Source organism: Rahnella sp. PD12R (genome assembly GCF_019200965.1).
Classification (GTDB): Bacteria; Pseudomonadota; Gammaproteobacteria; order Enterobacterales; family Enterobacteriaceae; genus Rahnella; species Rahnella laticis.
Map to the genome: position 1 here is coordinate 173,015 of NZ_JAHTMS010000008.1, position 57,671 is coordinate 230,685.

General features: G+C 56.2%; 45 protein-coding genes (1 of these 45 cut by a window edge). 24 read left to right on the forward strand and 21 right to left on the reverse strand.

Annotated elements, in window-relative coordinates; all coding sequences use genetic code 11:
• From KWG64_RS17195 to KWG64_RS17235, 9 genes are all read left to right on the forward strand, one after another.
• Positions 1-198 carry the end of a HutD family protein gene (locus KWG64_RS17195; protein ID WP_218522586.1) on the forward strand. It extends 384 nt beyond the left edge of the window, so 198 of the gene's 582 nt are visible here — the last part of the coding sequence; its start codon lies off the left edge, out of view; the stop codon is at positions 196-198.
• Positions 199-431: 233 nt separating this feature from the next.
• Positions 432-1,412, forward strand: a complete 981-nt coding sequence (locus KWG64_RS17200; RefSeq protein WP_218522587.1) for an ABC transporter substrate-binding protein — start codon at positions 432-434, stop codon at positions 1,410-1,412.
• 17 nt (positions 1,413-1,429) lie between these two features.
• The gene (locus KWG64_RS17205; RefSeq protein WP_218522588.1) at positions 1,430-2,311 is read left to right on the forward strand and encodes an ABC transporter permease; all 882 of its coding nucleotides are present in this window, start codon (positions 1,430-1,432) and stop codon (positions 2,309-2,311) included.
• On the forward strand, positions 2,311-3,096 hold the full coding sequence (locus KWG64_RS17210; RefSeq protein WP_101078820.1) for an ABC transporter ATP-binding protein: 786 nt from the start codon (positions 2,311-2,313) through the stop codon (positions 3,094-3,096). Before KWG64_RS17205 ends, KWG64_RS17210 begins: the two co-directional genes overlap by 1 nt.
• Before the next feature lie 117 nt (positions 3,097-3,213).
• Positions 3,214-4,764: a histidine ammonia-lyase gene (gene hutH / locus KWG64_RS17215; protein ID WP_218522589.1), complete on the forward strand. Its 1,551-nt coding sequence runs from the start codon at positions 3,214-3,216 to the stop codon at positions 4,762-4,764.
• 61 nt (positions 4,765-4,825) lie between these two features.
• Positions 4,826-6,508 carry a urocanate hydratase gene (hutU, locus tag KWG64_RS17220; RefSeq protein WP_218522590.1) on the forward strand — a complete coding sequence of 561 codons (1,683 nt, stop codon included), beginning with the start codon at positions 4,826-4,828 and terminating at the stop codon, positions 6,506-6,508.
• A gap of 181 nt (positions 6,509-6,689) precedes the next feature.
• Positions 6,690-7,844 carry a histidinol-phosphate transaminase gene (hisC, locus tag KWG64_RS17225; protein ID WP_218522591.1) on the forward strand — a complete coding sequence of 385 codons (1,155 nt, stop codon included), beginning with the start codon at positions 6,690-6,692 and terminating at the stop codon, positions 7,842-7,844.
• The gene (locus KWG64_RS17230; protein WP_218522592.1) at positions 7,841-8,989 is read left to right on the forward strand and encodes an alpha-hydroxy acid oxidase; all 1,149 of its coding nucleotides are present in this window, start codon (positions 7,841-7,843) and stop codon (positions 8,987-8,989) included. The genes hisC and KWG64_RS17230 overlap by 4 nt, the downstream gene beginning before the upstream one ends.
• 81 nt (positions 8,990-9,070) lie before the next feature.
• Entirely contained in the window at positions 9,071-10,156 is a 1,086-nt protein-coding gene (locus tag KWG64_RS17235) for an iron-containing alcohol dehydrogenase family protein (RefSeq protein WP_195815170.1), read from the forward strand.
• Between the two features lie 388 nt (positions 10,157-10,544).
• Here the strand turns inward: KWG64_RS17235 and KWG64_RS17240 are convergent, their stop codons facing one another.
• The 8 genes from KWG64_RS17240 to KWG64_RS17275 all read right to left on the reverse strand — a co-directional run bounded on the left by KWG64_RS17240 (position 10,545) and on the right by KWG64_RS17275 (position 18,215).
• Complete coding sequence (locus tag KWG64_RS17240; RefSeq protein ID WP_218522593.1) at positions 10,545-10,934, reverse strand: hypothetical protein; 390 nt, start codon at positions 10,932-10,934, stop codon at positions 10,545-10,547.
• Positions 10,934-11,689, reverse strand: coding sequence for an SDR family NAD(P)-dependent oxidoreductase (locus KWG64_RS17245; RefSeq protein WP_218522594.1), 756 nt, complete (start codon positions 11,687-11,689; stop codon positions 10,934-10,936). The genes KWG64_RS17240 and KWG64_RS17245 overlap by 1 nt, the downstream gene beginning before the upstream one ends.
• A complete protein-coding gene (locus tag KWG64_RS17250; RefSeq protein ID WP_218522629.1) occupies positions 11,682-13,010 on the reverse strand; it encodes a hypothetical protein in 1,329 nt (442 codons plus the stop codon). The genes KWG64_RS17245 and KWG64_RS17250 overlap by 8 nt, the downstream gene beginning before the upstream one ends.
• 2 nt (positions 13,011-13,012) lie before the next feature.
• A complete protein-coding gene (gene hisD / locus KWG64_RS17255; RefSeq protein ID WP_218522595.1) occupies positions 13,013-14,353 on the reverse strand; it encodes a histidinol dehydrogenase in 1,341 nt (446 codons plus the stop codon).
• A gap of 16 nt (positions 14,354-14,369) precedes the next feature.
• Positions 14,370-15,140, reverse strand: a complete 771-nt coding sequence (locus KWG64_RS17260) for an ABC transporter ATP-binding protein (RefSeq protein ID WP_218522596.1) — start codon at positions 15,138-15,140, stop codon at positions 14,370-14,372.
• Positions 15,140-15,949, reverse strand: coding sequence for an ABC transporter permease (locus KWG64_RS17265; protein ID WP_101079695.1), 810 nt, complete (start codon positions 15,947-15,949; stop codon positions 15,140-15,142). The genes KWG64_RS17260 and KWG64_RS17265 overlap by 1 nt, the downstream gene beginning before the upstream one ends.
• Positions 15,946-16,956 (reverse strand): ABC transporter substrate-binding protein, encoded by a 1,011-nt coding sequence (locus tag KWG64_RS17270; protein WP_218522597.1) that lies wholly within the window; start codon positions 16,954-16,956, stop codon positions 15,946-15,948. The genes KWG64_RS17265 and KWG64_RS17270 overlap by 4 nt, the downstream gene beginning before the upstream one ends.
• Positions 16,957-17,234: 278 nt before the next feature.
• Positions 17,235-18,215 carry a LysR family transcriptional regulator gene (locus KWG64_RS17275; protein ID WP_218522598.1) on the reverse strand — a complete coding sequence of 327 codons (981 nt, stop codon included), beginning with the start codon at positions 18,213-18,215 and terminating at the stop codon, positions 17,235-17,237.
• 186 nt (positions 18,216-18,401) lie between these two features.
• Here KWG64_RS17275 and argH point away from each other — a divergent pair, with 186 nt between their 5' ends.
• The 9 genes from argH to KWG64_RS17320 all read left to right on the forward strand — a co-directional run bounded on the left by argH (position 18,402) and on the right by KWG64_RS17320 (position 28,346).
• On the forward strand, positions 18,402-19,829 hold the full coding sequence (argH, locus tag KWG64_RS17280; RefSeq protein ID WP_218522599.1) for an argininosuccinate lyase: 1,428 nt from the start codon (positions 18,402-18,404) through the stop codon (positions 19,827-19,829).
• A 37-nt stretch (positions 19,830-19,866) separates the two neighbouring features.
• A complete protein-coding gene (locus KWG64_RS17285; RefSeq protein ID WP_218522600.1) occupies positions 19,867-20,739 on the forward strand; it encodes an amino acid ABC transporter permease in 873 nt (290 codons plus the stop codon).
• 11 nt (positions 20,740-20,750) lie between these two features.
• Positions 20,751-21,515, forward strand: coding sequence for an amino acid ABC transporter ATP-binding protein (locus KWG64_RS17290; RefSeq protein ID WP_101079700.1), 765 nt, complete (start codon positions 20,751-20,753; stop codon positions 21,513-21,515).
• 38 nt (positions 21,516-21,553) lie between these two features.
• Positions 21,554-22,375, forward strand: a complete 822-nt coding sequence (locus KWG64_RS17295) for an ABC transporter substrate-binding protein (protein WP_218522601.1) — start codon at positions 21,554-21,556, stop codon at positions 22,373-22,375.
• 21 nt (positions 22,376-22,396) lie between these two features.
• Entirely contained in the window at positions 22,397-23,254 is an 858-nt protein-coding gene (locus KWG64_RS17300) for a polysaccharide deacetylase (RefSeq protein ID WP_218522602.1), read from the forward strand.
• A complete protein-coding gene (locus KWG64_RS17305; protein ID WP_165057499.1) occupies positions 23,247-24,149 on the forward strand; it encodes a polysaccharide deacetylase in 903 nt (300 codons plus the stop codon). The genes KWG64_RS17300 and KWG64_RS17305 overlap by 8 nt, the downstream gene beginning before the upstream one ends.
• A complete protein-coding gene (locus tag KWG64_RS17310) occupies positions 24,142-25,497 on the forward strand; it encodes an MmgE/PrpD family protein (RefSeq protein ID WP_218522603.1) in 1,356 nt (451 codons plus the stop codon). Before KWG64_RS17305 ends, KWG64_RS17310 begins: the two co-directional genes overlap by 8 nt.
• Before the next feature lie 743 nt (positions 25,498-26,240).
• Positions 26,241-27,284 carry an oxidoreductase gene (locus tag KWG64_RS17315; RefSeq protein WP_218522604.1) on the forward strand — a complete coding sequence of 348 codons (1,044 nt, stop codon included), beginning with the start codon at positions 26,241-26,243 and terminating at the stop codon, positions 27,282-27,284.
• A gap of 51 nt (positions 27,285-27,335) precedes the next feature.
• Positions 27,336-28,346 carry a bile acid:sodium symporter family protein gene (locus tag KWG64_RS17320; RefSeq protein ID WP_165057505.1) on the forward strand — a complete coding sequence of 337 codons (1,011 nt, stop codon included), beginning with the start codon at positions 27,336-27,338 and terminating at the stop codon, positions 28,344-28,346.
• A 76-nt stretch (positions 28,347-28,422) separates the two neighbouring features.
• Here the strand turns inward: KWG64_RS17320 and add are convergent, their stop codons facing one another.
• The 3 genes from add to malX form a co-directional block, all read right to left on the reverse strand.
• Positions 28,423-29,421 (reverse strand): adenosine deaminase, encoded by a 999-nt coding sequence (gene add / locus KWG64_RS17325; protein ID WP_152326205.1) that lies wholly within the window; start codon positions 29,419-29,421, stop codon positions 28,423-28,425.
• Between the two features lie 137 nt (positions 29,422-29,558).
• Positions 29,559-30,746 (reverse strand): MalY/PatB family protein, encoded by a 1,188-nt coding sequence (locus tag KWG64_RS17330; protein ID WP_218522605.1) that lies wholly within the window; start codon positions 30,744-30,746, stop codon positions 29,559-29,561.
• Positions 30,747-30,806: 60 nt separating this feature from the next.
• A complete protein-coding gene (gene malX, locus KWG64_RS17335; protein ID WP_218522606.1) occupies positions 30,807-32,417 on the reverse strand; it encodes a maltose/glucose-specific PTS transporter subunit IIBC in 1,611 nt (536 codons plus the stop codon).
• Positions 32,418-32,673: 256 nt separating this feature from the next.
• On the opposite strand from malX, the gene malI reads away from it, so the two are divergent.
• The gene (gene malI, locus KWG64_RS17340; protein WP_152326208.1) at positions 32,674-33,705 is read left to right on the forward strand and encodes a Mal regulon transcriptional regulator MalI; all 1,032 of its coding nucleotides are present in this window, start codon (positions 32,674-32,676) and stop codon (positions 33,703-33,705) included.
• Positions 33,706-34,393: 688 nt separating this feature from the next.
• Here malI and KWG64_RS17345 read toward each other — a convergent pair.
• The 5 genes from KWG64_RS17345 to bcsR are packed head-to-tail and all read right to left on the reverse strand — an operon-like array spanning position 34,394 to position 43,581.
• The gene (locus KWG64_RS17345) at positions 34,394-37,684 is read right to left on the reverse strand and encodes a cellulose biosynthesis protein BcsC (RefSeq protein ID WP_255562214.1); all 3,291 of its coding nucleotides are present in this window, start codon (positions 37,682-37,684) and stop codon (positions 34,394-34,396) included.
• Between the two features lie 4 nt (positions 37,685-37,688).
• A complete protein-coding gene (bcsB, locus tag KWG64_RS17350; RefSeq protein WP_218522607.1) occupies positions 37,689-40,046 on the reverse strand; it encodes a cellulose biosynthesis cyclic di-GMP-binding regulatory protein BcsB in 2,358 nt (785 codons plus the stop codon).
• On the reverse strand, positions 40,043-42,658 hold the full coding sequence (bcsA, locus tag KWG64_RS17355) for a UDP-forming cellulose synthase catalytic subunit (RefSeq protein ID WP_218522608.1): 2,616 nt from the start codon (positions 42,656-42,658) through the stop codon (positions 40,043-40,045). Before bcsA ends, bcsB begins: the two co-directional genes overlap by 4 nt.
• Before the next feature lies 1 nt (position 42,659).
• Positions 42,660-43,379, reverse strand: coding sequence for a cellulose biosynthesis protein BcsQ (gene bcsQ, locus KWG64_RS17360; RefSeq protein WP_218522609.1), 720 nt, complete (start codon positions 43,377-43,379; stop codon positions 42,660-42,662).
• A 1-nt stretch (position 43,380) separates the two neighbouring features.
• Positions 43,381-43,581, reverse strand: a complete 201-nt coding sequence (gene bcsR / locus KWG64_RS17365; RefSeq protein WP_195815206.1) for a cellulose biosynthesis protein BcsR — start codon at positions 43,579-43,581, stop codon at positions 43,381-43,383.
• A gap of 203 nt (positions 43,582-43,784) precedes the next feature.
• Here bcsR and bcsE point away from each other — a divergent pair, with 203 nt between their 5' ends.
• Genes bcsE through bcsG form a run of 3 tightly spaced genes read left to right on the forward strand, consistent with a single transcriptional unit; the run spans position 43,785 to position 47,268 of the window.
• Complete coding sequence (gene bcsE, locus KWG64_RS17370) at positions 43,785-45,383, forward strand: cellulose biosynthesis protein BcsE (RefSeq protein WP_218522610.1); 1,599 nt, start codon at positions 43,785-43,787, stop codon at positions 45,381-45,383.
• A gap of 5 nt (positions 45,384-45,388) precedes the next feature.
• Positions 45,389-45,622 (forward strand): cellulose biosynthesis protein BcsF, encoded by a 234-nt coding sequence (gene bcsF, locus KWG64_RS17375; protein ID WP_218522611.1) that lies wholly within the window; start codon positions 45,389-45,391, stop codon positions 45,620-45,622.
• Positions 45,619-47,268, forward strand: a complete 1,650-nt coding sequence (gene bcsG / locus KWG64_RS17380; protein ID WP_218522612.1) for a cellulose biosynthesis protein BcsG — start codon at positions 45,619-45,621, stop codon at positions 47,266-47,268. Before bcsF ends, bcsG begins: the two co-directional genes overlap by 4 nt.
• Before the next feature lie 687 nt (positions 47,269-47,955).
• On the opposite strand, the gene KWG64_RS17385 is transcribed toward bcsG, so the two are convergent.
• The gene (locus KWG64_RS17385) at positions 47,956-48,654 is read right to left on the reverse strand and encodes a FadR/GntR family transcriptional regulator (protein ID WP_195823413.1); all 699 of its coding nucleotides are present in this window, start codon (positions 48,652-48,654) and stop codon (positions 47,956-47,958) included.
• Between the two features lie 196 nt (positions 48,655-48,850).
• Between KWG64_RS17385 and uxuA the strand changes: the two genes are divergently transcribed.
• The gene (gene uxuA / locus KWG64_RS17390) at positions 48,851-50,035 is read left to right on the forward strand and encodes a mannonate dehydratase (protein ID WP_218522613.1); all 1,185 of its coding nucleotides are present in this window, start codon (positions 48,851-48,853) and stop codon (positions 50,033-50,035) included.
• A gap of 707 nt (positions 50,036-50,742) precedes the next feature.
• Here uxuA and araC read toward each other — a convergent pair.
• From araC to KWG64_RS17410, 4 genes are all read right to left on the reverse strand, one after another.
• Positions 50,743-51,678: an arabinose operon transcriptional regulator AraC gene (araC, locus tag KWG64_RS17395; protein ID WP_195816515.1), complete on the reverse strand. Its 936-nt coding sequence runs from the start codon at positions 51,676-51,678 to the stop codon at positions 50,743-50,745.
• 175 nt (positions 51,679-51,853) lie between these two features.
• Positions 51,854-52,858 (reverse strand): L-arabinose ABC transporter permease AraH, encoded by a 1,005-nt coding sequence (gene araH, locus KWG64_RS17400; protein WP_101078840.1) that lies wholly within the window; start codon positions 52,856-52,858, stop codon positions 51,854-51,856.
• An 18-nt stretch (positions 52,859-52,876) separates the two neighbouring features.
• A complete protein-coding gene (gene araG / locus KWG64_RS17405; RefSeq protein ID WP_229893726.1) occupies positions 52,877-54,460 on the reverse strand; it encodes an L-arabinose ABC transporter ATP-binding protein AraG in 1,584 nt (527 codons plus the stop codon).
• A 116-nt stretch (positions 54,461-54,576) separates the two neighbouring features.
• On the reverse strand, positions 54,577-55,563 hold the full coding sequence (locus tag KWG64_RS17410) for an arabinose ABC transporter substrate-binding protein (RefSeq protein WP_218522614.1): 987 nt from the start codon (positions 55,561-55,563) through the stop codon (positions 54,577-54,579).
• 416 nt (positions 55,564-55,979) lie between these two features.
• Between KWG64_RS17410 and KWG64_RS17415 the strand changes: the two genes are divergently transcribed.
• Positions 55,980-57,659, forward strand: coding sequence for a ribulokinase (locus KWG64_RS17415; protein ID WP_218522615.1), 1,680 nt, complete (start codon positions 55,980-55,982; stop codon positions 57,657-57,659).
• Positions 57,660-57,671: the final 12 nt, after the last annotated feature.

Here is a 57,671-nt window from a genome sequence, read left to right on the forward strand (position 1 = left end):
CTCTGTGTTTCTCTTAACGATGGCGGCGTGCTGTACGCCATCCGCGGAACATGGCAATGGCCGGATGGTCGCCAGTTTGGTGGCGGGGAAGGGTTCTACCACGCCGCTCTTGCTGATGCGCACCATAACGGGGAAAGCGTGGAAATCACGGCGCTTTCGGACAACGGCCTTCTGCTCCGGGCAAAAATCATGCGTTAACCGTGCGCTAAAAAAGAGCGTGCGGCGCACCGAATTGATTCATCCGTTGCCGGGCCACCGGGCAGCGGGAGACAGAAAACGACGTAAAACGGCCTCTGCCGGAACTGGCACAAAGCTTGCTTTAATACAGTCGACTGACTTGTATAGACAAGAATATACAGTAGCGCAATTGGCCTGAGGTTTTTTCACCGCTTCAGGCGTTCCCCCGACAGGTACTTTGGCAGGAGTGGCAGATGAGCAACATGATTTCCAGGGCTGTACTGAAACGTTCGTTGTCTTTGTTAGGGCTGGCTGTAGCGATGGGCAGCGTGACTGTCAGCGCGGCACAGGCGGCAGATACACCGGTAGCTATTGGTATCTCCGGGTGGACAGGTTTTGCACCGCTGACGCTGGCGGACAAAGCCGGGATCTTCAAAAAGAACGGCCTTGAAGTCACGCTGAAAATGGTGCCGCAGCAGTCCCGTCATCTGGCGATTGCTTCCGGTTCATTGCAGTGCGCGGCGACCACGGTGGAAACCTATTTAACCTGGAACGCCAGCGGTGTGCCGATTAAACAGATTGTGCAGCTTGATAAATCCTACGGTGCGGACGGTATCGCTGTGCGCAGCGGGATTAACAAAATTTCCGACCTGAAAGGGAAAACCGTTAGCGTCGATGCGCCGGGCACCTCTTCTTACTTCCTGCTGGCGTGGATCCTCGATAAAAACGGCATGACGATGAAAGACGTCAAACTCGCGACGCTGGGGCCGGACGCAGCCGCGCATGCGTTTATCGCCGGGCAAAACGATGCGGCGGTGTCGTACGAGCCTTACCTTTCCACCATCCGCCAGAGTCCGGACAAAGGCAAAATCCTTGCCACGACGCTCGATTATCCGATGGTGATGGATACGCTGGGTTGTACGCCTGCATGGCTGGATAAAAACCCGAAAGCCGCACAGGCGCTGGTGAACAGCTACTTTGAAGCGCTGGATATGATCAAGAAAGACCCTGAGAAATCCAACGAAATCATGGGGGCTGCGGTGAAAGAAACTGGCAAACAGTTTGCGGAAGAATCCAGTTATCTGCGCTGGCAGGATCGCGATGCCAACAAGAAATTCTTCAGCGGTGAAATCGTCACCTTCACCAACGAAGCGGCGCGCCTGCTGACTGAGATGAAAATCCTGCGTAAAACGCCGGACATCAACACGTTATATGACGCGAAGTACGTGAAATAGCCATGAAGGACAATGACATGAACAGTTCTGTCACTCAGGCAGCCGTACATCCCGTTAATGCGCAGTCAGATTTATGTGAGCCGGCCCCGTTGCCGGCAAGCAAAAAAATCTGGCATAACCCGATGATGGTGCCTTTGCGTCCGGTCGCAGCCAGGCGACGCGGTTTCCTCGGGTTCTGTTTTTTTGTCCTGTTTTTCGCCCTGTGGTCGCTGGTGACGTTTACCGGATTCGTCTCACCGACATTCCTGGCCAGCCCGGCCAGCATGTTGCAGGAAGGCGTTTTACTGTTTACCGATTTCGATTTCACTACCGATATCGGTATGACGGTGATGCGCGTGCTGGGCGGTTTTGTTCTGGCCTGCGCCATTGCCGTGCCGCTGGGCATTCTGATGGGGTCGTACAAACTGATTGAAGCGTTTTTTGAGCCGTTTGTGTCGTTTTGCCGTTATCTGCCTGCATCAGCGTTTGTTCCGCTGCTGATCCTGTGGGCGGGTATCGGTGAAATGCAGAAAATCCTGGTGATTTTCATCGGCTCCTTCTTCCAGATAACCCTGATGGTGGCCGTGACGGTGGGCGCTGCGCGACGTGATCTGGTCGAAGCCGCGTACACGCTGGGTGCGACGAATCAGAGCGTGGTTCGCCGGGTGATTATTCCGGGTGCCGCGCCTGAAATTGCCGAGCTGCTGCGGCTGGTGCTGGGCTGGGCGTGGACATACGTCATCGTGGCGGAGCTTATCGGTTCATCAAGCGGCATCGGCCATATGATTGTTAACAGTCAGGCGCTGCTCAATACCGGGCAAATGATCTTCGGCATTATCGTGATTGGCTGCATCGGTTTGCTTTCTGACCTGTTATTTAAAGCGGCAAACCGCCGCCTGTTTGTCTGGAGTTCACTGTGATGAGCCATCCGAAACTGAGTGTCCGGCAGGTGGAACGTATTTTCACCGGCCCGAAAGGCGAGAAAACGCAGGCGCTGTTGCCGGTGGATTATCAGGTTAACGAAAATGACTTCATCACCATTCTCGGGCCTTCGGGCTGCGGCAAATCCACGCTTTTGCGCATTGTGGCAGGGCTGGATCAGCCGACGCGCGGGGAAGTCTGGCTTGACGGAGAGCTGGTTGACGGGCCGGGCGCTGACCGGGGCATGGTGTTTCAAAGCTACACCCTGTTTCCGTGGCTGACCGTGGAACAAAACATCCGTTTTGGTTTGCAGGAACGCGGTGTCAGCAAAGCGGCGCAAAAAGAACGCAGCGACTATTTTATTAATAAGGTCGGGCTGCGCGGATTTGAGCAGCATTTTCCCCGTCAGTTGTCCGGCGGCATGCAGCAGCGCACCGCGATTGCCCGTGCGTTGGCGAATGACCCGAAAATTTTGCTGATGGACGAACCTTTTGGCGCGCTCGACAACCAGACCCGCGTAATGATGCAGGAACTGCTGCTGTCGATTTGGGAATCCTCGCGTAAAACCGTGCTGTTCGTGACGCACGATATCGACGAAGCGATTTTCATGGCGAATAAAGTGGCCATTTTCAGTGCGCGGCCGGGGCGGATTAAGACAGAAATAGCCGTCGATTTCCCGCATCCGCGTGATTACACCCTGAAAACGTCACCGGAATTTATGGCGCTGAAAGCGCGGGTGACGGAAGAAATCCGTACCGAAACACTGCAGACGATGGATCACTGATCTCTCCCTGCGGGTAAGCATTGAACGTTGTTGTGTCAGGTATTGCATAAACACCCGGCGGGCTGAGGCCTTAGCCGGGTTTACTTCCCGTTTCACTTGTCTATACAGGAATAGATTATGGCTTCTTCATCCACCGATTTAACCCTTTGCCGCCTGCAACCGGGCCACGTTGACCTGCCGATGCTGCGCAAAATTTATCAGGGTAACGTCCGCCTTGAACTGGCTGAAGAGGCACGCGCTGGCGTACTGGCTTCGCAGGAAACGGTCACCCGCATCGTCGAGTCGGGCAAAGTGGTTTACGGGATCAACACCGGTTTCGGCAAACTGGCGCAGACGCGCATTCCTGCTGAACGGCTGGCTGAGCTGCAACGTAATCTGGTGCTGTCGCACAGCGTCGGTATCGGCAAGGATCTGGCGGATAACGTGGTGCGTCTGGTCATGGCGACCAAAGTCCTGAGCCTGTCGCGCGGCCATTCCGGTATTCGTATTGAAGTGATTGATGCGCTGATTACCTTGTTTAACGCGGGCGTGTATCCGTGTATTCCGGAGAAAGGCTCGGTCGGCGCTTCCGGCGATCTGGCACCGCTGGCGCACCTTTCCCTGATGCTGATTGGTGAAGGTCAGGTCACGGCGAAAGGTGAAAAAATGTCGGCCATCGCCGGGCTGGCAACCGCCGGTCTGGTGCCGTTTGAACTTGGCCCGAAAGAAGGGCTGGCGCTGCTTAACGGCACGCAGGTTTCAACGTCTCTGGCGCTTTCCGGTTTGTTCGAAGCGGAACGCGTATTTTCTGCCGGGCTGGTGGCGGGCGCATTGTCGCTGGAAGCCATCAAAGGTTCGGTAAAACCGCTCGATTCGCGCATTCACGTAGCACGCGGTCAGCAGGGCCAGATTGGAGTTGCAGCGGCGCTTTCAACTCTTCTGGCAGGCAGTGACATTGTCACGTCTCATGCCGATTGCGGGCGTGTACAGGATCCGTATTCCATCCGCTGCGTGCCTCAGGTGATGGGTGCTTGTCTGGATAACCTGCATCACGCGGCACGTATTCTTCGCATCGAAGCCAACGCCGCCTCCGACAATCCGCTGGTTTTCTCTGAAAATGGTGATGTGATTTCCGGCGGTAACTTCCACGCGGAACCGGTGGCATTTGCTGCGGACATCATCGCGCTGGCGGTGGCGGAAATCGGTGCGATTTCAGAACGCCGCATGGCGCTGCTGCTTGATACCGGTCTTTCCGGTTTACCCCCGTTCCTGGTGAACGACGGCGGTGTGAACTCCGGTTTCATGATTGCGCAGGTGACGGCGGCCGCGCTGGCGTCAGAAAACAAATCACTGGCACACCCGGGCAGTGTGGACAGCCTGCCAACGTCGGCGAATCAGGAAGACCACGTTTCAATGGCGACTTACGCCGCACGCCGTCTGGGCGACATGTGCTTTAACACCAGCGTCGTGGTGGGCATCGAAGCCATGGCGGCCGCACAGGGGATTGATTTCCATCGTCCGCTGCAAAGCTCTGTGACGCTGGAAAACGAAATGAAGTCCATCCGCGAAAACGTCGCGTTTCTTGAAAAGGATCGCCTGATGGCGCCGGATGTCGAAATGATGCGCCTGTGGGCTTCCCGTGAACACTGGCCAGCGGCAATTGAAGCGCTGCTGCCAAGCTTTGTCTGACTGCAAGATTCGCCTGATTATTTTTGTGTTAACACACCCTGTCTGAGAGAAGGAACCGACGATGAACGCTCCACAAAAAACGGCTGTTGCCCGCGTTGTTCGTGCGCCGCACGGGACTGAACTGAGCTGCCAGAACTGGCTGATTGAAGCGGCGTACCGCATGATCCAAAACAACCTTGATCCGGATGTCGCTGAGCGCCCGGAAGACCTGGTGGTTTACGGCGGGATTGGTAAAGCGGCGCGTAACTGGCCCGCGTTTGAAGGCATTCTGGAAAGCCTGCGCCAGCTGCGTGAAGACGAAACGCTGCTCGTTCAGTCCGGCAAACCGGTCGGCGTATTCCGTACCCATACCGATGCGCCGCGCGTGCTGATTGCCAACTCCAATATCGTGCCGCACTGGGCAAACTGGGAGCATTTCCATGAGCTGGATAAAGCCGGGCTGATGATGTACGGCCAGATGACCGCCGGTTCGTGGATTTACATCGGCGCGCAGGGCATTGTTCAGGGCACTTACGAAACGTTCGCCGAGGCGGGGCGTCAGCACTACAACAGCGACCTGCGCGGCAAGTGGATTTTAACCGCCGGTCTGGGCGGTATGGGCGGCGCACAACCGCTGGCGGGCGTTCTGGCCGGGGCGTGCGTGCTGGCGATTGAATGCCAGGAATCGCGTATCGATTTCCGTCTGCGTACCCGTTATGTCGATTACAAGGCGCACAGCATTGATGAAGCGCTGGCGATGATTGAAAAAGCCTGTGCGGAGAAAAAAGCCATTTCCGTCGGCCTGCTGGGCAACGCCGCGGAGTTGATGCCGCAGCTGGTGGCACGTGCGAAAGAAGGCGGTTTGCGCCCGGATATCGTCACCGATCAGACCTCGGCGCATGACCCGCTGAACGGTTATCTGCCGGAAGGCTGGAGCCTGGAAAAATGGCAGGAAGCGCGTAAATCGGATCCGCAATCTGTGGTGAAGGCCGCAAAAGCCTCGATGGCAAAACACGTTCAGGCGATGCTGGATTTCCATGCCATGGGCATTCCGACCGTGGATTACGGCAACAACATCCGTCAGGTGGCGAAAGACGAAGGCGTAACCAATGCTTTTGATTTCCCCGGTTTTGTCCCTGCGTATATCCGTCCGCTGTTCTGCGAGGGCAAAGGCCCGTTCCGCTGGGTGGCGCTTTCCGGTGACCCGGAAGATATCTATAAAACGGACGCCAAACTCAGGGAGCTTTTCCCGGATAACGCCAACCTGATTAACTGGCTGGACATGGCGCGCGAGCGCATCGCCTTCCAGGGTTTACCGGCGCGTATCTGCTGGCTCGGTCTGGGCGAGCGTCATATTGCCGGGCTGGCGTTCAATGAAATGGTGCGCAACGGTGAGCTGAAAGCGCCGATTGTCATTGGCCGTGACCATCTGGATACCGGTTCTGTGGCCTCGCCAAACCGTGAAACCGAAGCCATGAAAGACGGCTCTGATGCGGTTTCCGACTGGCCGCTGCTCAATGCGTTACTCAACACCGCGGGCGGCGCGACCTGGGTCAGCCTGCACCACGGCGGCGGCGTCGGCATGGGCTTCTCGCAACATGCAGGCATGGTCATTGTGGCGGACGGCACTAAAGAAGCCGATGCACGCCTTTCGCGCGTTCTGTGGAATGACCCGGCAACCGGCGTGATGCGTCATGCTGATGCCGGTTATGAGCAGGCCAAAGCCTGCGCGGAACGCAATGACCTGAACCTGCCGATGTTATGAAACCCGTTCGGGTAAGTCATTAATACAACGGCAATTAAACTGAACAAAATCAGCGGGCAGTGGCGCAGGTCGCTGCCCGTTTTGTTTCTAAAATAATCTGAAAATGCGTTAAAAAGTGGCGTAAAACCGCGCGAACTTCCGGCATACTCGGGAACAGAATCTTCACAGCACGAGGTAAAAGATGGCTTCAGATCCGACAGCTTTTGATGCAGCAAAAGAGTGCCTGAAAAATCTGGCAAGGCCCGCATCACGGGCGCTGGGCGTGTATAACGCCGGGCTATCAGCCGACGCTGTACAGCAAAAATATGGCGCAGCCCGTATCGCCAAACTGGCGAGCAATGAAAACCCGCTGGGTGCCAGTCCGAAAGTCATCGCAGCACTTGAAGCCGATGCCCGTTTCAGCGCGATTTATTCTGATGCCTCGAGTATGGCATTACGTGCGGCGCTGGCGGAAGAAACCGGCGTCAGCGCGGAAAACATTGTGGCTGGCAACGGTTCTGAAGACATTTTACACATGCTGGCGCTGGCCTTTCTGAACCCCGGCGACCGCGTCGTCACACTGATCCCGTCTTTTGGTTTGCATGAAATTTTCCCGCGCATGATGGGGGCAGACGTCACGCTGGTGGGCGTCAGCGCACAGCAGCAGTTTGATATTGAGGCCTGGGAACGAGCGCTTTCCACACCTGCAAAAATGGTGATTTTCAGCAATCCGTCGAACCCCGTGGGCTGCATGCTGGGGCGCGAAGGATTCGCCCGAATTATCGATGCCGCCCCACAGGATTGCATTCTGGTGATCGACGAAGCTTATTTCGAATATTGCGAAAACGAGCCGGATTACCCTGACAGCCTGCGCGTTCTGGCTGCGCAGCCGCGTCCGTGGATTGTGTTGCGTACCTTCTCCAAAGCTTACGGGCTGGCCGGTTTGCGCATTGGCTATGGTTTAGCCAGCCATCCTGAACTGGTAAATCTGCTCGACCGTGTCCGGACGCCGTTTAACATTAACCGATCGGCGCAAACTGCCGCCGTTGCGGCTTTGCAGGACAAACAGCACGTGCGTGACAGCATTGCGCTGGTCACCGCGCAGCGTGAAAAAATGGCCGCAGAGCTGACGGCTCTGGGCTTTACCGTTGCGCCGTCGCACGCCAATTTCCTGTTCTTTGACTGCGGCCAGCCGGGCGCGGAACTGGCACAACGATTGCTTACTTATGGCGTCATTATTAAGCCGTGGCGCGAAACAGGTTATGAAAACTGGATCCGCGTTTCAGTCGGTAACGAGCAGGATAACCGGCAGTTTATGGAAAGCCTGAAACACATTCTGGCGGAGGAAGCCGCGTGAAGCGTGCTGCGTTAAACATTGAAGAATTGCGCCGTCAGGCCCGGTGCGCGTTGCCGCGTTTCGCTTTCAGCTATGTGGAAGGCGGGGCGGATGATGAACAAACGCTGAAAGATAACCGTGAGGTTTTTGCCCGCTGGCGCTTTATTCCGCCGGTGCTGACGGATTCCAGCCAGCGCGATTTATCTGTCACGCTCTGCGGGCAAACGCTCTCTGCGCCGCTACTGATTGCACCGACCGGTTACAACGGCATGCTGCGTTTTGGCGCAGACGCCATGCTGGCCCGTACCGCCAGACGCGCCGGGATCGGGTATATCCAGAGCACTGTGTCCACGGCGTCGATTGAAGAAATCGCGGCTGAAAACCTGCCGCAGCACTGGTTTCAGCTGTACGTATTAAAAGATCGCGCGGTGACAACCGGCCTGCTGGAGCGGGCGAAAGCTGCCGGATGCACCACGCTGGTGGTGTCCGTGGATGCCGTCCATTTCGGTAATCGCGAAAAAGACAAACGCAACTACCGGCGGCCAATGAAGCTTTCGTTGTCGAGCCTGGTGGATGTTGCGCTGCATCCCGGCTGGGTGTGGCGGACGCTGAAACCGGCGGGTATGCCCGGTTTTGGCAATTTAAAACCTTACGTGCCTGCGGATAAACAGCGTGGCGCGGGTGGGGCGAGCTATTTCTCTGAGCAGATGGATACCCGTCTGAACTGGGAAACGCTTGCCTGGATCCGCAGCCAGTGGCAGGGCGCGTTGCTGATTAAAGGCATTCTGGCACCGGCCGATGCGCAACGGGCGCTGGACGCGGGCGCGGACGGCATTGTGCTGTCCAACCACGGCGGCCGACAGCTCGATGGTTCGGTCAGTGCGATGGAAGTTCTGCCGGAAATTCGCCAGTTATGCGGCGCGGATGCCACTATTCTTATCGACAGCGGTTTTCGTCGCGGTACCGACGTGGTGAAAGCGCTTGCGCTGGGCGCGAATGCCGTATTGCTTGGCCGCCCGATGCTCTACGGCGTGGCGGCGGCGGGCGAAGCGGGCGCGCAACGTGCGCTGGAGATTATCTTGCAGGAAGTAGACCGCACGCTGGCGCAGCTTGGTTGTACGTCGGTGAATCAGCTGGGGCCGCATTTGCTGCGCCCTCAGCGTTAATGTGCACAAAGTAAAAACAGTCAACATCCTCAGAATTTTTAACCTGAATCAGTCAGACACAAGCATCACGGAGAAGCAGTTATGCAGGCACAGAACATTATCTTTCCAGCGCAAATTCTGCGCGGCCCCGGCGTTATTTCTCAGCTTGGCGATATTTGTGCGTTGCTGGGAAAACGCGCGCTGGTGATTGGCGGGCATCAGGCCCTGATGGCGGTGGGCGATAAAATTCGTCATCAGCTTGAAGGCTGTGCGGTGGAACTGGTGGGCAGCGAATGGTTTGGTGGTGAAAGCAGCGAAAGCAATATCACGCGTCTGGCGAAAGTCGTGAAAGACAAAAAGGCCGACATCGTGATTGGCGTAGGCGGCGGGAAATCTCTCGATACCTGCAAGGCCGTTGGCGTGGAAACCAACGTGCCGGTGGTGACCATTCCCACCATCGCTGCGACCTGCGCTGCCGTGACGCCGCTGACTATCCGTTATCACGATGACGGGCATTTCCGTGATTTATTCCCGCTGCCGCAGGCCCCGGCGGCGGTCATTATCGACAGTGATATTCTGGCTGCCGCGCCGTTGCGCTGGCTGGCTGCCGGGCTGGGCGATACGCTGGCAAAATGGTACGAATTTCGCGCCATCAGCAGCCATCACGGCCAGTTAAGCGGCGTGGCGCGTTCGTCGAGCGCCAACAGCCGGATTTGTTATGACCTGATCGAATCCTGTGGCCCGGCTGCCTGCGACGCGGTGCGCGCCGGTAAACCGAACGCCGAACTGGATCAGGTGCTGGACGCCATTTTCATGTTTGCCGGTCTGACCTCGCTGATGAGCAGCGGGGCGCATGCCGCCGCATCCCACGCGATATATGAAGGATTTACCGTTTGCGATAAAACGCGTGAATTCGGCCACGGTTTGCTGGTCGGTTTCGGTAATCTCTGCCTGCTGGCGCTGGAAAACCGCAGCGACGAAGAGCTGATGGAAGCCATCAGACTCGCCCACGCCTGCGCCGTGCCGCTGCGTCTGAGTGAAATCGCCGAACTGAACGCCGAAGAGCTCGACAGCATCGTGAAGGCCTCGCTGCACGCACCGGATATGGAGAATATGCCGGGGCATGTGACGGCAGGGGGATTGTATGAGGCGATTTCGCGGGTAGAGGCAATGGCGGATCTGATTTGATCTTTATGGGCCTGCGAGTTTTGGGGTAGCGACCTGAACGGGTTTTAAATTCAAAATCAAGACCTTGGGCTCGCCGCCCAAACTGGCCCAAAGGGCGCGTTAACGCGCGCGCCCTCTGGACACCCGCGCTTTTCAACTGCGCGCTATCGCTGGCTGGCTAAGTTTCAGCAACTCCTGCTAGTGCCGCAAACGCCGCCGCTGCGCGGTTCTCTCGCCTCGGGTTCGAACCTGCTCGAAAAAAGACTCTCGCTGTTTCTCACCACTCACTCGACGTCGTTTTGAAAGCGGCCAGGGGCTATGTAATTCGGAAGATACATGCAGGCTGGATTTTGATTTGCTCCTTCCCCTTGGCAAGGGGAAGGACGGGATGGGGTTTGAAATGGCAACTTTAAAGGTGGGTTGTTTGCAAAACCCCCTCCCGACCTTCCCCTTCGCAGGGGGAGGAGCAGACCAGCAACTCGCAAAAGCTTGCAGATTTACTTTGCCTCCAGCCGCTTTCAGAAAGCTTGCCGAACGAAGCGTTTCGAGACCTGTGGCTCGAAACCGAGAAAGGGAACCGCGCAGCGGCAAGTTTTCGCGGCAATAGCGGTGGTAACTGAAACATAGCCAGCCAGCGATAGCGCGCAGTTAACGAGCCCGGGATTTTCAAGGGGTGCGGCGATAGGCGCCCCTTGAAGCCGGTTTGGGTGGCAACCCAAGGTTTTGAACTTAAAGCTCCCAAGGTCTTGACCTTCACAATCACTGCAAGTGAAAAACCGCCAGATGTCCGGTCTGACATTAGATCCCCGCTAAATACCCCCCATCCACATATAACACCTGTCCGGTGATATACCGCGCCGCCTCGCTGCTTAAAAATACTGCCGCGCCGGTCAGGTCGTCGAGTTCTCCGAAACGTCCGAGCGGGATTTTCTCCTGCATTTGCTGGCACCAGTCGGCGTTTTCGTAAAACTCAGCCGTCAGATCGGTTTTGAAATACCCCGGGCCGATGCCGTTAACGCGGATGTTTTTTGCGGCCCATTCCGTTGCCAGCGTGCGGGTCAGACCGGCCATGGCGGATTTCGATGCACCGTATGCTGCGGCACCCGGAACGCCGACCTGGCTGGTGAGCGAGCAGAGGTTGAGAATGCTGCCGCCGCCGTTTTCGGCCATCAGCCGTGCGGCGGCCTGCGCGCAGAAAAATGCGCCTTTGAGGTTGGTGGTGAGAATGGTGTCCCAGAGCGCTTCGTCAACGTCCAGTGACGGGCAAAGGTGTTCGGTTCCGGCGTTGTTGACCAGCACATCAGGCGGTGCGGGCAGCGAAGCCAGCGCGGCGGCGAAGGTGGCGGGTTGCGTGACGTCGAGCACCAGCGGAAATGCCTCCGCGCCAAGTTGACGGATTTCCCCGCAGACGGCGTTTATCGTGACGTTGTCACGCCCGCTGACGATCACGCTGGCACCGGCTTTTGCCATGCCGATCGCCAGCGCTTTACCGATGCCGCGTGAGCTGCCGGTGATCAGCACCCGTTTGCCTTGCAGCGAGAACTGATCAGTCATTAGCTTTCTCCGCCGGGCTGATCCCGGCCAGCCACTGGCTGAATTCGTCGAGATCTTCAACCGGCTGGCTGCCCAGCATGACGGACATCGCCAGACCGAGAGCGGAGCTGGTGGGGGTATGGCCGCTGAAACCGCCTGCGCGGAGATCCAGAACCAGCGTCGGGCAGCAGAACATGGCAAGGCGGAAAATCCGCTGCCAGTGCGGCGGCAGCCAGCCACGGCGGGCGAGTTGTGCCAGTAACGGCTGCCAGTATTCCTCGCCTTTGTCGCGCAGGAAGGCGGCGCGCAGCGGCGTCAGCTGCCAGTTGTGATCCACAAACAGCGTATCGCCACGGCGCATCACCGTGACTTTGTACAGTTCGCCGCAGCGCGCGGGTTCATACAGCCACAGCGGATGCGCAAAAATATTGTGGAAGGTGGCTTTGATTTCCGCCAGCAGCGCCGGAATGTTGCGCCCGGCGAACGCGGGGTCGAAACTCACCAGTTGCGGAATTTCTTCCGACGTGTCGTGCCAGACGTTGGCGTTGTGCGCGTCGCCGTGTGCGGTGATGACGCCGTGATCGGCCAGTGCGGCGGGCGCGAGGCGCGATCCCGCTTCGGCGAATAATTGCCGCAGGCTGTGTTCATACGCCACGCCGTTGATGACCCAGCGCAGGTTGCTCAGCGTTTGCCATTCCATCTGTTCGTCTTCGAGCCGGAAGGTTTTGCCGACGTAAAAACGCGCGACGCGGCCACCGAAACCGGCGGGGATCTCCGGGTTGTCCGGGGAAACCAGCCGGTGATGGAACAGCTGGTGAATGGGTTCTGCGGAAACGGCGTCCACCGAACCGGCTTTCAGCGTCGGTAGCGTATAGGTGAGGATATCGCGGTCAGCGCGGCGCTGGGCTTCTTCGATTTCGGCTTCCTGATCCCACGCCTGCTGCTGTTCGATGTCCCGGCAGACATCCGCCATGCGCCGGTCGTGGCGCAGGGTATACATCAGAATCTGCCGCCCCGGTTCGCCGCAGGCATACACCGGCACATCGACCCGAAAGCCGCTTTCACGCAGCAATTCAGCGTTGTAATACTCTTCGATGGTTTTATCTTCGCCTTCTTCATTGTGATATTTGAAGAACAGGGCGCGGCCATCGTCGAGCGTCACCGTACCGTTGAGGGAATTCAGGCTGTACTGGTCACGGTTGATGGTCAGCTGACCGGCCTTCACGCCGGTGACTTCGCCGATCAGCTGGCGCAGTGCATCCGCCGCTTTTTGCCATTCTCCCGCGTGGACTAACTGACGCGCCTGCGCGGCCAGCGGTTCACTGCCCGTCAAATTGCTCATCATTATTGGCCTTTTTTGTTGAGGATCTCAGTGCGTAATGCCGATACCGCCAGCGCGTGGCCGGGGAAGCCCTCGTACAGTGCGAACGCGTGGGCTTTTTCAGCCAGCGGCGCGTAGCCTTCGCGGGTCACGTAGCCGACTGAAATGCGTTTCATGTAATCGAAAACGGACAGCGGGCCGACGGTTTTTGCCGCGCCGTTGGTAGGCAGGACGGCGTTCGGGCCGAGCACGAAATTCCCCAATGTGATCGGCGTGTAGTTGCCGAGCAGAATTTCTCCGGCGTTGCGGATTTTGCCCATCACGGCCATCGGTTCTTCGGCAAGGATTTCCAGATGTTCCGGCGCGTACTGGTTAACAAATTCAACGGCAGTGTCGAAATCGGGCGTCAGCACCACGCCGCCGTGCGTGCCGCATAACACCGCCTGCGAGAAACCGGCGCGCTTTTCGCCGATTTTCGCCCAGTAGCCGGGCAAGGCGGCAATGGCTTCTTCGGCCACGCGGCGGCTGTTTGTCACCAGATAAGCCGAGGAATCCGGCCCGTGTTCGGATTCTATAATGAGATCTAAGGCCGCCAGCGCGCCGTCCACGCTGTCATCGGCCAGAATTAAGCTTTCGCTGGGCCCGGCGGGAATGCCCGGATCGATAAGGTTTGATAACTGGCGTTTTGCCGCCACAACCCAGGGGCTGCCCGGCCCGACGATTTTCAGGCATTTAGGCACGGTTTCGGTGCCGAATGCCACGGCCGCCACGCCCTGTGCGCCGCCGCATTTATACACTTCGGTGATGCCCACCAGCCTTGCGGCGACCAGTGTGGCGTCGTCCACTTTGCCGTCCGGCCCTGGCGGGGTGATGACAATGGCGCGTTTGACGCCAGCCACCACCGCCGGGATCGTGGTCATCAGAAAGACGCTGGGGAAAGACCCTTTGCCGCGCGGCACGTAGCAGGCGACGGAGTCGATCGGCACATGACGGTCACCGGCAAATGCGCCGGGGCGGATTTCTTTCATCCACATGTCTTCGGGTTTCTGCGCTTCGTGGAATGCGCGGATGTTTTCCACCGAGAAACGGATGGATTCGATAACCTGCGGATCAAGGCGTTCAAACGCCGTGGCGAACTCGGAATCTTCCGCCATGATGCTCATTTCCGGCGCGGTGACCGCGTCGAAATCGCGGGCAAAGCGTTGCAGGGCGGCATCGCCTTCGGTGCGCACGGCGTCGATAATCGGTGCTACGCGCTCAATGAAAAAGGATAAATCCGCTTCGGTGCGCTGGAATAATGCCGGTGGCAGGTCGGTCGAATCGCTCAGGTCATGAAAAGTCACAGCTTGAAAAGGTGCAGACATGGTAAATCTCCGGTGATCAGGCCAGCGCGGCGCGGGTGTGGCCGCTGCGGATAGTGTGGAGAACCTGACGTTGCAGGTCAGTGAATTCAGGGCTGGCGGTGAGTTCTTCGCGGCGCGGGCGCGGCAACGGCACATCAAACGTTGCCTGAATGGTGCCCGGTCCCATCACCACGATGCGATCGGAAAGATAAACCGCTTCCTCAATATCGTGGGTGACGAACATCACCGTCAGCCGGTGCTGTTCCCAGATACCGGTCAGCAGTTCCTGCATCTGGTGGCGCGTCATGGCGTCGAGCGCGCCGAAAGGTTCATCCATCAGCAATATTTTCGGGCGATAGGACAACGCGCGCGCAATCGCCACGCGTTGTTTCATGCCGCCGGAAAGCTCGGACGGCCAGGCGTCAGCAAACGCCGTCAGCTGAACCAGTTCGAGATGCTGATCGGCTTTTTCGCGGCATTCCGCACGGCTGAACCCGGCGGCTTTGAGCGCAAACTCGATGTTCTGCCGCGCCGTCAGCCAGGGTAATAAAGTATAGGACTGAAACACCACGCCACGGTCGATGCCCGCGCCGCGTATGGTTTGCCCGTCAACCTGGACGTCGCCGTTGTCGTAATCCTCAAGGCCTGCCGCGATGGACAGCAGGGTGCTTTTGCCGCAGCCCGACGTGCCGACGACCGAGACAAATTCGTTGTCCGCCAGCGTCAGGCTGATGTCGTGCAAAACTTCGCGCGTCTGTTTGCCGACCTGAAAACTTTTGTGCAAATGGGAAATGGTTAAAACCGACATCACGCACGCCTCTTGTTGTAGCGGAACAGTACGCGCTCGGCGGCACGCATAATCTGGTCGCTGATTAACCCCAAAATCCCCAGCAGCAGGATGTAACCGATAATGGTGTCGGTCTGGAAGAAGCGCTGGGACACGACGATGCGGTAACCCAGCCCGGAAGTGGAGGCCACCAGTTCGGCAAGCACCAGCCACGTCCACGCCCAGCCGAGGCTGATGCGCAGTGCGTCCCAGATGCCCGGCAGCGCGCCCGGTAAAACGATGCGGAAGAGGATTTTACGATCCGGCATGCCGAGCGTGCGGCCTAAACCGACGAAATCGCCCGGTACGCGCTTCACGGCGTCGATCACCATTAACACCTGCTGGAAGAAGGTGCCGATCCAGATAATCAGGAATTTCTGCACATCGTCCGTACCGGTCCATAAAATGGTCAGCGGCACGAACGCCACCACCGGCATGTAGCGAATGAAATCCACCAGCGGTTCGGTCAGGGCTTTGAAGAAACCGTAACAGCCTGCCAGCACGCCAATCACAATCGACATCACCGAGGAAATGGCGAACGCAATACTGATGCGGTAGAGGCTGCTTTTAACGTCACTCCACAGCGTGCCGTCCTGCGCCAGTGACACCATTTTCAGCCACACGTCGGTGAGTTTTGGCAGAAAAATCGGCGGAATGGCGCCGCTGCGGGTCGCCAGCCCCCACGCAAGAAACAGGACAACGAACAGCGCCACGGCGATGCCGACGAACAATTTGCGCGACGGCAGGCGGCCAATCACCATCAGGTTGAGCGGTTTACGGCGCGAACTCATGGCAGGCTGTTCACAAAGCTGGCGTCAATCACCTGCGCGGCGGTGACTGGTTTTGGGATCAACCCGGCGGCGGTGGCGGCTTTCAGCACATGCGCAAACGTCTGATCGGAGAACGAATGGCTGAGAACCTGTTTGTTTTCGGCAAGCGAATAATATTTCACGCCGTCAAACGCTGATTCTAAATCAGCCGGTGTGGCACCCACGGCTTTGGCAATCAGGGCGCGGTCGGCGGTGGTGTTGGCCTGATAATGGGTCAGGGCGGCGTCCCAGCTTTTAATCAGCGCAGCAACCTGACCCGGTTTTTCTTTCAATACGGAATCACGAACCACCAGCACGTCGCCGATCAGGCCCGGATCGGAAGAACCGCTGTAGAGCATTTTCAGCGACGGATCCTGTTTTCTGGCGGCAGAAATGTACGGCTCGTAGGTCACGGCGGCGGTGACGCGTTTGGCAATCAGCGCGCTGCCTGCGGAATCGGCAGGCATCGGCACAGGCGTGATATCACTCCATTTCAGCCCGGCCGAGTTGACGGCGCTGTGCAGCAGAATGTCGCTGGTGGTGCCTTCTTCGAACGCCACCTGTTTACCTTTCAGGTCTTTCAGCGTGGCGATGTCTTTGCCGACCAGCAGGGCATCGGCGGTTTCGCTCTGATCGAGCAGTAAGACCACTTTCACCGGCAATCCGGCGGAAACCATTGCCATCGCGGTGTGTGTGGCGATGTTTGCGCCGTCAATCTGCCCGCTGGCTAATGCGGCGTTGATGTCTTTGTCTTCGGCGAAGTTAATGATGTCGACCTTTTCCAGCCCCTGCTGTTTAAAAATGCCCTGACTTTGTGCGACGTGCCATTGTCCGTAGCCCAGCCAGGGTTCGATACCCATTTTGAAGGTACCGGCTTCCGGCGCTGTCGTTGCCGCGCCAGCACTCAGGCTGAATGTCGTGAGCACGCCAAGGCAGCAGGCCAGCGCAACTTTGTTTTTTAAGGCGTTTAAGGTCTGAATAGGTGACATGGTGATCCTCGCATGGTGTTGAAAGAGAGAAAGACGGCTAATAGAAATCCTAATGTGCAACCCTGTATAGACAAGTGAGTAAAGCAATTACTACGCCACAGTTGAAATCACGTAAGGAAATCAGGCAGGGCCTTGATGTTATACATTTTTGGATAATTAATGAGAAGGAGGTAAACGAATTTATAATTAAAAGTGATAACCTGCACCACAATATGACTTTCATTGCTCTGCGCCGGTGCATAAGATGACGGAACCGGAAATATTCCCGCTTAATCGAATCAGCTGGCTTTCGCTTCAGGCCGGGGAATGAGTGCCTGTTTGAGGGCGCTAAAGAATAAATTCAGCACGGAATTAAACGGTGCGCCTTTTTTTACCACCAGGCTGAAGGGGGTGGCGATTTCAATATTATCCGGCATCAGCGCTTTGAGTTTATTTCCGCCCATGAACGCACTGGCATAATGTTCCGGTAAAAAGCCGAGATAATTACCGGTCATCAGTAACATGGTGACCGCTTCGACCTGTACGGCGATGGCGTGCGGCGTTGTGACGTCGGAGAAGATATTTTTCTTACTGTGATTGGCGTAAAAGTGATTCACCATTTGCGAGGATTTGATTTGTGATTCTTTAATTTCCTGAGCCGGAACGGAGAAGAGCGGGTGTTTATCACCGCAATAAAGATAGGTCATTTCGTGATACAGGAAAAAGTAATCAAATTCTGGTTTTTCCTGATAGACCGGCATGATGCCGCAGGTAAAACGGCCATCAATCACGCCGCGTTCAATCTCATCGAGCTGGGTGGCGTGCAGGCGGATGTTCACCTTTGGCGCCTGACGGTAAACCTCGCCTAAGCCACAGACGACGGGCGATTGCGGATCCGTGATGGTGTTGTCGATAATGCCGATGTTCAGTTCGCCGAACAGTTCGTGGCGGGCATGATTGAGTTTGTCGCGAAAGAGGTTGATGGAAGAGAATAAATCCAGACAAGCCTGATAGGCGACTTTTCCGTGTTCGGTTAAATAAAACCCCTCACGCCCGCGCGTGCAAAGTTTCATCCCGAAGCGGATCTCCAGATCCGATATTTGTTTGCTGATTGCCGCCAGGCCAATATTCAGTTCATTACAGGCGGCGGTAAATCCACCGGCCTCTACCACGGTTTTAAAGACGCGCAAAAGTTTTAAATCTGCGACGCCAAGGCTGTGCTGGTTAATATCACTTTTCGCGGGTGACGTGTTTCCTGATTTGGAAAGTGGACTTTCCATAATAAATATTTACCCCCGCTCTAAAAATCTACAACATCAAATTCACTTAGCCTCACTCGTTATTACGCTGTAAGCCCAGATTGTTCAGTGTCATTCGAAATTCTGCCGGCTGGAATTTATTTCAACGCCGTCAGACAATACGCTGGATTCAGGTTTGCAACATCTATGCCATAAAAGGAAACGATCATGTCCCAGCAGCCAGAACTTCTTTGGGGAGCCCGCTTCAAACACGGGCCAGCCGCGGCGTTAAGCGCCTTATCGCGCAGCCCGGAATATTATTTTTCACTTGCTGAATATGATCTGGAAGGGTGCCGCGCACACGCTTATGAATTAAAGCGCGCCGGTTTACTTGATGAGAATGAAACCCGGCAGATGGTTGAGGCCATTGAGCAACTGGCTGCCGATTTTCGCGCCGGAACCGTGACGCCGGTTCAGGGCGATGAAGATGTACATACGTTTATCGAACGCAGCCTGACCGAACGGCTGGGCGCACTTGGCGGCAAACTGCGCGCCGGACGTTCCCGTAATGACCAGACCGCCAACGATTTGCGTCTGTATCTGCGCGATAACACCCGCAAAATCGTGGTGGCGCTGCTGGAATTACAAACCGCGCTGATCAAACAGGCGGAACAGCATATTCATACCCTCGCACCCGGTTTTACGCATCTGCAACAGGCGCAGCCGATTGTGTTTGGTCATCAACTGATGGCGCATGCGCAGTCGTTTTACCGCGACGTTGAACGCCTGCGTGACTGGGATAAACGCTGCGCACTTTCCCCGCTCGGGGCGGCGGCGATGGCCGGTTCTGCCATCGCGATGCACCCGGAATTATCCGCTAAAGATCTGGGCTACGACGGTGCCTGTGAAAACTCCATTGACGCCGTTGCCAGCCGTGACCACGTCGCTGAATTCCTGTTTGCCGGCAGCATGCTGAGCGTCAACTTATCGCGCATTTGCGAAGAAGTTTGCCTGTGGGCGTCGCGCCAGTTCCGCTGGGTCGAGCTTGACGACGGTTACGCCACCGGCAGTTCCATCATGCCGCAGAAGAAAAACCCCGATATTGCCGAGCTGACCCGGGGCAAAAGTGGCCGTCTGATTGGCAACGTGACGGCGATGCTCATCACCATGAAAGGGCTGCCGCTTTCGTATAACCGCGACCTGATTGAAGACAAACGTAATGCGATGGACACCGTTGATCAGCTGTTGCTGGTGCTGCCTGCAATGGCCGGAATGATCGACACCATGAAGGTGAACGTTGAACGGCTGCGCGAACAGGCACCGGAAGGTTTCACGCTGGCGACCGAAGTGGCGGACTGGCTTTCCCGCCGCGGCGTGCCGTTTAAGGAAGCGCACGAAATCACCGGCCAGCTGGTGCAGGTTTGCGAGCAACACAATCTGGCGCTGCATGAACTCAGCGACGCACAGCTGCTGGCCGTGGATCCGCGTCTGAACGCTGACGTGCGCGATTGCCTGACGTTAGAAGCCGCGGTGAATGCCCGCAGCGGCTGGGGCGGTACGTCTCCGGTGCGCGTGGCCGAGCAGATTGAACGGCTGAAAGTGCGTCTGGCCGGGCAGTCGGCCTGGGCAACGGCGTACACCGGCCTGTCTTTATAACGTCTGCATAACTTCTACACCTCGCGGGGATCGGCGAATGACTTTGTATCAGAAGACGTCTGAAAATGTGAAAACCGCTGATATCGATCTCAGCGAATACCACTATGTGCCGCAGCGTTATTACGGCCGGATTTTTGCCTCGGTTGTGATCCTGGTGCTGCTGGCCTTGCTGGTGAACGCCTTTGCGCACGGCAAAATCGAATGGCAGTACGTGGCGCAGTTTCTGACCGCCAAAGCGATTTTGTTCGGGCTGGGCAACACCATTGTGATGTCGGTGCTGGCGATGGCGCTGGGGATTGTGTTCGGGGTGATTATCGCGGTGATGCGCATGTCGCAAAACCCGGTGCTGCGCAGCGTGGCGATGGGCTATACGTGGATTTTTCGCGGTACACCACTGATTTTACAGCTGTTGCTGTGGTTTAACCTGGCACTGATTTTCCCGACCATTTCCATTCCCGGCCTGTTCAGCATTCAGACCGTGGATATCATGACGCCATTCACTGCCGCGCTGCTTGGCCTGAGCATTAATCAGGGCGCGTACACCTCGGAAGTGGTGCGCGCCGGGCTGATTTCGGTCGATCTCGGGCAGTACGAGGCGGCGAAGTCCATCGGCATGACGCGTCTGCATGCGCTGCGGCGGATCATTTTGCCGCAGGCCATGCGGGTGATTATTCCGCCTATCGGCAATGAATTCATCAGCATGGTGAAGACCACCAGTCTGGCGAGCATGATCCAGTATTCCGAAGTGCTTTATAACGCGCAGACCATTTATTTCGCCAATGCGCGGGTGATGGAACTGCTGTTTGTTGCCGGTATCTGGTACCTGGTGGTGGTGACGGTGTTGTCGTTCGGGCAGAACCGTCTGGAACGCTATTTCGGCCGTGGCACCCGCCGCCGCACCAGCCACTGAGGAGCCAGAACATGAAAAGTATTATCAAAGCCGTCAACGTCAATAAGTACTTTGACCAGTTTCAGGCGCTCAAAAACATCAATCTTGAGGTTAAACACGGCGAAGTGATGTGCATCATCGGGCCGTCAGGCTCGGGGAAAAGTACGTTTCTGCGCTGCATTAATCAGCTTGAGCGAATCGACAGCGGCGGCGTCTGGGTGGATGACGAACTGGTCGGATACCGCATGGACGGCAAAAAACTTTACCCGCTCAATGACCGGCAGATTGCCCGCCAGCGGCTGAAAACCGGCATGGTCTTTCAGCGTTTCAATCTGTTCCCGGACAAAACGGCGCTGGAAAACATTATCGAAGGGCCGTGTCAGGTTCTGCTGCGGCCGGTGAAAGAGGCCACGCAGGAAGCCATGGCGCTGCTCGAACGCGTCGGGCTGGCGCATAAGCGCGATGCGTATCCGCTGGAGCTTTCCGGCGGTCAGCAACAGCGCGTGGCGATTGCCCGTGCGCTGGCGATGAAACCCAAAGTGATGCTGTTTGATGAACCGACGTCAGCACTCGATCCGGAAATGGTCGGCGAAGTGCTGGCGGTGATGCGCGGCCTGGCCGCTGAAGGGATGACGATGATTGTGGTCACGCATGAATTAGGTTTCGCGCGGGAAGTCGCTAACCGCGTGGTCTTCATGGATGAGGGCGGAATTATAGAAAGTGGTAATCCGGAAGACATTTTGCTTAATCCACAAAACCCGCGGACGCAGAACTTTATCTCTGCCGTCCTCATTTGACCCGTTTGCCGTTAACTTTTGACTATGGGAATGCCTTCATGAAAAAAACACTGTTGTCCCTTATTACTGCGGCTGTTCTGTTGCAGGGCGCGGTTTCTGTTGCCAGCGCCGCTGAGCTGAAACAAAAAGACGAAATCAAAGTGGCGATGATGCCGAACTATCCGCCGCTGGAATTCAAAGATCCGGCCACCGGCCAGCTGACCGGGATGGATTACGATCTGGGTATGGAACTCGGCAAACGCCTGAACCGCAAAATCAGCTGGCAGGAAATCGGCTTCGAACAGATGGTGAATGCCGTCGCCACGCATCGCGTGGACATGATCCTTTCCGGCATGACTGACACCAAACCCCGCCAGGATATCGCCACATTTGTCGATTACTACAACAGCGGGCCGCAGTTCTACACCACCGTCGCGCACAAAGAAATCAACACCATGTCAGATCTCTGCGGCAAGAAAGTCGGTACCAGCCGCCGCACCACTTTCCCGGCTGAAATCGCCGCCTGGAGTGAAGCGAACTGCGTTCCGGCAGGCAAACCGGCCATCGTGGTGATTGGCGCGGAAGGCACGGCGGATGCGCGTACCCAGCTGCGTCAGGGGCGAATCGAAGGCGTGGTGCAGGGCAGCGAAACTTTGCCGTACATCATGAATCTGGAAAAAGACACCTATAAACCGCTGGGTAAAGCCTTTGCGTATCAGGTCACCGGCATGGGGATCAGCAAAGACGATCTGCCGCTGATTGACGCGGTGAAAGGCGCGCTGACCGGCATGATTGCCGACGGTACGTATCTGAAAATCCTCACCAAATGGGGCCTGCAGGATGGTGCAATTCAGGAAGTCACCATCAACAAAGGCAAATAACCTCAGGTAACGGACCGACTCATGACGATTTCAGCACAACACACGGCCAGTCTATGGCCGGAAGGCAAACGCGGCTGCATGGCGCTGGCGTTTGATCTCGACGGCCCGACCGGCGACGCGATGCTTAACGGCACAATCTGGCAGAAAGCGGATTACTTTACCTTCGGTGCTTACGGCCCTTACCGGGCGCTGGGGCGGATCCTCGATTTGCTCAGTGAACATCAGCTTCCGGCGACGTTTTTCATTCCCGCGTGGGTGGTGGAAAACTGGCCGAAACAGTGTCAGGCGATTGTCGAGCGCGGCCATGAAGTGGCGTATCACGGTTATCGTCATGAGTCTTTTTACGCCATCAGCGCCGAAAAACAGCGCTGGGTGATGGAGAAATCCCGCGAGATTTTCTGGCAGGTTTTAGGGATACGCGCCGAAGGTTTCCGCACGCCGTCCGGCGACTGGCACAAGGAAACACCGGAGATGCTGCTCGACGCGGGCGTGACGTACTCCAGCAGTATGCGCGGCGACGACCGGCCTTATCTGATCACCGTGCCCGGCCATGAGCGCCCGCTGGTGGAAATCCCCGGCCGCTGGGAAATGGACGATTACGCGTCTCTGGCTTACACCCGCGAGCCGAATTTCCCGTCGGGTCTGGATCGCACCGCCAGTTACGCGCTGACGCTCGACAACTGGTGCCGTGAATACGACGGCGCGATGAATGAAGGGCTGAGCCTGACGACGTTGTTCCATCCGAAAATCAGCGGAAAGCCAGGGCGCATCATGCTGCTTGATCAATTTTTCAGCCACCTGAAAGCGCGTGACGATGTGTGGTTTGCGCGCTGCCGCGACGTGGCGCACTGGTGGATGCAGGAGCATGCCAATGACTAATCAAAACTGGCCGCAGGGCTATCGCTGCGCGGTGATTATCACTGTGGATTTCAACGATATTCACGGCATTCTCAGCCAGGTTCCCGCCGTGGCTGGCCGCGAAAAAACGCTGTCGGTCTGGCGTTACGGCACGCTGCGCGGCATCGACCGTTTGCTGGCGCTGCTGGATGAAAAAAACCTGCGCAGCGCCTGGTGTGTGCCGGGGATTGTGGCGGACGAAAACCCGGAGAAGATCCGCGAAATCGACCGCGCCGGTCACGAGCTGGCGACCTGTGGTTATGAATTTGCGCATTTCGACGGGCTGACGCTGGCGCAGCAAACTGATAGCCTGCAACGGGGCAAAGCGGCGCTAAAAGCCCTGACCGGCAAGGTGCCGCGCGGTTTTCGTCTGCCCGCAGGAAACTGGGCACCGGGTTTTGCGGATGTGCTGACGGATGAAGGTTTCAGCTGGACCTCCGGCTGGCGCGGCGATGATTTGCCGTATTTCCAGCCCATGCAGGATGGCTTGCCGTCGCGGCTGGTGGAACTGCCGCTGCATTATGAGATGGAAGACGAGCCGTATTTCGCCTTTAACCTCAGCCCGGCGGTGCCCCCGGCGCAGTCACGCATTGCGTCCTACAGCCAGACGCTGGGCAACATGAAGATGGATTTTGACGGTTTCTACCGTTTTGGCCTGTGCTATGTGCTGCGGCTGCATCCGGAAGTGATCGGCACCGCCGGACGCATTGGCGTGCTGGCTGAACTGCTGGACTACATCACGTCAAAACCGGATGTCTGGGTCGCCAGCGCCAGCGAGGTGGCCGACTGGTGGTCACAGAATCAGCCGCAAAACGAGGCGTCCCATCCGGCGCAGATCTGGATGCAACACACCGCGCCGGGAGTCAGCCATGAGTAAGATTTCGCAGCAGCAAATTCTGAGTGAATTTGTGGTGAATACCCATTTCGACGATTTACCGCCACGGCTGGTGGAACGCACCAAACGGCATATTCTCGATACGATTGGTGCGGGGCTGGTGGGTGCCACCAGCGACGTGGCGAAAGACGTAGCCGCGATGATCCTCGGCGAAGGCGCACTGCCGCTTTCTCCGGTCTGGGGCTACCGCGAGCTGACGTCCGCGCGCAACGCTGCGCTGCTCAACGGCGTGGCGGCGCACGCGCTGGAACTCGATGACACCGGTGGCTGCGATCATTCCGGCGCGGTGGTCATTCCCGCTTTGCTGGCGGTGTTGCCGCTGTGCCCGCAACCGGTCAGCGGCAAAGCGTTTATCACCGCAGTGGTTATTGGTTACGACGTGGCGCGCCGCGTGCTTGAAGCCTGCGGCGGCTATTCTCCGCATAACCGTGCGGGCTGGCATTCCACGTCAACCTGCGGCGTATTTGGCGCAGCGGCGGCCGCGGGGAAAGTTCTCGGCCTGAGCGCAGGGCAGATCAGCTCAGCACTGGGCATTTCCGGCAGTTTCAGCGGCGGCCTGTGGGCGTTTATCCATGACGGTTCTCAGAGCAAAAAGCTGCACGCAGGCCGCGCCGCAGAAGGCGGAGTACTCGCCGCGCTCAGCGCCCGGCAGGGTATCAGCGGGCCTGCGCAGTTATTCGAAGACAAGTGGGGCGGATTCCTCTCAACGCTGGCACCGCAAAGCGCAATACCCGAAATGCTGACGGCAAATCTGGGTGAAATCTGGAAGCTGGAGCGTTGTTCCATCAAGCCTTACGCCTCGTGCCGTGGTACGCATTCCGCCATCGACGCGACCGGTATTTTGCTTGAGGAAATACACGCGACCGCCGGTGATATCGAAAAAATCGTCGTCCGTTTGTGCCCGTTCCTCAACGGAATGTGCGGAGATAATGAAATCGCCACGCTGGCGGCGGCGCAGATGAGCCTGCGTTACGCCATCGCGGCGCGTGTCGTTTTCGGCCACGCCGGGCTGGACGCTTACGGGGGACCACAACGGCAGTCCCCGGATTTGCTGGCAATGATTGCCCGGATTGTGCTGACGGAAGATGCCACGATGAGTTCCGACGGCGAGCCGGATGTCACGATTTTCACCCGAACCGGCGAATCAAAAACCTTGCGTGTGGATGTCGCGCTGGGCGCGCCGGGGAATCCGGTGTCGGATGAGCAGCTTAAGGAGAAGTTTATGTCGCTGGCGACCCGGGTGATTTCAGTGGCGGGTGCCGGGAGGATGTGGAGCTGCGGAATGGAGATGGAGTATTTGCCTGATGTGCAGGGGGTGTTTGGGCGGTGAGGGGGGAGTTGAAATTGGAAAATTTCGAGTTCAACTTTAAGACCTTGGGCTCGCCGCCCAAACTGGCCCAAAGGGCGCGTTAACGCGCGCGCCCTCTGGACACCCGCGCTTTTTAACTGCGCGCTGTCGCTTGTAAAGTATGTTTCAGATGCCGCAGCTATTGCGGCAAACGCCGCCGCTGCGCGGTTCTTTCGCCTCGGGTTCGAACCTGCTCGAAAAAAGACTCTCGCCGTTTCTCACCACTCACTCGATGTCGTTTTGATAGCGGCCAGAAACTTTCTAATTCACAACCTCACTGCTGGTTGCTATTTAAAATGCCGTTGAATTCACGTAAGTCAGTGGCCGCTATCAAAAATAACGCCGTATGGAGAGGTGGAAAATCGCGTATCTTTACGCGCGGTTTGTAACCCGACAGAAGGGTACCGCGCAGCGGCGGGATTTTGCGGCAATAGCAAAAGTCCCTGGAACATAGCCAGCGAGCGGAGCGCGTGTTGTAAAAAGGTGCGGAGATTCTAAAGAGGCCCCGCCCTGGGCCTCTTTGGTCGGTTTCGGCACTGTGAGTAAAGTGATCACAATTATTGAGAAACCGAAACTTTCTCGATCCAAGTAAAACCCCGTTTGGGCGGGGAGTCCAAGGCCCTGTTGGCCCGAACCAAATTTTTACTTGTCCCGCTCTGTAAGCTGGTGTCAAATCAGGTGATTAGCGTCCTAACGGGCAATACCGTTAAACAGAGGAAAATCCCATGTCCCAGACTCTCCGCGTTGGCCTGATCGGCTATGGCTTCGCCAGTAAAACTTTCCATTCACCTTTGATTGACGGCACGCCGGGCCTTGAGCTGGCGGTGGTGTCGAGCAGTGACGCCGCAAAAGTCCATGCCGACTGGCCAAATGTCACCGTTGTCGATTCCCCGGAGAAGCTTCTCGCCGATCCGTCTATCGATCTGGTGGTGATCCCTACGCCAAACACCACGCATTTCCCGCTGGCGAAGCTGGCGCTGGAAGCCGGTAAACACGTTGTTGTCGATAAACCGTTCACCGTGACGCTCGAAGAAGCCCGCGAGCTGGACGCGCTGGCGCGTGAAAAAGGCAAAGTGCTTTCTGTGTTCCACAACCGTCGCTGGGATTCTGATTTCCAGACCGTGAAGGCATTGATCGAAGAGGGTTCGCTGGGCGAAATCGTGTATTTCGAATCCCATTACGATCGCTACAAACCGCAGGTGCTTGCGCGCTGGCGTGAAAGCGATGCGCAGGGCAGCGGCATCTGGTACGACTTAGGTTCGCATCTGCTGGATCAGGCGCTGCAATTATTTGGTACGCCGGATTCGTTACAGGCTGACCTCGCGGTGCTGCGTCCGGGCGGTAAAGCCGTGGATTATTTCAATGCCGTGCTGACGTATCCGCGCCGTCGCGTGGTGCTGCACAGCACCGTGTACGCCGTGGCGGAAACGGCCCGCTTTATTGTGCAGGGCGAAACCGGCAGCTATGTGAAATTTGGTCTGGATCCGCAGGAAGATCGTCTGAAAGCGGGCGAACGTCTGCCGAAGGAAGACTGGGGATACGACAAACGTGACGGCGTGATCACGCTGAGCCACGACGGTGTGCTGGCAGAGAAATCCCTGCTGACCATTCCGGGGAACTATCCTGCGTATTACGCCGGTGTGCGCGATGCAATTAACGGCAACGGCGAAAATCCGGTTCCGGCATCAGACGCTATCCGCGTAATGGAAATGATTGAGCTGGGCATGCAATCTTCAGAACAACAGGCGACGCTGAAAGTAAAAAAATAAGCCGCCGTTAAACCGATTCACTTTTACTCGTTCAACTGGCAAGGAAGGTTCATGTCCTGGTTAAAAATTGATAAATTTTTGCTGATTCTGATTTGTGTGGTCGTGGTCGCGTCGTTTTTCCCTTGTGAAGGGATCTATAAGACGATTTTCGAACATCTGACCACCGCTGCCATCGCGCTGCTGTTTTTCATGCACGGCGCGAAGCTCTCGCGTGAGGCGATTATGGCGGGGATCGGCCACTGGCGTTTGCATGTTGTGGTTTTCCTCAGCACGTTTGCGCTGTTCCCGCTGCTGGGGCTGGGCATGAAATGGCTGGTGCCGGTCGGTATTCTGACACCAACGCTGTATTACGGTTTTCTGTATCTGTGTGCGCTGCCGGCTACCGTGCAGTCTGCGATTGCCTATACGTCGGTGGCGGGCGGGAATATCCCGGCGGCGATTTGCAGCGCGTCGGCGTCCAGTATTCTCGGCGTGTTTTTATCGCCGGTGCTGGTGGGTTTGCTGATGCATACGCAGGGCGGAACCAGCGATACGCTGCACGCGATCGGTTCGATTGTTTTGCAACTGATGGTGCCGTTCATCATCGGGCATTTGTGTCGTCCTCTGATTGGCGGCTGGGTGCAGCGTCACAAGAAGATCGTGAATATTACAGACCGTTCATCGATTCTTCTGGTGGTGTACGTGGCGTTCAGCGCGGCAGTGGTGGAAGGTATCTGGCATCAGATTGATGGCTGGTCACTTCTGGCAGTGCTGGGTTGTTCGATTGTGTTGCTGACCATTGTGCTGATCATCAATACGTTTGTGGCGCGGCTGTTTGGTTTCAACACCAAAGACGAGATCACCATTGTCTTCTGCGGTTCTAAGAAGAGTCTGGCGAACGGCATTCCGATGGCGAACGTGTTGTTCCCTGCGTCGGCGGTGGGTGCGATGGTGCTGCCACTGATGATTTTCCATCAGATCCAGCTGATGGTGTGCGCGGTTCTGGCGTCGCGTTACGCGAAACGGGTTGCGCGTGAAGAGGCGGCTAAACTGGCCGTGAAAGAAGAAATCAAATCGGCATAACGGGCTGATTGAAAAGAAAAGGGCGGGAATTCATCCCGCCCTTTTTTATGCTCATAATTCTGGTGCTCAGAAAACGTTACGCAGACACTTTATCGCGAATCGCCTGTTTTTCTGCGCCCGTCAGGAAAGCCATCGTCAGACCATTTTCCTGTGCTTTGCGGATTTCATTCTGAGTCAGACCGGCGGCTGGCGCGGCAACGTTGTATTCGTTGGCAATTTCGATGCCCTGAACGGCCGGGTCGTCGGTATTGATTGACGCCAGAACGCCGTGGCGCAGGAAAGTTGCCAGCGGATGCTGTTCAAACGAGGACACGGTGCTGGTCTGAATATTCGACGTCAGGCAGGATTCAATCCCAATCTGGTGCTTCGCCAGGAAATCCATCAGCGCCGGGTCTTGCGCGGCTTTCACGCCGTGGCCAATACGCTCTGCACCCAGCTCACGAATTGCCTGCCAGATGCTTTCCGGGCCTGCGGCTTCACCGGCGTGAACGGTAATGCGCCAGCCTGCGTCGCGCGCACGGTTAAAGTGGCTGAGGAACAGGCTGCCCGGGAAACCGAGTTCATCACCGGCCAGATCCAGCGCGGTAATGCCGTCGCGGTGCGCCAGCAAACCTTCCAGCTCTTGCAGACACGCATCTTCACCGAAAGTACGGCTCAGAATACCAATCAGACGCACATCGATATCGTGATTTTTCTGGCCTTCACGGATGCCTTCGATCACGGCTTCCACCACGCCTGCGACCGGCAGTTTATGGTTCATCGCCATGTAGTAAGGGGAGAAACGCAGCTCGGTGTAGTGCAGACCGGCTTTTGCCGCATCTTCAACGTTTTCTTTAGCAATACGGCGGCAGGCATCGAGATCGCCCAGCACTTTGACGCCCCAGTCCAGTTTTTGCAAAAAGCTCACCAGATCGGGTTCCGCGTGCATCACCTGCACATGCGGGCGCAGGGCTTCAAGTTCATTGGCAGGCAACGTCAGGTTAAATTGGCGGCCTAAATCGAGAATCGTTTGAGCGCGGATGTTGCCATCAAGGTGGCGGTGAATGTCGGTCAGGGGAAGGCGTGTGTCGATCATGGGGTGCACTCGTTATTATTGAAATGTGCGGGGCATTATAACGTCAGATCGGGGGATAAGAAAACGTTGTTGCGCAACGGCAGGAGAAAGCTCCTTCCCCTGTACAAGGAAGGAGCGAAACGGAAAACACCTGAACGTTACGGCAGCAGGGTATTAATCGCGCGAATTAAGGCCTGAACACCGGCTTCTACTTTTGAACGCGGGCAGCCGACGTTGAGGCGCAGGAAGCCTTCGCCTTCCGTGCCATAGGTGTAGCCCGGCATGATCGCGACTTTCTGATGTTCGATCAGCTCTTTTTGTAGCAGTTTGTCGTCGATGTTTAGCGCACGCAAATCAATCCAGGCCAGATATGTGGACTGCGGCGGTTGCCAGTTCAGCTGCGGGAACGCGGCGTTCAGCTGTTCCGCCACATAGTGCAGATTCCCCTGCAAGTAGTCGCGCAACGCGTCCAGCCACGGTTCGCCCGCGTGATACGCCGCGACGTGCGCATGCACCGCAAGTACCGCCGGAGAGGATAAACCGTCGCAGGCTTTCAGCTGATGCAGATACGCATCACGCGGCGTTTTATGGCTGATAAAACCGTACGCACCGGTCAGCGCAGGGATATTGAAACTTTTCGAGCCGGACGTCAGCAGCGCCCATTCACCGCACGCCACCTCATTCCACGGCGTATGTGGGTTCCCGCCCCAGACCATATCCATGTGGATTTCATCGCTGATCACCCGCACGCTGTGGCGCTCGCAAAGTGCTGCAATCAGCGTCAGTTCTTCTCGCGTCCAGACCTTGCCGGTCGGATTGTGCGGGCTGCACAGCAACAGCAGCGAACAGTCCGGTTGTGCCAGCAGGCTTTCCAGATTTTCGGCATCCAGCGACCAGTCGTTGCCGTTTTTAATCAGCGGGCAGGCCAGCAGGTTGCGCTCATTGCCATCAACCGCTTTAAAGAACGCGTCGTAGGCCGGGGTAAACGTCACCACGCCGTCACCCGGCTGGCTCCACTGGCGGATAAGTTGCGCCACCATGTAAATCACCGACGGGCCATACACCACCCAGTCGCGGTCAATCTGGCTGTTAAATCGCTGCTGATACCAGTGTTCAACGGCACCGAGAAAATCGTCATGATGCCAGCGGCTGTAGCCAAGCACGCCGTGTTGCAGGCGTTTTTGCAGCGCGTCCAGAATGCACGGCGCGGTGGCGAAATCCATGTCTGAAATGGTAAATGGCAGTAAATCATCACGGCCAAAACGGTCGGCGACGTAATCCCACTGAGTACACCAGGTTCCGTGACGATCAACGACGGTGGAGAAATCAAAAGAAGCTGAGGACATTTTTCACTCCCTGAAGAAAGCAGAAAAGGGCGACACGAAGTCGCCCTGTGGATTCAGTGTTTACACCATCGCCGGTTCGGGCGCGGGCTGATTAGCTGCCTCACGGATGAGGTAATCCAGCTCATCTTTCACCGACTGCACCTGAGGGCCGATCACCACTTGCAGGTTGTGTTCGTTGAGATGAACCACGCCAATTGCACGGTTGGCTTTCAGCGTCGCATCGTCAACAAGCGACATATCTGCCACGGAAAGACGCAGACGGGTGATGCAGTTATCGAGTGAAACGATATTAGCGGCGCCGCCCAGTGCGCTTAAGATCACCGGCACGTTGTAACCGGATTTGCTGGAAGATGGCACGGCGGCGGCTGGCGTACTTTCAGATTCACGACCCGGCGTTTTGATATTAAAGCGCGTGATGGAGAAGCGGAAGATTACGTAGTAAGCCGCGAACCAGATTGCTGCCACCACCGGCACCAGATACCACTTGGTGGCAGTGCCGTGCAGGATACCGAAGACCACGAAATCGATGATGTTACCGTCAGTATTCCCGATGGTGACGCCCAGTACCGACATAATGGTGAAGCCCAGACCGGTCAGAATTGCGTGGATCACATACAGAACCGGCGCAACGAACAGGAACAGGAATTCGATCGGTTCAGTGGTTCCGCCGACGACACAAGCGACCACACCGGAAATTAGCAGGCCTTTAATTTTATGACGGTTTTCAGGTTTCGCGCAGTGGTACATCGCCAGCGCAGCACCCGGTAAACCCCCGAGGAATGCAGGCATTTTGCCCTGAGACAGGAACTGCGTCGCGCTTTCAGAGAAACCGTGCGTGGTCGGGCAGGAAAGTTGCGCCTGGAAGATAGTCAGGGCACCGCTGACTTCGCGGCCACAGACGTCCATTGTGCCACCGGCTTCGGTGAAGCGGATCAGCGCAACCAGAATGTGGTGCAGACCGAACGGTAACAGCAGACGTTCGCCGGAACCGAAAATCATCGGCCCGAACACGCCTGCGCCCTGAATCAGACGGCCCAGACCGTTAATCCCGGCGGCGAAGAATGGCCAGATTAACGGGATCAGCAGACCGACTAAACCGAGCACGACGGTGGTGACGATCGGCACAAAACGCGTACCGCCGAAGAATGCCAGCGCATCCGGCAGGCGGATGGTGTTGTAACGCTCGTGCAGCATGTACACGATGATACCCACGATCACCGCGCCCAGAATACCGGTGTCGATAGACTGGATGCCGAGGATCATCTGGATGTTGTTGGCTTTCAGTACCAGCGGATCAACCGTTGGCAGCGTGCCGTTGGCGGTCAGGTAGAAGTTGATGGCCAGGTTCAGCACGGCAAAACCGACAAAACCTGAGAAGGCGGCAACGCCTTTGTTCTCACGCGCCATGCCCAGCGGGATGGCGATGGCGAACATGACCGGCAGGAAGCTGAATGCAAATGAGCCGACTTTGCTCATCCACACGAAAATCAGCTGAAGAACAGGATTGCCCAGCGCAGGCAGTAATGTAACGACATCGTGGCTGCTTAATGAGCTGCCGATGCCCAGCATGATGCCGCAAAATGACAACAGAGCGACGGGCAACATGAAGGTTTTACCAAGGCTTTGGAAGAATTCCCAAAGTGTGACTTTTTGTTTTTTATTTGCAGGCATGACTGCTCCCTGAGTGGTTTGGTGTTGGCTGTGTGGTAATGGCGGCTAAGATAAAACGTTTTACCAAAACAATACGTGTCGGAACTCACAATATTGGAAGATGGCTGCACCATCAGGGTGAAATGGAGGTTTAACGTTTTACTCAATCTGACGAGTCGGGTATAACTGTTTGACCGCATTACTGATTTAAACGCTTAAGTCCGACGAACGGGTCATAATCCCGCTTCATGGAGTCTGGAATGAACGACATAGCCTGATGAATCATAAAAAAATTACGATTATCGATGTTGCGCAGCACGCCGGTGTTTCTGTCACCACGGTTTCGCTGGTGCTCAGCGGCAAAGGGCGCATTTCCCTGAGTACGGCTGAGCGGGTAAACCGTGCGGTGGATGAACTGGGTTTTGTGCGTAACCGGCAGGCCAGTACGCTGCGCGGCGGTGAGTCCGGCGTGGTCGGGCTGATTGTGCGTGACATCTGCGAGCCGTTTTATGCGGAAATGACCGCCGGTCTCAGCGAGATGTTTGAAGCGCAGGGCAAAGTATTATTTCTGCTACAAAGTGGTCCGTCTGGCAAAGGTCTGATGCGCTGTTTCGACACTTTGCTGACCCACGGCGTTGACGGCATTGTCATCGCCGGTGGCACCAGTTCTATTTCCGGCCTGAAAGAAAAGGCCGATGAACAGGGCGTTCCGCTGATTTGCGCCGCGCGTTCCGGTGGTATTGAAGGCGTCGACGTTGTCCGCCCGGACAATATGCTCGCCGCCAAAATGGCCACCGAATATCTTATCCGTCACGGCCACAAACAAATCGCTTACCTCGGCGGCCTGAGTAATTCGTTAACCCGCGCCGAACGCCTCGGTGGTTTCTGCGCCACGCTCGTGCAGTACGGCCTGCCGTTTCGCAGCGAATGGATTATCGAGTGCGATTACCAGCAGAAATGCGCCGCCGACGCCGCCGAAACGCTGCTGACCCATTACCCGAAAATCAGCGCCATCGTCTGCCATAAATCGTCCGTCGCGCTCGGCGCTTATTTCGGTGTTTTGCGCACCGGCGCGGAAGTCGGCGGCGGGGCGGTCGACAGTTTCTTCCAGCAAAAAGTGGCCCTTATCGGGATGGAAGATGCACCGGAATCCGAACTCACCGAACCGCCGCTGACGTCAATCGCGAACTCCGCGCGGGAGATCGGTCATGCGACGGCGAGACGCTTATTGCTGAGGATCGGGGGGCAGAATCTCGAAGCACAGAATATTATTGTGCCACCGGGGCTGGTAGAGAGGGAGTCGGCCTGAGAGCACCTTTGAGAAAGGTGACAAATTCAAGTTCAAATTCAAGTTCAAAGTCGTGGGCGTCGGCCCACACCGACCAAAGACCCGGTAACGCGCGGGTCTTTGGACTCTGCGCTTTTTTAACTGCGCGCTGCCGCTCGCTGGCTATGTTTCAGACACAATAGTGATTGCCGCGAAAACTTGCCGCTACGCGGTACCTTCATTTCGGTCCTCGAGCCTTTCGGTCTCGAAACACTCATTCAGCAAGCTTTCTGAAAGCGGCTGGAAGCTTATCCAAATTTAGCAGCATTTTTTAAATAACAATCAGCAGTAAGGTTGCGAACTAGAAAGCCTCTGGCCGCTTTCAAAACGACGTCGAGTGAGGAGTGAGAAACAGCGAGAGTCTTTTTTCGAGCAGGTTCGAACCCGAGGCGAGAGAACCGCGCAGCGGCGGCGTTTGCGGCACTAACGGTAGCCGTTGAAACATAGCCAGCGAGCGGCAGCGCGCAGTTTAAGAGCCCGGGATTCTCAAGGGGCGCGGCGATAGGCGCTCCTTGAGGCCGGTTTGGGTGGCAACCCAAGGTTTTGACCTTGACCCAAGGCCAGTTTAGGCCGACGCCCACGACCTTGAACTTGAACTTGAGGCCAGTTTGGGTGGTAACCCAAGGTCTTGAACTTGACCTCAGGCCAGCTCTGGCTGATGTGCCCGGGATTACTTAAAGTCCGCGTACGGTACTAACGGCTCCGGCGGCATATCCAAATCCCCCTGCCATCCGCTTAAGGAATATCTCGCGTAGAGCAGATAATGACTCGGCGTGTAATCCTTCGCCTGCTGGATGTCGACCCCGGCGCCCACTGTCCAGTGAGAACTGACACGGCGTTCGACCAGCGCCTGAACCGTGTAACCAAACCCGGAACCGCTGCTGCCGGTTTCGACGGCGCCTTTGTCCGGCAGAGAATCAGGTATGAGATTCTGGATCGGATAGCGCTTTTCATCGCTGGTGGATGAACGTGACCACGAAACTGAGCCGCCCAATTGCCATGACCAGTTTTCGGTACGCTGGCGGTAATTCACCGGTACCGATAAAGAGAAATACTGCTGCGGACTGTAGTAACCGCCTTGCCCCAGCGTGTAACCGCTGAGATCTTTCTGGTAATGCCACAGCATGGAGCTGAGGCCGACGGTCGCGCGGCGGTTATCTTCGTTGATAACTTTGTAGTAATAGCCGCCCATCAGGCGTTCGCGGGTGTTGTCTTCGACGTTTTCACCCGTCAGCTGGTGTGCGCTGACGTCTGCCCAGACGCCGTTTGCCAGCCCCTGATCGTAGCTCAGGCCCAGGCTGGCACCGGTTGCGCGAACGCCGCCCCAGGTGGTACCGGTTCCCGGATCTTTTGCACCGGCAAAGGAAAGCAGTGAGCTTGAAACCGGACGGCGTGAAACCGTGGTCGTCCAGCCGATATCGCCCCAGTCTCCGCTGTAAGCCAGCCCGCCGACCCAGTCAACGACCGGGAAGCCCAGCGGCGTGGTGCCCAGATCCCCTTTCCATTTGTCGTTTTCCCAGCCCGCGCCAAGGCTGACGCCGTTGGCCGTCTGGCTGCGGTAGCTCCGGCAATTCTGATCACTACAGGTCCCGAAACTGGCTTCGTAGTTGCCGTTTTCGTTGTCGAACGTTCCCGCATCCATACGCACCCAGTCGGCACGCAGGAATCCACGCCCCTGATAAACCGGCATATCCGCCTGGAACATGGTGGTGTTGGCGGTGAGATCGGATTTTCCCGGTGTCCCGCTGGAGGTCCAGGAGTCGGTGTCCACCGTGAAGTTCACATCCTGCTGACGGTAAAGGTCATGCGCGTCCGAGCGGATACCACGTTTCAACCAGTCATCGCTGGCGTTGTTACGGGTCAGACGGGTGTAACTGTCGTTGTCCTGCGGCTGTTTGCCGGTGATCCCGCTGGCAATCATCGCCTGTTCGTAATCCTGACGCGCCAGTTGCGGCTGACCGAGCTGTTCTTCGACGTTTGCCGCATTGCGGTAAATCAGCGCTTTGTCCTGCCCGGCAGGTTGAGTTCGTGCTGCGGTTTTCAGCGGTTGTAACAGTGCGGCGGCGCGTGAGGTTTCGCCCACGTCAAGCCACGCCATCGCGACACGGCGCTGCTGATTCAGGCTCATGCCTTTCAGATCGGCGGCTTGCAGCCGTTGTTTCGCCTGCGATTTGTTACCCGCCGCTAACGCGGTATCAATGCCGGTGAGGGTTTTATCGAGCTGGATGCGCTGCGCCATTTCGCGCATGTTGTCGTTCCACTTCGCTTCCGGCAGCGTATGCAGATGGCGAAGCGCCGCGTCATCGCGGTCAGAACCGGAAAGGTAAAGTGAATATGCGTAAACCTGTTCCGGATCCGCCGGGCGTTTTGCCGCAAGATGCGCAAAAGCGGCGTCAGCCTGCGCCGGTTCTCCGGCTTCACGCAGCGCATTAGCGTAGTGGTAGGTGGTCCAGACGTCATCCGGATTGAGTTTCAGGGCTTCGGCGTAACGATTCGCTGCCTGATTCCACTGGTGGTTAGCAACATACTTCTCGGCCTGCGCGGTGACAATGTCACTTTGTAAACCACGTTGTTTATCAATCAGTTTGGCCTGAGAAGCAGCCGGTAATGAATTGAGGTAATCGAGCGCTTTTTGCGATGACTGACGCTGATAAATATTCACCAGCCCGCGCTGGGCGCTGCTGTTATCACGTTCAAGACGCAGCGCATGCAAATAAGCCTGCTCGGCCTGCGGGTCATTTTTGCGCGCCACGGCAACATCACCGAGGCCAATCAGCGCCCACGGATCGCGTGAGTCGATGCGCTGCGCCTGTTTGTACGCCGCTTCGGCCTGATCAAGCCGGTTGGCTTTCAGCGCGTTATCGCCCTGACTGATTTTCAGCCAGTAACTGTTGGTCTGGATCAGACTGGTCCATTTACCGGAATTATAACCGTCAGTTTCGGCGGCTTTGGCCCGCTCGAAAAGATTCAGCGCCTGCTGGCGGTTACCGGCGCGGGAATACGCCAGCCCCATTGCGCCCAGCACTTCCGCATCATTCGGTTTGGCCTGCAACGCCTGTTTAAGCGGAGCGATCGCGCCGGTTGAACCGCCGTTGCTGACCTGCGCCAGCCCGCGAACACGTGCCTGATAATGAGGATCGGCCAGCAAACCCTGCTGACGCTGAAGCTCCTGCTGTGCCGCAATCACCTGCGGGCCGGTATCAAACGTGGCAATGAACTGTTGCAGCGCGTCAACGCTGGCATTACTCACCGGCTGATCTTTGATTTTCGCCAGCCACAAATCAGCGGCGGGTGAACGCCCTTCGTTGGTGGCGGCAATCTGTTTCACCAGAACCACGGCTTTGGCGTTATCGCCCTGTTCAAAGGCCATCTGCGCCAGCTGCAAACGCAACTGCACATCGCCAGGATACTGGTTATTCAGCGCCTGTAACTGCGCCTGTGCACGTGCTTTTTGCCCCGGAAGGCGGGCAACCAGTTGCCAGTACTCTACTGCCAGATCTAAGGTTGGCGGCTGGCCATCAAAGAGCTGATCGTACTGCGCTTTCGCTTCATCCAGACGCCCTGCCGTTGCCAGCAAACGCGTCTGCTGGAGTTTTTGCTGCATCTCCGGCGAGGCGATCTTCAGGCTCAGCTGCGCCTGACGGTATTCGTCAGAACCCGGCGCGACCTCTTTAATTCTTTCCAGCTGTTGCTGCGCTTTAACCTGGTCGCCTTCCCGCAGGGAAAGGCGCAGGCGTGCGGACAACACTTTTGGATTTTTCGGATCCATTAATTCCAGACGAAACAGCGACTGACGCACCAGATCGTCCTGATGGCTGGCTTCCCCGACGCGGACCTGTTCCAGCAACCACTGTTCAGGGGAAACCACCGGCGCCGAAATTGACGGCGCGGCGACCAGAGCCAGCCCCAGCGTCAGGGCCAGCCGGTTGAAAATAAACGGTATTCTTCGACGCGTGTTCACAAGCTTATTCCTGGTCATCATCAGACAGACGACGACGTGCCAGAGAACGCAGGCCGGTCCACAGTAAGATTGCAGCCAGAATCACCACAATAACCGCCATCAGTGCCAGCAATGCCGGATGGTTTGCCAGCGCATTCCACACGCGTTCCCACCACGGCAGATGGCCGACATAGTAGGTATCGCCGACTTTCAGACTACTCACGCCGGAATCGCGCACCACGGTCACAGAACCAAAGACCTGCGCCCGTTGTTTCGCGTCCTGCATCGAGGTGTTCAGCATCTCAAAGCCTTTCTGACCGTTGGCCATCAGTGCCACAACGCTGCGCTGGTCAAAGTAAGGCGACTGCAAACCGACGATGGCCGCAATCGGCCCCTGCGCGCTGATCTGCGTGCTTGTGTCGACGCGCGCATCGCTGGCCGGTGCGGTGTTGTCCGGTAACGCAGCCTGACGGATTGGCGTATTGACCGCATCACGCGCCGCATCAAGCAGCAGGTTGGCTTTTTTATCATCACGCAGGGTGTCGTCGCGCATGCCTGCGGGCAGGTTGCCGATCACCAGCAAATCTGCGTCGGTGGTTTTCGCTTTTGCCGCGTCTTCCGTGAGGCTAACGCCGAGTGACGGATAACCGGTCAGTGCGCCGATATTGCCCATCGCATCCAGTAATGTGGTGAGCTTAACCGGCTGCGGCTGCGGCTGAACCAGTACCAGCGTCTGTGACAAATCGGCCATGCGGCTGAACGGGAAACCGGCGTTGGCAAATGCACGCAGATCCGGCATCGCCATAAAGTGACGGTAACCGGAGAAGTCGATGGTGGAACTGTCGTCGATCACGACGTGGTTTGGCACGGTTGTGTAGGTTTCGCAGCGCCCTTCCATTCCGCTCGCCAGCAGCGAGGTGTAATCGAAGTCAAAGCGCATCTGGTTTACCGCGCCGAGTTTAAGCGCCGGAATGTTCAGGTCTTTGCTGCCATCGAGCAACCCCTGTAACAGGGACAAATGCAGAAGCTGCGAATCTTCGTCATGACCGGCTTTCAGGGTTAAATCCTGCACAAACTGGTTATTCAGGCTGATGCTCAGACGGGAGGTATTTTTCAGCTGCGGCGAGGTGTAGCGATATTTCAGGCGCATATCGATACCGGTGCTGTTAATCAGGAACAGGTCTGGCGGCAGATTGATGTTCATGGTGATCGGGTTCGGCTGGAGGCCATCCGACTGCAACTGTTCCGCGTACTGTTTAAGCTCGCCGAAGTTCATCGGCCGGTCTGTCCGCACCCAGTTTGGCGCGTCGTAAGGCTGGCGGGGCTGAATATGATCAACGTTATCCACGCTGACGGTTTCGCCACGGAACAGGATATTGCCCTGCGAAATGCCTTTTACGGCAGTCAGCAGATCGTTGTCATCGCGTCCCAGAATCAGCAGCATTTTGACGTAAGGATTGTCCGCGCGGCTGACCATCTGCACGACCGGCCCTTTCACCGGCGGCATGTCTTTCAGGAAATCAGGACGTTTGTCGTTGGTGGCAAACACTACGGCGTGGCTGTCCGGCAGCTGGTTGTACAGCGTCGGGAAAGACTGCCCGCGCCACTGTGCTTTGGCACCAAACCACGATGCCAGAATGGCGGCAGCCTGTTGCTGGCTGGCGTCCGGAGACGCGGCAAACACCATCGGTAAATCCAGCGGACGGCTGTCGCGCGCATCAAAGAACGGCACCGGGAAATGCGCCAGATCGTTGCTGAGCGGCAGTTTCTGGTATTGCAGACTGAGCGAACTGCCCTTGCCGATTTCCAGCCACAGCGTGGTGTTAGCCGGATTTTCACAGACGTTCTGATAATGGCCGATAAACTCCAGCCGGATGCGGTTGAAGTCGGTGATGTAGCGCGGGTCAATGACCATCTGTAAGTGATTTTTCTTGCCGAGCTGGTCTTTATCAATCACTTCAACGCCCATCAGCTGGTCGTTGAGATACACCTTAAGGTGCGACTGCACCGGAATTAATGAAGGCGACGGCGTGAATTCCAGATTCAGGGTGGACTGCGTCACCACTTCGTCACTGCGCACACCAAACTCGATTTGCCCGTTGGGCTGAATACCGCGCAGGGTAATCGCGCCCGGCGTCGGGGCGACATCCGCAAACGGCAGCGTCACGTTGCGTACCGGCGCACCCGGAATAATCAACGGATTGACCGCCGGCGCAACCATCGGCAATAGCACCTGCGGTGCAGGCGTATTTTGTGCGGCGTCGGGTGCCGGCGTATTGCCCGCGCGCGCCGGTGCCTGCTCGCTGAAGGCCGGAGCCGCTGAACCCAAAGCCAATGTCATCAAAGCGGATGCCATTAAAGTCGTCAAAGGAAGTCTTTTCATTGTTTAGTCATCATCAGGTTGGATTCATCAGGCTGAGCAGACAGCGGCGGATTGCGTGGAGCAAAAGACAGCAACCAGCAGCCAAACGCCTGTGTGCCGGAGGCCAGAGGGCGATATTGTTTCGGGGCAATGTCCAGCATCCGCAGATAACCGCGAATACCCAGCCCCATCACTTCACGCAGGCTTTCCATAGGTTTGTCTTCCGGGAAATTGTCTTCACGCAATACCCAGCTGTCAGCACGGGCAAAGGTACATTGAATGAAATCGATATGCTGTTGTGTGGTTAAAGGCTGAAGCTGCATGCCAATGCTTTTGCCAAATACGCGGCTGATTTGCATCGGGAAAGTATATTCCTGCTGACCACGGTGAAGCAGTAACGTGACGTTGTCACCCGCCTGAAACTGGCTGGCACTCTCGGTTTCCAGCCCGACACCGTTGTCGGAGTAGTCCTGCACGGTACAGACATAAATGTGTCCGTCCGGGCGCATTAATGACGCCGGCATTTTGGCTTCCACGCGGTGAGCCTGACGCACCTGTTTGGATTCGAACGCCACCGCGATCGCCCCGCCCAGAATAATCATGTTGTAAATCACCCACGCCATACTCACCAGCACGGTAAGAATTTCGTCGGTGCGGCCATACATCACGCGGTAAATCCCAAAGAACAGACCGGCCAGATTAAGCAGCATCAGCACCTGATACGGGCGGCTGATTTTCCAGTCGACATACGCATGTTTGTTCAGTCCGCCTTTTGCCGTGACGTTAAAAGTCCCGGCGTGCGGATTAAACAGCGCGATGGTCGTCGGCCTGGCGATATACCACGCCAGCACGGTTTCGTAGATTTCATTCCAGAAGGAGTGGCGGTATTTTCCCTGCACCCGCGAGTTGGTCAGGCTGGCGTGGATCATGTGCGGCAACACGTACAGCGCGATGGCCAGCGCAGGCGCGTAAATCACGTAAGCGTGCAGCAGCAGGAACGCCAGCGGCGCAGTCAGGAAGATCAGCCGCGGAATGCCGGCCAGAAAGTGCATCATGGCGTTGGCATAACACAGCCGCTGCGCCAGTTTCAGCCCTTTGCCAAACAGCGGGTTATCAAGGCGGAAAATCTGCACCATCCCGCGCGCCCAGCGGATACGCTGGCTGACATGCGCTGACAGGCTTTCTGTCGCCAGACCGGCGGCTTGCGGAATGCGGATATACGCAGAGCTGTAGCCGTGGCGGTGCATCCGCAGCGAGGTGTGCGCATCTTCAGTGACGGTTTCCACTGCAATGCCGCCGATTTCATCGAGTACGTCACGGCGTAACACCGCGCATGAACCACAGAAGAAACTGGCATCCCACAGGTCGTTACCGTCCTGCACCAGCCCGTAGAACAGCTCGCCTTCATTTGGCGTGCGGCGCATGCGGCCAAGGTTGCGTTCGAAAGGATCCGGCGAGAAGAAGTGATGCGGCGTCTGCAACATGCTGAGTTTTTTGTCTTTAAAGAACCAGCCGACGGTCAGTTGCAGGAAAGAACGCGTTGGCACGTGGTCGCAGTCAAAAATCGCCACCAGCTGGCTTTTGGCATATTTCAGCGCGTGGTTGATGTTCCCCGCTTTCGCGTGTTCGTGCGTTTCGCGGGCAATATACTGAACCCCGATTTCATGCGCAAAATCAGCGAACTCCTTGCGGTTGCCGTCATCGAGCAGGTAAATGGTGAGTTTGTCGCGCGGCCAGTCCAGCCCGAGTGCGGCATACAGCGTCGGTTTCACCACGCTCAGATCTTCGTTATAAGTCGGGATCATCAGATCCACCGTCGGCCACGTCGATACATCCGCAGGCATCGGCACCGGTTTACGGTTTAGCGGCCAGATGGTCTGGATATAACCGAGCACCAGCACCGTCCAGGAATAGGTTTCCGCACCCAGCAGCAGCAAGCCGCAAATAAGGCTAAGCGGATCATCCCAGTTTAACGTCGAGGTATAACGCCACCATAAATAGCGGCAGGAAATGGTCAACGAGAGAACAATCAGCATCAGCGCGGGGAATCGCCCCGGGATCCGCCGGATAATCATCGCAATGCTCCACAACAGCACCACGAAAACAAACTGCGCGATATAGCCGAAAGGCTGCGAAATACAGAACATCGCCAGCGTAATCGCCACCAGGCTGGTCAGGATAATCAGCACGCGTTTGCCGAGGCGGTTCATTTTACCAATGCGGCGTGTGACGCGAATTTCCAGCGGGTTCTGTTTCACCTGTTTCGGCAGCGATTCCAGCCACAGAATGACTTTCTCACGCAGGCGCTGCGGCCACCGGGTGTAAACGATGCGCTCGCGCAGGCCGTTCGAAGGAATAATCACCAGCAACCACAGGCTCTGAACCAGATAACGCAAAGGATCGGCCAGACGTGGTTTTGACGGTGAAAATTGCGGATACCAGCGGGTGCGCCGGGCTTGCACATTTTGCCAGGAAGGCGATTCAAAACGCAGAAACAGCCAGCATACAGCGATACAAAAGACCATCGTTCCCGAGGCCAGCCGTGAAGCACGACTGGCGCGATACCGCCGGTAGCGGTCTTGTAATTCAGACACCACCGGTGGCACGAGGAACAGGTTGCGCAGGCGGTTCATTTTATCGGACTCCGCGCAAATTCAGCAGGAACCAGTTCGCCAGCGTGTTAATTTCGCGGCTGATTTTACTGTTTCCTTTCCACTCGCCGACCGGTTGTTTGGCCGCCAGAGATTCGGCCATCGCTTCGTCGCGGTGTAAAATAACCGGGATCATGGTCGGCAAAGTTTCCTGCCACAGCAGCAAAATGTCTTGCTGCAACTGGCTGGACGGCACGAACTGATTCACCAGATACCGGCCATTCGCCGGTAAAGCGCGCTGATGAAGACGGATATGAGATTGCGAGTCGGCGTGAAGTAAAACGAGCGTGCTGTCGGCGATGGCCTGTGCAGGCAGCGGATCGGCGGCGGGAGAATCAATCAGGATCCAGTCATAAACGCCGCTGTTTTTGAGCTGCGTGATGGCTTTTTTCCAGTCAAACTCAGGCGCTGCCCCGCTTTGTACACGGTCACTTTCAGGGCCGATATTACCGTAAGGTAAAAAGTCCAGATGCGAGTGATAACGCATGGCGGATTTCTGCCAGGGTTCACCGGCATTAAAGGCTGAACGCCAGCCGCGCGTCTGTGTGAAAGGCATTCCGAAATGCAGACGCAACAAATTTTCCGGTGAAAAGTCTATCACCAGAACCCTTTCATTGAGTTGCGCGAGCCCCCAGGCCAGCGCTGCGGTGACTGACGTCGTCCCCGTGCCGCCACGAAATCCCTGTAACGCAATGACAGACATATTAGTTTTTCTCCGCGCCGTGTTTATCGTATTGCGCCAGTTCAGCCAGTAACGGCCAGCGTGACATTAGTTGCGGAATTTTTTCTTTACGGGCGACATCCACGTAATTTAATTCAGTTAAAGAAAAAAGGTGACTCAGCGCAAAGAAATCATCATCTTTTGACGGCTCGGATTCTTCCGAGTCTACAATATTGGGCCCCACCGTTCCTCCTCCCTGCTTCAATCAAAATGCTGGCGGTCTGGCACGAAAAAATTACCGCTCACATACCGGCATTTTAGTATCAAACATAATTGTGAAGTATTATGATTATTTAATGTAGCAATGATAGAATTTATTATACTCACATTTATCAGTGTGTCCCAAGCAGACTTTTTATCTAAAACGAATACAAGCAGATTAACTATATGGCACTCTCCTTTTCATTGGGCATGAAGCAATACTGGAATGGATTAGCCCAAATGCAGGCCCGGGGGCTTTACTGGGTCAACGCTGACAAACAGGAAGCCGCGTATCACCTGTGCGGACAGGCTCTTGAAGCTCAGCAGGGCGAAACACCTGTCACTGTATTTTTCCCACAGCACAATTTAATTTGCGCTGAAGAAGAAAATAGACTAAATGACGACGACATTCTTCTCTCTCATTTGAAGAAACACCCCAGGCAAACGTTTTATTACCAGTTAGCCGACGGCAAGAAAGCGTTTCTTGGATTGCCAGGCGATATTAATCGTTTGCCTCGTCACCCTGCGTTATTAATGATCTTATTACTTCCTGCCACCTCCTGGCAGATGCTAAATGATAAACAATTCGCCCGCTGGGTGAGTGAAATGCGTACCAGCGCGAATAGTAAAGAAGCAACAATCCTTATTATCTGCTACGGCGCGGGTATTAATGCGGTTAAAACTCAGCTGCATTTATATCATCGCAATATATATGGTCTTGCTGATTTAAAAACCGATACCGTCCCGAATCAGTGGGGCATTTCCTGGTGGCACGACGGATTAGGGGCGGAAGCGAACACGCTCTATCCGCTGACACCACGCCAGACCGGCTGGGAAATTCAGAAAAACGTACCTGCCTCCGTGGCCGAACAGGCCGGTGACGATCAGTGGATGTTGCTGGCGGAGCGGTCGGTGCTGGAAGGCGCACCGGCGCTGTCCGAGCGCTGGTTCCTGTTTGACAGTAATGAAGAGCTGGCAGAAAGAGCCGCACACGCCCGCTCGGCGACGGTCATTTTTGCCCTGAGCGGCAATGATGCCGTAGAAGTGATGGCGCGCCAGATCCACCGTCTGCGTATGCAGCGCGGCACGGGTTTGAAAATAGTGGTACGTGAAATGAATTCTTCCCTGCGCTACGTTGACCAGCGCTTATTACAGGCCTGTGGCGCAAACCTGGTGGTTCCGCACGCCGCGCGTCTTTCCAATTTCCTGACGCTGCTCGACGATCTGCAAAACCTGACGTTTACCCGCCACGTGCAGGATGATATTGAAATCCTGCTCAACAGCCGGTTACCGACGCACCACAAAGGCTATCTGCCGCTGCCGGTTTTTTGCAGCGTTATGAACGATATCTGGAACCATGCTTCACTGGCGACCGAATCACGCGGTTTGCTGATTTCGCTGCGCCCTGCCGCCGGGATCAGCCCGCAGCAGGCGATGTCGCTGTGTTCCCTGCGCCGCGACGGCGATATTCTTACCGTGACCGAACGGCATCTTTATTTGTTCCTGTCGAACTGTCAGGTCAGCGATGTCGAAAACGTTCTGGCCTTCCTGTTTAATCTGCCGGTGAAAGACGTTTTCACCAGCCAGACATTCTGGAGTCAGGAGCTGGATATTCAGACGGAAGTCCGCCGTCTTGCGGCTAAACCGCCGATGGCAAAAGCCGTGACCGGCCCTGAAGCCTATGTGCCACAAAAAGCAGAACCGCTGAAACGCGCGCAGGTCCACCCCCCTGTGCCGGTGACGCTCGCGTTAAACGACACGCCTGTTCAGCAGCAGCCGGAGTAAGCGAAATGGATATCCAGGACATTATTGAGATTTTTATTCTGGCTGCGGTGATTTTTATTCCGCTCGGATACGCCTTGCGCAGCCGCCTTCCCGGCTGGAAAAATCGTCTGGCGACACGTTTTCTTTCACCTCGTTATTTAACCCCGATGACAGTCAGCATGATCAGTAAGAACCGCAAACGTTCCGACGCGCCGACTGTTGTTTCTCCGGTTACAGGGAAATCCAAGACTCCACTATGAACGAACCGAATTCTTCTTCACCGCGTTTGCGGATCTGGCAATCCTGGCGCGGACTTGGCGCCTGGAACTACTATTTCTTACTTAAATTCGTTCTGCTTTCACAGGGTTATCTGAATTTCGACGCGCTGAGCAATCTGGTATTTGCCGCCGTATTATTATTCCCGTTGCCTTCGCTGCGTCTGCACCGCTGGCGCCAGTGGATTGCCCTGCCGTTTGGTCTGGCGCTGTTGTATCACGACACCTGGCTGCCGGGCTGGCGCTCAATTATGAATCAGGGCGCGGACGTCGCCGGTTTCAGCGTGAGCTATCTGCTTGAACTGGCAGACCGCTTTATAAACTGGCAGTGGATTGCCGTCGGCTTTGCGCTGCTGGTGGGTTATTTGTTTATTTCCCAGTGGGTGCGCCTGACCACGTTCACGGTTATCGCGCTGCTGTGGGTGAATCTGAGCGGGATGATTACGCCGTTTTTCGCGCATTCTCCGGCAGCCGTGGTGGCACAAAACACCCCCGCTGCGACCGCTGCCACTCCGGCGCAGGCTGCCGGTGACAACACCGTTAATGGCCCGCCGACCAATGCCAATCTGAGTGCTTATCTCGAGCAGTTCTACCAGAACGAAAGCCGCAAGGCGACGAAGTTCCCGGACGCATTGCCTGCAGATGCCCAGCCTTTCGACCTGCTGGTCATCAATATCTGTTCGCTGGCCTGGTCGGACCTGGACGCCGTGAATCTCTCCAGTTCTCCGCTGTGGTCGCGTTTCGATTTCGTGTTCAGCAATTTCAACTCAGCGACCGCCTACAGCGGCCCGGCGTCGATTCGCCTGCTGCGCGCCAGCTGCGGCCAGACATCACACCACAATCTTTACCAGCCTGCCGGTCAGCAGTGTTATCTGTTTGACGATCTGGCGCGTCTGGGCTTCACCAGTCAGCTGGCGATGGATCACACGGGCGTGTTTGGTAATTACATCGGCAACCTGCGTGACGATGCGGACATGAAAGCCCCGCTGATGTCACAGGCCGGTCTGGGTTATGAACTGACCTCCTTCGACGGTTCACCGATTTTCAACGACGGACAGTTGTTCTCCCGCTGGCTGGAAAATCAGGAAAAAGCAGGCACGGCGCGTACCGCCACCTTCTTCAACCTGATCCCCCTGCACGATGGCAACCGTTACGTGGGCAGCAACAAGGGCGCGGATTATCATAACCGTGCACAGACCCTGCTCAGCCAGCTCAATACCTTTATGGATCAGCTGGAGAAATCCGGACGTAAAGTGATGCTGGTGGTTGTGCCGGAACACGGCGCGGCGCTGGTCGGCGATAAAATGCAGATTTCGGGCCTGCGCGACATCCCGAGCCCGGGGATAACGCATATCCCGGTCGGCGTGAAGTTCTTCGGTATGCAGGCGCAGCACGCCTCATCGCCGATGAAAATCGACGGCCCGAGCAGCTACATGGCGATTTCCGAAATGGTTTCCCGCGCTGTGGATGGCAAAGTCTTCACCAGCCCGACGATGGACTGGAAAACCTTCGCCTCCAACCTGCCGCAGACTCCGCTGGTTTCAGAGAATGAAAACTCGGTGGTGATGGAATATCAGGGGAAAATTTATATCCGGTTAAATGGCGGAAGCTGGGTGCCGTACCCGAGTTGAGGGGGGCACTTGCAGTGAGGGGCCGTAAATTGATCGAGAAAGTTTCGGTTTTTCACTTGCAGTGATCGCTCAGCGGCTCGCGCCGAAACCGACCAGAGAGGGCCAGGACGGCCCCTCTCTGGACTCTCCACGTCTTTTTTACTGCGCGCTATCGCTGGGCCGATGGACCTATTCTGTCATTCCAGCGTGTGGCGCGAAATCTTGCCGCTGCGCGGTGCCTTCCCTACGGGCTTCGAGCCTTGCGGTCTCGAACCCTCGGTCAGCAAAATTTCTGAGCGCGCCATCTCACCATAAAAAATACCGAGTATTTCTTTGGTTTTTGAAAAATAAATGCCAGGGCAAGGTTGCGAACTATGAGCCTCTAGCCGCTTTCAAAACGACGTTGAGCGAGCGGTGAGAAACGGCGAGAGTCTGTTTTCGAGCTGGTTCGAACCCGAGACGAAAGTACCGCGCAGCGGCGGCGTTTGCGGCACTAGCCGGAGTTGCTGGAACATAGCCAGCCAGCGACAGCGCGCAGTGAAAGAGCCCGGGATTCTCAAGGGGCGCGGCGACAGGCGCTCCTTGAGGCCAGTTTGGGTGGCAACCCAAGGTTTTGAACCTGACCTTGAAGCCAGTTTGGGTGGCAACCCAAGGTCTTGACGTTAAATTTGGAACTAAAAAGCGCCCCGATGCCCGCTCAGGCATCATTTACTCCGCAAATAACTGATCGTACACATGTTGTAAATGCCGGCTCATCCGCGCTTTCGCGCCGGCACCGTCTTTCGCCAGAATGGCGTCCAAAATTCCCTGGTGGTCGGCGTTCATTTCACGGGCGAAATCGACTTCGGTGTAATGGCTTTCAAGCCGCATAAACCGGCGGGAACGGCGTTTGTCCCACAGGTATCCCATCATATCGTGCAGGACTTCGTTGCCGGTCATTTCACTGATCATCAGGTGGAAACGGCGGTCGGCTTCGAGAAATGCGTCGTTGTTGGCATTCAGGCCATTTAGCTCATCGGCGATTTCTTTCAGTCTGGCCCGCTGATCGTCCGTGCCGTTCAGCGCGGCCAGTTCGGCGGTCATTGATTCGTAAATCTGCCGCGCCCTGACCAGCGATTGCAGGCTGAACTCTTCTTCCGACGTCATCACCGGCGCGGCAGGGGTGGCCTGCGGGAGCGGGTCATTGACGTAAACGCCGGTGCCTGTGCGGATTTCCACCCAGCCGGTGATCTCGAGCGCAATCAGCGCTTCACGTATTGATGAGCGGCTGACGCCCAGCTGTTTGGCCAGATCGCGTTCTGAAGGAATCATCGCTCCCGGCGCGAACTGGCCGGTATTAATGCAATTAATCAATACATTAGAAATCTGGCGATAGAGCCTTTCGACTTTCAGAGTCGGCAAATCCATTATTTTCTCCATGCAGGTGCTGGATCCCAAATCTGTTATCCCGATCACATTAATGATCGGTTCGATGCTGAATCATATGTCGGTCTGATGGCCTGACCAGCAGACCACCTGACCAGACCGCGCCTTAAGATTGAACTTATCACCGGCCATGCGTCAACTACATTCAGATGTCAGATAACACTTTTAAGGAAAACACATGGAACAGACTTGGCGTTGGTACGGCCCGAATGACCCGGTTTCACTCGATGATGTGCGTCAGGCTGGCGCGACCGGCGTGGTGACCGCGCTGCACCATATCCCGAACGGTGAAGTCTGGCCGGTGGATGAAATCAAAAAACGTCAGACGCAGCTGGAAGCTAAAGGTCTGGTGTGGTCAGTGGTAGAAAGTATTCCGGTGCATGAGGAAATCAAAACCCGCAGCGGAAACGTCGATCAGCACATCGCCAATTATCAGCAATCCATCCGTAACCTGGCGGAATGTGGCATCGACACGGTCTGCTACAACTTCATGCCGGTTCTGGACTGGACGCGTACGGATCTGGGTTATTTACTGCCGGACGGTTCCCGCGCCCTGCGTTTTGACCACATCGCGTTCGCCGCTTTCGAATTGCATCTTCTGAAACGTGAAGGCGCTAAATCCGATTACAGCGCGGAAGAGCAAAAACAGGCTGCGGATTACTTTGCTGCGATGACACAGGCGGAAAAAGACCAGCTGGTGTCCAACATTATTGCTGGTTTACCGGGCGCGGAAGAAGGCTATACGCTGGATCAGTTCCGTGCGCGTCTGGCCACTTACGACGGCATCGATAAAGCCAAACTGCGCGAAAACATGGCGCACTTCCTGCGCAGCATCGTGCCGGTTGCCGAGCAGTGCGGGATCAGTCTGGCGGTTCACCCCGATGATCCTCCGCGCCCTATTCTCGGCCTGCCGCGCATCATCTCCACCATTGAAGATATGCAATGGCTGAAAGAAGCGGTCGACAGCATCCACAACGGTTTCTGTTTCTGTACCGGTTCTTACGGCGTTCGCGAAGACAATGATTTAGTGAAGATGATGACGACCTACGCCGACCGCGTTCACTTCATCCATCTGCGCGCCACCCAGCGCGAAGAGATCCCGGGCAGTTTCCACGAAGCCGATCATTTAGACGGTGATGTGGATATGGTGGCAGTCATCAAAGCCATCCTGACCGAAGAACAAACCCGCCGCAAAGCCGGTAACCTGCGCGCAATCCCGATGCGTCCGGATCACGGGCATCAGATGCTTGATGACCTGCATAAGAAAACGAATCCGGGGTACTCGGCGATTGGTCGCCTGCGGGGATTAGCAGAACTGCGGGGAGTTGAGCGGGCGTTGAAGCAAAGTTTTTTTAGCGAGTAACCGCGCGGTGAGACGCTGATAGCTGATCGAGAAAGTTTCGGTTTTTCAATTGCAGTGAAGGTGCTCATAGCGGATCGAGAAAATTTCGGTTTCTCAATTGCAGTGATCGCTTAACACGCTGTTCCTAAACCGACAAAAGAGGGGCAAGACGGCCCCTCTTTTGAATCTCCACGTCTTTTTTACTGCGCGCTATCGCTGGCTGGCTATGTTTCAGGAGCTCCGGCTAGTGCCGCAAAATCCCGCCGCTGCGCGGTTCCCTCCCGTCGGCTTACAAACCGCGCGAAAAGATTCGCGGTTTTTCACCTCTCCATACGGCGCGATTTTTGAAAGCGGCCAAAGGCTATGTAATTCGGAAGAATGATGTAGGGTGGTTTTGATTTTGAATTTAAAAAGCCTCCGGCCGCTTTCAGAAAGCTTGCTGAGTGAGTGTTTCGAGACCGTGGGCTCGAAGACCGAAATGAAGGAACCGCGCAGCGGCAAGTTTTCGCGGCAATTGCTGTGGCTGCTGAAACATAGCCAGCCAGCGATAGCGCATGTTGAAAAAAGCGAGGAGGGATGCAAGGGAGGAAAAGCACTTTCCTCCCTTGCTCGGTTTCGGCACCAGCCGCTGAGCGATCACCGCAGTTGAGAAACCGAAACTTTCTCAGTCAGAGAATTCAGCCCCTCACTGCAAGTGAAAAGCCGCCAGTTGCAGCGGCCTCTGCAAATCAGAAATGATATGAAACCTGATTCTCCTGCTCCGGCCACGGCTGCGATTTGTACGGTTTGGCCGGGTAATTAATCTCCACGCTGCGGCGGCGGAAATCACTCGGGCTCACCCCTACCCGCTTGCGGAAAACACGCGAGAAATACAACTGATCGTCGTAACCCACCACGCGGCCAATGGTCGCAATCGATTCCTGGGTGGTTTGTAACAGCAGCTTGGCGCGGATCACACGCTGATCTTCACGCCAGCGCAGGATGTTGATCCCGACCTGTTCGCGGAATAAATGCGCAAGACGCGATGGCGACAGGCAAACGTGGCGTGCGACTTCATCGATACGCAGCTCACCGGCCAGATTACCGGTAATAAACTGGCAGGCTTCAATGACACGCGGATCCATAATTTTTTGCGGGCTCTGCGGATCTTCTTCCATTGCACGCAGCAACAGGCGTTCCAGCAGGTTCATCCCTAACTCTTCGCAGAAACGCCGGCCCGATTTTTGGGTCTGCTCGATATTGGCAAACAGCCGGTCGAATTCCAGCAGCAAGGTGTTATTTGGCAGGGAAAGACGCCCGACGTCGCGGGTTTTAGTGTGCCATTCCAGCCAGTCAGCCCAGTAGGCGCGCGGGCGGAAATACACCCAGCGGTGATACCACGAATCGGCATTGGCCGAGCGGCTGTATAAATGGCGCGCTTTCGGCGGGAACAGCAAAAGGTCGCCGGGATTGCAGTAAAACGTATCTTCACCGTCAAAGACTTTACCCTGCCCTTTGACCGTCAGATTAAGAATGTAGCCTTTCATGCCGCCCGGGCGGTCAATCGCGAAATCCAGCGGCCCGTCAGCAAGGATCGGTGTCATACCGGCGACCAGATAGGCATTGAAACTGTAACCCGGCAACAGCGGGTTTTGCTGCTGATCCTGAATCATACGGTGATACATCGAACCTCCTGAACAACTCGTGGCTATGGACTTTTCATCTATTCTAACGGCGGGTGAAAACGCTGCCAGTAAACGTTGCTAATTTGTGAACAACCACGCGCTTTTGCGGCATTTAACGGAAAAAACCGCTAAATGCCGCAGGGACAATGCATGGAAGCGTTATCACAAAATGGCGTTAAACCGTCTTTTTCGCTTTTTGTTTGTAACGGTCGAAGATAACCGCCGCCAGCAGGATCAGACCACGTACCACGTACTGAGAGAACGGAGAAATGTTCAGCAGATTCATCGCATTTTCCACGGTGCCCAGAATCAGGATGCCGGAAACCACGTAGGAGATTTTGCCGATCCCGCCTTTGAGCGAAACGCCACCCAGCACGCAGGCGGAGATGACGATCAGCTCAAAGCCCAGAGAGGTCATGGGCTGGCCGCTGGTCATTCGCGACGCCAGAATGATCCCCGCCGCCGCCGACACCAGCCCGGAAAGCACAAAGATGATGATTTTAGTACGAACAACCGGCACCCCTGCCAGCCGCGCCGCATCTTCATTACCGCCAATCGCCAGCGTGTTACGCCCGAAGGTGGTTTTGTTCAACAGCAGGCCGAAGATAATCAGGCAACCGACAGTCAGCCAGATCGGCGCAGGCAGCCCGAACCAGTTGGCATAGCCGAGCGCGAAGAAACGTTCGTCTTCGATACCGACCGCTTTACCGTCAGAAATGATGTACGCCAGACCGCGCACAATCTGCATGGTGGCAAGTGTGGTGATCAGCGCATTGATTTTCAGGCGGGCGATAACAAAACCGTTGAGCAGCCCGGTCAGCATCCCGAGCAGCAAACCGGCGGCGACGCCAATCCACAGGCTTTCGGTCATGTTAATAACCACCGCAGTGGTAACACCGGCGCAGGCAATCACCGAGGCGACGGACAGGTCGAAATCACCGGACGCCAGACAGAACAGCATCCCGCAGGCCACCATGCCCGACATGGAAATCGCCAGCCCCAGGCCTTTCATGTTGATGAAAGAGCTGAAGTTCGGCACGAAAACAGAACATGCGATAAACAGCACGGCGAAGACCACCAGCATGCCGTAACTGTCCCAGATACGCATCAGCCCTTGCCCGCTGCGTGACGCAGCAGAAGGTTGATCCGGTTTGGCTGAATTGGTTGTCATACTCGACATAATATTTTTGCTCCTCAGTCAGGCAGCGTCAGGGGCAGAGTCAAGATCTGGCGTTCGCAGCATGGCGAGCCCCAGCGCTTTTTCTTCAGTAGCGTCGTCGTGCAACAGTTCGCCGGAGATGGCGCCTTCGCGCATCACCACAATTCTGTCGGCCAGACCCAGCACTTCCGGTAAATCACTGGACGCAAACAGCACGGCAATGCCCTGTTTCGCCAGTGAGTAAATCACGTTGTAGATTTCATGCTTGGCGCCGACGTCAATACCGCGCGTCGGTTCGTCGAGCAAAATGACCTTCATTTCTTCCGACAGCCAGCGGCCAAGAATGGCTTTCTGCTGGTTGCCGCCGGACAGATTCATGATCAGCTGCTGGTCGCTCGGGGTTTTGATGTTCAGCGCTTCGATGTGCTTGCGCGCATTTTTAGCTTCCCAGGCGTTGTTGATCAGGCACCCCGCTTTCACCGTTTTGCGGCGGGCGCTGATGTTGATGTTGTCGCGCACCGAATGCACAGGAATGATGCCGTCGGCCTTGCGGTCTTCCGGGCACAGCATGATGCCGAGGCGGATGGCGTCAGCCGGTTTGCGGATATTCAGCGCTTCGCCGTCCAGCCTGACGGTGCCGCCGGTAATGCGCGTGCCGCCGAACAGGCCTTTCATCAGCTCGCTGCGCCCGGCGCCGACCAGCCCGAAAAGACCGACAATTTCCCCCTGACGCACGGTCAGGCTGACCGGCGTTCTCACGCCCGGTGCTTTGACGTCGTCCAGTTCCAGACGGATTTCGCCGTGCGGACGCGGCGCGTAACCGTAGATATCATCCAGATTGCGGCCAACCATCGCCTGCACCAGCTTGCTGTTATCGACCTGCGTCATGTCGTCGAAGGTCCGCACGTAACGGCCATCTTTGAAAACAGTGACAGCGTCACTTAATGCAAAAATTTCTTCCATACGGTGTGAGACATACAAAATGACGCGCCCTTCGGCACGTAACTCGCGGATAACGCGGAACAATTGCTCAATTTCACGGGCAGACAGCGAGCTGGTCGGTTCGTCAAAAGCTATGATTTTGGCGTTACGCGCCAGCGCTTTTGCAATTTCTACCATCTGCCACTGGCCGATGGAGAGATATTTCAGCGGCGTGTCCGGGTCGATATCCAGCCCGAGATGTTCCAGCTGTATTTTGGTTTCATAGCGCAGCAATTTACGGTTCACGAACCCGTGTTTACTCGGCAACTGCCCGAGATAAATGTTTTCTGCCACCGTCATTTCCGGCACCAGATGCAGTTCCTGATAAATGATCGCCACACCGGCATCGAGCGCATCGGTAGTGTTGTTAAATGCCACCGGCTGGCCTTTGATGTGAATATTGCCCTGCGACGGCTGATAGTTTCCGCTGAGGATTTTCAGCAGCGTGGATTTACCCGCGCCGTTCTCGCCCATCAGCGCATGAATTTGTCCGGCGTAACAATTGAATGAAATACCGTCCAGCGCTTTCACGCCCGGAAAAGTTTTGCCAATGTCATGGAATTCCAGATACGGCCTGGCCGCATCAAACTCCGTCAGTGACGGTGTCAGCAAAGGCGTCTTATTTGAAGATTGCTGAGTCATAGTGGCTACCTGGAAAAAAGGTGAAGGATTTCAAACCGATTACTGCACCACTGAAAACAGTCACACTTCTTAACCGTCGTCCGTGGTGCAGTAACTCAATTCAGATCAGGCAAAAGTTACATCAGGCCTTTCTTCTTCAGTTCTTCTTTGAAGTTGTCGCGGGTAATCAGCACAACGTCGGTCACTTCGGTGAATTTCGGCGGTTCAACACCTTTGGTCACCCACTCATTCAGCATCTGGATACTTTTGTAACCGTGGATATCCGGGCTTGGTAACAGGGAACCGTAGAAACCGGTTTGCGCGCTTTTTGACAACTCATTCACCGCGTCCACACCGTTGATGCCGATGCCGATCACGTTCGCTGCTTTAAAGCCCTGACCTTCTGTTGCACGCACGCCACCCAGAACGGTGTTGTCGTTCATGCCGATAATCAGCCAGTTTTTCACTTTAGGATGTTGCACCAGCAGGGAGTTACCGGCATCCAGTGCGCCCGGAATGTCGTTGGATTTCGTCGGCACTTTATAGATTTGTTTGTCCGGGAAACCGGCGGCTTTCAGCGCGTCCATTGAACCGGAAGTGCGGCGGCGTGCGGTGTCCAGCTCATCAGCGGTGATAGCCATGACGCCGGTATCTGCGACTTTCCAGCCACGTTTTTGCATTTCTTTATACAGTTCCTGGCCCTGACGTTCGCCGATTTTGGTCGCGGCCATCATCACCAATGGCACTTCTTCCATCGGTTTGCCTTTGGCATTCACAAACTGGTCATCGACCTGGATCACTTTCATGTCATAGCTGCGGGCTTTGGCCATGATGGCCGGGCCAAGACGCGGGTCTGGTGTACAGATAACAAAGCCTTTCGCGCCGTTTGCCGCGAGGCTGTCAATGGCATTCAGCGTTTTTTCGCCATCCGGCACGGCAATTTTGATGACCTCAAAGTTCAGGTCTTTACCGGCTTTATCAGCGAACCGCCATTCAGTCTGGAACCACGGTTCTTCCGGCTGTTTAACCAGGAAACCCAGCTTCGGATTTTCGGCTGCCATAGCTGAATGTGACATAACGGCAGCTAAACCAACCGCCGCTAACGCCTTAGTGAATTTATGCATGATGTTCTCCGACTTTTATTGTTGTTTTTCACGATTCCGGCATTAATCCGGGTGGCCGTCCGCAATCATGAAAACGTTATCATTGGCGTAAGGAAACAAAATCAGAGCGCGGCGAAGTCCGGTATATAGCGGATTTGCGTCACGCTCTGTTGTAAGACGCAGTAAGTTTTAGCGGTAATTTTGCAGCGGAATGTAGAGCGCTATCACACGGCGGGAAAACAGCAGGTTTGTACATAGATATAGCGATTTTAGCCAAACACTAACATTTGACCAACCTCACAGAAACATCATGGGGAGCAGATTTGTGCATACTTCCAGCTAACGCCTCCTCACTCACTTTTTGCCATCCTCCTACTGTTAGAGCAATTCGATTCGCCGCCGTAATGACTACGGCAAACCTGAAGGAGTGAGAAAGAATGACGCAAGGTGCGATTGCTCTTGGTCTTGATTTTGGCAGCGATTCCGTCCGCGCACTGGCTGTTGATTGTCAGACCGGTGCCGAGATGGAAACCGACGTGGTTTACTACCCGCGCTGGAATGAGGGCCGTTACTGTGACGCGGCAATAAATCAGTTCCGCCACCATCCCCTTGATTATATTGAAGCGATGGAACAGGCGATTAAAAACGTCGTACAACGTCTTGGCCATGAACGCGCATCACGCGTGGTCGGTATCGGCGTGGATTCCACCGGCTCCACACCCGCACCGGTCGATAAAGACGGCAACATTCTGGCACTGAATCCTGAGTTCGCCGAAAACCCGAACGCCATGTTCGTGTTATGGAAAGACCACACGGCCATAGAAGAAGCCGAAGAGATCAACCGTCTGTGCCGCAGCGGTGATTTCCCCGACTATTCCCGCTATATCGGCGGCGTTTACTCCTCCGAATGGTTCTGGGCCAAAATTCTCCATGTTTCCCGCGCCGACAAATCTGTCACCAAAGCCGCCGCCTCCTGGGTGGAATTATGCGACTGGGTGCCCGCCCTGCTTTCCGGCACCACCGCGCCGGACAAAGTCGTACGTGGCCGTTGCAGCGCCGGGCACAAAATGCTCTGGCATCCGTCATGGGGCGGCCTGCCGCCAAAAGATTTCTTCGCCGCGCTCGACCCGCTATTAGTGGAAAACCTGCCGTATCCACTGTTTACCGAAACCGTCACCGCCGAACAGGCCGTAGGCACACTGACCCCGGAATGGGCGCAGCGCCTCGGTTTACCGGCGAGCGTTGTGCTTTCCGGCGGTGCGTTTGACTGCCACATGGGCGCGGTCGGTGCCGGTGCGCAGCCTTACACGCTGGTCAAAGTGATCGGCACCTCCACCTGCGACATCCTGATTGCCGATAAAGAACGCGTTAACGACCGCGCCATCGCCGGGATTTGTGGTCAGGTTGAAGGCAGCGTGGTGCCGGAGATGATCGGCATGGAGGCCGGACAATCCGCGTTTGGCGATATGTACGCGTGGTTCAGCCGCCTGCTGAGCTGGCCGCTGATTCAGGCCGCTAAGGCGCATCCGGAACTGAAAGAACAACTCACCGCCTTGCAAAAAAATCTGCTGCCCGACCTGACCGCCGCGTGGGCCGCCAATCCGAAGCTGGATCACCTGCCGCTGGTGCTCGACTGGTTTAACGGACGCCGGACACCGTTTGCCAATCAGCGTCTGAAAGGTGTCATTACTGACATCAATCTCGGCACCGAAGCGCCGGAACTGTTCGGCGGTTTCATTGCAGCCACCGCTTTTGGTGCGCGCGCGATTATGGAGTGTTTCGAACAACAGGATATTCCGGTTGAAAACGTTCTCACGCTCGGCGGTATTGCCCGTAAATCGCCGGTCATCATGCAGGTTTGCGCCGACGCCATGAACCGTCCGTTGCAGATTGTTGCCTCCGATCAGTGCTGCGCGCTGGGTGCCGCCATCTTTGCTGCCGTCGCCGCAGGAGAATTCAAAGACGTCCCTGCCGCGCAGGAAAAAATGGCGTGCAGCATCGAGCGCACGTTGCTGCCAGATCCGCAGCGCGTCGAACAATACCAGCGCCTGTACGAACGTTATCAGCAATGGTGTGCGACCACTGAACCGCTGTTTGCAGCGAAGACAGCACACTGACTACTTTTTCAA

Coding starts and splice junctions, on each gene's coding strand:
- KWG64_RS17200 (WP_218522587.1), top strand. CDS start 432: ATGAGCAACATGATTTCCAGGGCTGTACTGAAACGTTCGTTGTCTTTG.
- KWG64_RS17205 (WP_218522588.1), top strand. CDS start 1,430: ATGAACAGTTCTGTCACTCAGGCAGCCGTACATCCCGTTAATGCGCAG.
- KWG64_RS17210 (WP_101078820.1), top strand. CDS start 2,311: ATGAGCCATCCGAAACTGAGTGTCCGGCAGGTGGAACGTATTTTCACC.
- hutH (WP_218522589.1), top strand. CDS start 3,214: ATGGCTTCTTCATCCACCGATTTAACCCTTTGCCGCCTGCAACCGGGC.
- hutU (WP_218522590.1), top strand. CDS start 4,826: ATGAACGCTCCACAAAAAACGGCTGTTGCCCGCGTTGTTCGTGCGCCG.
- hisC (WP_218522591.1), top strand. CDS start 6,690: ATGGCTTCAGATCCGACAGCTTTTGATGCAGCAAAAGAGTGCCTGAAA.
- KWG64_RS17235 (WP_195815170.1), top strand. CDS start 9,071: ATGCAGGCACAGAACATTATCTTTCCAGCGCAAATTCTGCGCGGCCCC.
- KWG64_RS17240 (WP_218522593.1), bottom strand. CDS start 10,934: ATGTCAGACCGGACATCTGGCGGTTTTTCACTTGCAGTGATTGTGAAG.
- KWG64_RS17245 (WP_218522594.1), bottom strand. CDS start 11,689: ATGACTGATCAGTTCTCGCTGCAAGGCAAACGGGTGCTGATCACCGGC.
- KWG64_RS17250 (WP_218522629.1), bottom strand. CDS start 13,010: ATGAGCAATTTGACGGGCAGTGAACCGCTGGCCGCGCAGGCGCGTCAG.
- hisD (WP_218522595.1), bottom strand. CDS start 14,353: ATGTCTGCACCTTTTCAAGCTGTGACTTTTCATGACCTGAGCGATTCG.
- KWG64_RS17260 (WP_218522596.1), bottom strand. CDS start 15,140: ATGTCGGTTTTAACCATTTCCCATTTGCACAAAAGTTTTCAGGTCGGC.
- KWG64_RS17265 (WP_101079695.1), bottom strand. CDS start 15,949: ATGAGTTCGCGCCGTAAACCGCTCAACCTGATGGTGATTGGCCGCCTG.
- KWG64_RS17270 (WP_218522597.1), bottom strand. CDS start 16,956: ATGTCACCTATTCAGACCTTAAACGCCTTAAAAAACAAAGTTGCGCTG.
- KWG64_RS17275 (WP_218522598.1), bottom strand. CDS start 18,215: ATGGAAAGTCCACTTTCCAAATCAGGAAACACGTCACCCGCGAAAAGT.
- argH (WP_218522599.1), top strand. CDS start 18,402: ATGTCCCAGCAGCCAGAACTTCTTTGGGGAGCCCGCTTCAAACACGGG.
- KWG64_RS17285 (WP_218522600.1), top strand. CDS start 19,867: ATGACTTTGTATCAGAAGACGTCTGAAAATGTGAAAACCGCTGATATC.
- KWG64_RS17290 (WP_101079700.1), top strand. CDS start 20,751: ATGAAAAGTATTATCAAAGCCGTCAACGTCAATAAGTACTTTGACCAG.
- KWG64_RS17295 (WP_218522601.1), top strand. CDS start 21,554: ATGAAAAAAACACTGTTGTCCCTTATTACTGCGGCTGTTCTGTTGCAG.
- KWG64_RS17300 (WP_218522602.1), top strand. CDS start 22,397: ATGACGATTTCAGCACAACACACGGCCAGTCTATGGCCGGAAGGCAAA.
- KWG64_RS17305 (WP_165057499.1), top strand. CDS start 23,247: ATGACTAATCAAAACTGGCCGCAGGGCTATCGCTGCGCGGTGATTATC.
- KWG64_RS17310 (WP_218522603.1), top strand. CDS start 24,142: ATGAGTAAGATTTCGCAGCAGCAAATTCTGAGTGAATTTGTGGTGAAT.
- KWG64_RS17315 (WP_218522604.1), top strand. CDS start 26,241: ATGTCCCAGACTCTCCGCGTTGGCCTGATCGGCTATGGCTTCGCCAGT.
- KWG64_RS17320 (WP_165057505.1), top strand. CDS start 27,336: ATGTCCTGGTTAAAAATTGATAAATTTTTGCTGATTCTGATTTGTGTG.
- add (WP_152326205.1), bottom strand. CDS start 29,421: ATGATCGACACACGCCTTCCCCTGACCGACATTCACCGCCACCTTGAT.
- KWG64_RS17330 (WP_218522605.1), bottom strand. CDS start 30,746: ATGTCCTCAGCTTCTTTTGATTTCTCCACCGTCGTTGATCGTCACGGA.
- malX (WP_218522606.1), bottom strand. CDS start 32,417: ATGCCTGCAAATAAAAAACAAAAAGTCACACTTTGGGAATTCTTCCAA.
- malI (WP_152326208.1), top strand. CDS start 32,674: ATGAATCATAAAAAAATTACGATTATCGATGTTGCGCAGCACGCCGGT.
- bcsB (WP_218522607.1), bottom strand. CDS start 40,046: ATGAAAAGACTTCCTTTGACGACTTTAATGGCATCCGCTTTGATGACA.
- bcsA (WP_218522608.1), bottom strand. CDS start 42,658: ATGAACCGCCTGCGCAACCTGTTCCTCGTGCCACCGGTGGTGTCTGAA.
- bcsQ (WP_218522609.1), bottom strand. CDS start 43,379: ATGTCTGTCATTGCGTTACAGGGATTTCGTGGCGGCACGGGGACGACG.
- bcsE (WP_218522610.1), top strand. CDS start 43,785: ATGGCACTCTCCTTTTCATTGGGCATGAAGCAATACTGGAATGGATTA.
- bcsF (WP_218522611.1), top strand. CDS start 45,389: ATGGATATCCAGGACATTATTGAGATTTTTATTCTGGCTGCGGTGATT.
- bcsG (WP_218522612.1), top strand. CDS start 45,619: ATGAACGAACCGAATTCTTCTTCACCGCGTTTGCGGATCTGGCAATCC.
- KWG64_RS17385 (WP_195823413.1), bottom strand. CDS start 48,654: ATGGATTTGCCGACTCTGAAAGTCGAAAGGCTCTATCGCCAGATTTCT.
- uxuA (WP_218522613.1), top strand. CDS start 48,851: ATGGAACAGACTTGGCGTTGGTACGGCCCGAATGACCCGGTTTCACTC.
- araC (WP_195816515.1), bottom strand. CDS start 51,678: ATGTATCACCGTATGATTCAGGATCAGCAGCAAAACCCGCTGTTGCCG.
- araH (WP_101078840.1), bottom strand. CDS start 52,858: ATGTCGAGTATGACAACCAATTCAGCCAAACCGGATCAACCTTCTGCT.
- araG (WP_229893726.1), bottom strand. CDS start 54,460: ATGACTCAGCAATCTTCAAATAAGACGCCTTTGCTGACACCGTCACTG.
- KWG64_RS17410 (WP_218522614.1), bottom strand. CDS start 55,563: ATGCATAAATTCACTAAGGCGTTAGCGGCGGTTGGTTTAGCTGCCGTT.
- KWG64_RS17415 (WP_218522615.1), top strand. CDS start 55,980: ATGACGCAAGGTGCGATTGCTCTTGGTCTTGATTTTGGCAGCGATTCC.